At 63.0% G+C, this 47,353-nt stretch carries 41 protein-coding genes, 2 tRNA genes, 3 rRNA genes and 1 pseudogene; 25 read left to right on the top strand and 22 right to left on the bottom strand.

Features of this window, described 5'->3' with window-relative positions; all coding sequences use genetic code 11:
- Positions 1-112: 112 nt before the first annotated feature.
- The 6 genes from AAV94_RS09615 (at position 113) to xseA (ending at position 6,880) form a co-directional block, all read left to right on the top strand.
- Positions 113-1,650: ribosomal RNA gene (locus AAV94_RS09615) — 16S ribosomal RNA — on the top strand.
- A 111-nt stretch (positions 1,651-1,761) separates the two neighbouring features.
- Positions 1,762-1,838, top strand: a tRNA-Ile gene (locus AAV94_RS09610).
- A 25-nt stretch (positions 1,839-1,863) separates the two neighbouring features.
- Positions 1,864-1,939: transfer RNA gene (locus AAV94_RS09605), tRNA-Ala, on the top strand.
- 369 nt (positions 1,940-2,308) lie between these two features.
- Positions 2,309-5,183 (top strand): 23S ribosomal RNA (locus AAV94_RS09600).
- A 135-nt stretch (positions 5,184-5,318) separates the two neighbouring features.
- A 5S ribosomal RNA gene (gene rrf / locus AAV94_RS09595) occupies positions 5,319-5,431 on the top strand.
- The 16S, 23S and 5S rRNA genes sit together here with 2 tRNA genes alongside, the layout of an rRNA operon.
- 105 nt (positions 5,432-5,536) lie before the next feature.
- Entirely contained in the window at positions 5,537-6,880 is a 1,344-nt protein-coding gene (gene xseA / locus AAV94_RS09590; RefSeq protein ID WP_046742113.1) for an exodeoxyribonuclease VII large subunit, read from the top strand.
- A gap of 178 nt (positions 6,881-7,058) precedes the next feature.
- Here the strand turns inward: xseA and AAV94_RS09585 are convergent, their stop codons facing one another.
- The 3 genes from AAV94_RS09585 to metG form a co-directional block, all read right to left on the bottom strand.
- Positions 7,059-7,637: a transglycosylase SLT domain-containing protein gene (locus AAV94_RS09585; protein ID WP_046742112.1), complete on the bottom strand. Its 579-nt coding sequence runs from the start codon at positions 7,635-7,637 to the stop codon at positions 7,059-7,061.
- Between the two features lie 330 nt (positions 7,638-7,967).
- Entirely contained in the window at positions 7,968-8,471 is a 504-nt protein-coding gene (locus AAV94_RS09580; RefSeq protein WP_046742111.1) for a macro domain-containing protein, read from the bottom strand.
- A gap of 243 nt (positions 8,472-8,714) precedes the next feature.
- Complete coding sequence (metG, locus tag AAV94_RS09575; protein WP_046742110.1) at positions 8,715-10,865, bottom strand: methionine--tRNA ligase; 2,151 nt, start codon at positions 10,863-10,865, stop codon at positions 8,715-8,717.
- Positions 10,866-11,161: 296 nt separating this feature from the next.
- Between metG and AAV94_RS09570 the strand changes: the two genes are divergently transcribed.
- The 3 genes from AAV94_RS09570 to AAV94_RS09560 are packed head-to-tail and all read left to right on the top strand — an operon-like array spanning position 11,162 to position 13,655.
- A complete protein-coding gene (locus AAV94_RS09570; protein ID WP_084824862.1) occupies positions 11,162-11,830 on the top strand; it encodes a YfiR family protein in 669 nt (222 codons plus the stop codon).
- Positions 11,827-13,077 carry a diguanylate cyclase gene (locus AAV94_RS09565; protein ID WP_046742108.1) on the top strand — a complete coding sequence of 417 codons (1,251 nt, stop codon included), beginning with the start codon at positions 11,827-11,829 and terminating at the stop codon, positions 13,075-13,077. The genes AAV94_RS09570 and AAV94_RS09565 overlap by 4 nt, the downstream gene beginning before the upstream one ends.
- Positions 13,078-13,133: 56 nt before the next feature.
- Positions 13,134-13,655, top strand: coding sequence for an OmpA family protein (locus AAV94_RS09560; RefSeq protein WP_046742107.1), 522 nt, complete (start codon positions 13,134-13,136; stop codon positions 13,653-13,655).
- A gap of 57 nt (positions 13,656-13,712) precedes the next feature.
- Here the strand turns inward: AAV94_RS09560 and AAV94_RS09555 are convergent, their stop codons facing one another.
- Positions 13,713-15,065, bottom strand: coding sequence for an anti-phage deoxyguanosine triphosphatase (locus AAV94_RS09555; RefSeq protein ID WP_046742123.1), 1,353 nt, complete (start codon positions 15,063-15,065; stop codon positions 13,713-13,715).
- 106 nt (positions 15,066-15,171) lie between these two features.
- On the opposite strand from AAV94_RS09555, the gene AAV94_RS09550 reads away from it, so the two are divergent.
- Genes AAV94_RS09550 through AAV94_RS09540 form a run of 3 tightly spaced genes read left to right on the top strand, consistent with a single transcriptional unit; the run spans position 15,172 to position 16,546 of the window.
- Complete coding sequence (locus tag AAV94_RS09550) at positions 15,172-15,708, top strand: DUF2946 family protein (RefSeq protein ID WP_046742106.1); 537 nt, start codon at positions 15,172-15,174, stop codon at positions 15,706-15,708.
- A 6-nt stretch (positions 15,709-15,714) separates the two neighbouring features.
- Positions 15,715-15,990, top strand: coding sequence for a YfhL family 4Fe-4S dicluster ferredoxin (locus tag AAV94_RS09545; RefSeq protein ID WP_046742105.1), 276 nt, complete (start codon positions 15,715-15,717; stop codon positions 15,988-15,990).
- A 40-nt stretch (positions 15,991-16,030) separates the two neighbouring features.
- Positions 16,031-16,546, top strand: coding sequence for a glutathione peroxidase (locus AAV94_RS09540; RefSeq protein WP_046742104.1), 516 nt, complete (start codon positions 16,031-16,033; stop codon positions 16,544-16,546).
- Here AAV94_RS09540 and ureG read toward each other — a convergent pair.
- The 18 genes from ureG to AAV94_RS09445 form a co-directional block, all read right to left on the bottom strand.
- Positions 16,536-17,159 carry an urease accessory protein UreG gene (gene ureG, locus AAV94_RS09535; RefSeq protein ID WP_046742103.1) on the bottom strand — a complete coding sequence of 208 codons (624 nt, stop codon included), beginning with the start codon at positions 17,157-17,159 and terminating at the stop codon, positions 16,536-16,538. The two genes, AAV94_RS09540 and ureG, sit on opposite strands and share 11 nt — an antisense overlap.
- A gap of 29 nt (positions 17,160-17,188) precedes the next feature.
- Positions 17,189-17,869, bottom strand: coding sequence for an urease accessory protein UreF (locus AAV94_RS09530; RefSeq protein ID WP_046742102.1), 681 nt, complete (start codon positions 17,867-17,869; stop codon positions 17,189-17,191).
- A 5-nt stretch (positions 17,870-17,874) separates the two neighbouring features.
- Complete coding sequence (locus tag AAV94_RS09525; RefSeq protein WP_046742101.1) at positions 17,875-18,138, bottom strand: DUF1272 domain-containing protein; 264 nt, start codon at positions 18,136-18,138, stop codon at positions 17,875-17,877.
- Positions 18,139-18,162: 24 nt separating this feature from the next.
- Positions 18,163-18,711 carry a HupE/UreJ family protein gene (locus AAV94_RS09520; protein ID WP_046742100.1) on the bottom strand — a complete coding sequence of 183 codons (549 nt, stop codon included), beginning with the start codon at positions 18,709-18,711 and terminating at the stop codon, positions 18,163-18,165.
- A gap of 51 nt (positions 18,712-18,762) precedes the next feature.
- Entirely contained in the window at positions 18,763-19,326 is a 564-nt protein-coding gene (ureE, locus tag AAV94_RS09515; RefSeq protein ID WP_084824861.1) for an urease accessory protein UreE, read from the bottom strand.
- 5 nt (positions 19,327-19,331) lie between these two features.
- Positions 19,332-21,038 (bottom strand): urease subunit alpha, encoded by a 1,707-nt coding sequence (ureC, locus tag AAV94_RS09510; RefSeq protein ID WP_046742099.1) that lies wholly within the window; start codon positions 21,036-21,038, stop codon positions 19,332-19,334.
- Positions 21,035-21,367, bottom strand: coding sequence for an urease subunit beta (locus AAV94_RS09505; protein ID WP_046742098.1), 333 nt, complete (start codon positions 21,365-21,367; stop codon positions 21,035-21,037). Before AAV94_RS09505 ends, ureC begins: the two co-directional genes overlap by 4 nt.
- A gap of 53 nt (positions 21,368-21,420) precedes the next feature.
- On the bottom strand, positions 21,421-21,723 hold the full coding sequence (locus AAV94_RS09500) for an urease subunit gamma (protein ID WP_046742097.1): 303 nt from the start codon (positions 21,721-21,723) through the stop codon (positions 21,421-21,423).
- A gap of 34 nt (positions 21,724-21,757) precedes the next feature.
- The gene (locus AAV94_RS09495; RefSeq protein WP_231731338.1) at positions 21,758-22,489 is read right to left on the bottom strand and encodes an urease accessory protein UreD; all 732 of its coding nucleotides are present in this window, start codon (positions 22,487-22,489) and stop codon (positions 21,758-21,760) included.
- A 256-nt stretch (positions 22,490-22,745) separates the two neighbouring features.
- Positions 22,746-23,810, bottom strand: a complete 1,065-nt coding sequence (locus AAV94_RS14395) for an alpha/beta hydrolase (RefSeq protein ID WP_052755002.1) — start codon at positions 23,808-23,810, stop codon at positions 22,746-22,748.
- Positions 23,807-24,811 (bottom strand): alpha/beta hydrolase, encoded by a 1,005-nt coding sequence (locus AAV94_RS09485; RefSeq protein ID WP_084824860.1) that lies wholly within the window; start codon positions 24,809-24,811, stop codon positions 23,807-23,809. Before AAV94_RS09485 ends, AAV94_RS14395 begins: the two co-directional genes overlap by 4 nt.
- Entirely contained in the window at positions 24,801-27,269 is a 2,469-nt protein-coding gene (locus AAV94_RS09480; protein ID WP_052755001.1) for a TonB-dependent siderophore receptor, read from the bottom strand. The genes AAV94_RS09485 and AAV94_RS09480 overlap by 11 nt, the downstream gene beginning before the upstream one ends.
- 157 nt (positions 27,270-27,426) lie before the next feature.
- Positions 27,427-28,881 carry a sigma-70 family RNA polymerase sigma factor gene (locus AAV94_RS14390; RefSeq protein ID WP_197408051.1) on the bottom strand — a complete coding sequence of 485 codons (1,455 nt, stop codon included), beginning with the start codon at positions 28,879-28,881 and terminating at the stop codon, positions 27,427-27,429.
- Positions 28,882-29,135: 254 nt separating this feature from the next.
- The gene (locus AAV94_RS09465) at positions 29,136-29,936 is read right to left on the bottom strand and encodes a phosphodiesterase (protein WP_046742095.1); all 801 of its coding nucleotides are present in this window, start codon (positions 29,934-29,936) and stop codon (positions 29,136-29,138) included.
- 79 nt (positions 29,937-30,015) lie between these two features.
- Positions 30,016-31,302, bottom strand: coding sequence for an ABC transporter substrate-binding protein (locus tag AAV94_RS09460; RefSeq protein WP_046742094.1), 1,287 nt, complete (start codon positions 31,300-31,302; stop codon positions 30,016-30,018).
- Positions 31,303-31,379: 77 nt separating this feature from the next.
- On the bottom strand, positions 31,380-32,219 hold the full coding sequence (locus tag AAV94_RS09455; RefSeq protein WP_231731336.1) for a carbohydrate ABC transporter permease: 840 nt from the start codon (positions 32,217-32,219) through the stop codon (positions 31,380-31,382).
- A gap of 5 nt (positions 32,220-32,224) precedes the next feature.
- Positions 32,225-33,157: a carbohydrate ABC transporter permease gene (locus AAV94_RS09450; RefSeq protein WP_046742092.1), complete on the bottom strand. Its 933-nt coding sequence runs from the start codon at positions 33,155-33,157 to the stop codon at positions 32,225-32,227.
- The gene (locus AAV94_RS09445; protein WP_046742091.1) at positions 33,154-34,335 is read right to left on the bottom strand and encodes an ABC transporter ATP-binding protein; all 1,182 of its coding nucleotides are present in this window, start codon (positions 34,333-34,335) and stop codon (positions 33,154-33,156) included. The genes AAV94_RS09450 and AAV94_RS09445 overlap by 4 nt, the downstream gene beginning before the upstream one ends.
- A gap of 521 nt (positions 34,336-34,856) precedes the next feature.
- On the opposite strand from AAV94_RS09445, the gene AAV94_RS09440 reads away from it, so the two are divergent.
- The 13 genes and pseudogenes from AAV94_RS09440 to AAV94_RS09380 all read left to right on the top strand — a co-directional run.
- The gene (locus AAV94_RS09440; RefSeq protein WP_046742090.1) at positions 34,857-35,576 is read left to right on the top strand and encodes a GntR family transcriptional regulator; all 720 of its coding nucleotides are present in this window, start codon (positions 34,857-34,859) and stop codon (positions 35,574-35,576) included.
- Between the two features lie 14 nt (positions 35,577-35,590).
- Complete coding sequence (locus AAV94_RS09435) at positions 35,591-37,228, top strand: ABC transporter substrate-binding protein (protein WP_046742089.1); 1,638 nt, start codon at positions 35,591-35,593, stop codon at positions 37,226-37,228.
- A gap of 22 nt (positions 37,229-37,250) precedes the next feature.
- Positions 37,251-38,240 (top strand): ABC transporter permease, encoded by a 990-nt coding sequence (locus tag AAV94_RS09430; protein WP_197408050.1) that lies wholly within the window; start codon positions 37,251-37,253, stop codon positions 38,238-38,240.
- Positions 38,237-39,142, top strand: coding sequence for an ABC transporter permease (locus AAV94_RS09425; protein WP_046742088.1), 906 nt, complete (start codon positions 38,237-38,239; stop codon positions 39,140-39,142). Before AAV94_RS09430 ends, AAV94_RS09425 begins: the two co-directional genes overlap by 4 nt.
- Before the next feature lie 11 nt (positions 39,143-39,153).
- Positions 39,154-40,119, top strand: coding sequence for an ABC transporter ATP-binding protein (locus AAV94_RS09420; protein ID WP_046742115.1), 966 nt, complete (start codon positions 39,154-39,156; stop codon positions 40,117-40,119).
- An 87-nt stretch (positions 40,120-40,206) separates the two neighbouring features.
- Positions 40,207-41,235, top strand: coding sequence for an ABC transporter ATP-binding protein (locus tag AAV94_RS09415; RefSeq protein ID WP_046742087.1), 1,029 nt, complete (start codon positions 40,207-40,209; stop codon positions 41,233-41,235).
- 377 nt (positions 41,236-41,612) lie between these two features.
- On the top strand, positions 41,613-43,187 hold the full coding sequence (locus AAV94_RS09410) for a gamma-glutamyltransferase family protein (RefSeq protein ID WP_046742086.1): 1,575 nt from the start codon (positions 41,613-41,615) through the stop codon (positions 43,185-43,187).
- A gap of 88 nt (positions 43,188-43,275) precedes the next feature.
- Positions 43,276-43,995 (top strand): tRNA (adenosine(37)-N6)-threonylcarbamoyltransferase complex dimerization subunit type 1 TsaB, encoded by a 720-nt coding sequence (gene tsaB / locus AAV94_RS09405; RefSeq protein WP_046742085.1) that lies wholly within the window; start codon positions 43,276-43,278, stop codon positions 43,993-43,995.
- 187 nt (positions 43,996-44,182) lie between these two features.
- Positions 44,183-44,467: a 30S ribosomal protein S16 gene (rpsP, locus tag AAV94_RS09400; RefSeq protein ID WP_046742084.1), complete on the top strand. Its 285-nt coding sequence runs from the start codon at positions 44,183-44,185 to the stop codon at positions 44,465-44,467.
- Between the two features lie 322 nt (positions 44,468-44,789).
- Positions 44,790-45,368 carry a ribosome maturation factor RimM gene (gene rimM, locus AAV94_RS09395; RefSeq protein WP_046742114.1) on the top strand — a complete coding sequence of 193 codons (579 nt, stop codon included), beginning with the start codon at positions 44,790-44,792 and terminating at the stop codon, positions 45,366-45,368.
- A gap of 15 nt (positions 45,369-45,383) precedes the next feature.
- Positions 45,384-46,196: a tRNA (guanosine(37)-N1)-methyltransferase TrmD gene (trmD, locus tag AAV94_RS09390; protein WP_046742083.1), complete on the top strand. Its 813-nt coding sequence runs from the start codon at positions 45,384-45,386 to the stop codon at positions 46,194-46,196.
- A gap of 158 nt (positions 46,197-46,354) precedes the next feature.
- Positions 46,355-46,747 carry a 50S ribosomal protein L19 gene (rplS, locus tag AAV94_RS09385; RefSeq protein WP_046742082.1) on the top strand — a complete coding sequence of 131 codons (393 nt, stop codon included), beginning with the start codon at positions 46,355-46,357 and terminating at the stop codon, positions 46,745-46,747.
- 182 nt (positions 46,748-46,929) lie between these two features.
- A pseudogene (locus AAV94_RS09380) lies at positions 46,930-47,353 on the top strand (IS5 family transposase); the annotation flags it as partial.

The raw sequence follows: 47,353 nt of genomic DNA, 5'->3' as shown, positions 1-47,353 counted from the left end.
CGCTCATGCAAACAGAAGAAGAAGTGTGTAGGCCGAGAAGAGGTTGAGAGATCTTTTTTTAGCTTACAGGTTTACTTCAATTCCGCTTGAGTGAGTGAGTTTTTAAGAGATCGAACTAAAGAGTTTGATCCTGGCTCAGATTGAACGCTGGCGGCATGCTTTACACATGCAAGTCGAACGGCAGCACGGGTGCTTGCACCTGGTGGCGAGTGGCGAACGGGTGAGTAACACATCGGAACATGCCCAGTCGTGGGGGATAACTACTCGAAAGAGTGGCTAATACCGCATGAGATCTACGGATGAAAGCAGGGGACCTTTGGGCCTTGCGCGACTGGAGTGGCCGATGGCAGATTAGGTAGTTGGTGGGGTAAAGGCCTACCAAGCCTGCGATCTGTAGCTGGTCTGAGAGGACGACCAGCCACACTGGGACTGAGACACGGCCCAGACTCCTACGGGAGGCAGCAGTGGGGAATTTTGGACAATGGGCGCAAGCCTGATCCAGCAATGCCGCGTGCAGGACGAAGGCCCTCGGGTTGTAAACTGCTTTTGTACAGAACGAAAAGGGCTGGGTTAATACCCTGGTCTGCTGACGGTACTGTAAGAATAAGCACCGGCTAACTACGTGCCAGCAGCCGCGGTAATACGTAGGGTGCGAGCGTTAATCGGAATTACTGGGCGTAAAGCGTGCGCAGGCGGCTATGCAAGACCGATGTGAAATCCCCGGGCTCAACCTGGGAACTGCATTAGTGACTGCATGGCTGGAGTGCGGCAGAGGGGGATGGAATTCCGCGTGTAGCAGTGAAATGCGTAGATATGCGGAGGAACACCGATGGCGAAGGCAATCCCCTGGGCCTGCACTGACGCTCATGCACGAAAGCGTGGGGAGCAAACAGGATTAGATACCCTGGTAGTCCACGCCCTAAACGATGTCAACTGGTTGTTGGGAATTAACTTTCTCAGTAACGAAGCTAACGCGTGAAGTTGACCGCCTGGGGAGTACGGCCGCAAGGCTAAAACTCAAAGGAATTGACGGGGACCCGCACAAGCGGTGGATGATGTGGTTTAATTCGATGCAACGCGAAAAACCTTACCCACCTTTGACATGTACGGAATCCTTTAGAGATAGAGGAGTGCTCGAAAGAGAGCCGTAACACAGGTGCTGCATGGCTGTCGTCAGCTCGTGTCGTGAGATGTTGGGTTAAGTCCCGCAACGAGCGCAACCCTTGTCATTAGTTGCCATCATTAAGTTGGGCACTCTAATGAGACTGCCGGTGATAAACCGGAGGAAGGTGGGGATGACGTCAAGTCCTCATGGCCCTTATAGGTGGGGCTACACACGTCATACAATGGCCGGTACAAAGGGTCGCGAAGCCGCGAGGTGGAGCCAATCCCATAAAGCCGGTCGTAGTCCGGATCGCAGTCTGCAACTCGACTGCGTGAAGTCGGAATCGCTAGTAATCGTGGATCAGCATGTCACGGTGAATACGTTCCCGGGTCTTGTACACACCGCCCGTCACACCATGGGAGCGGGTTCTGCCAGAAGTAGGTAGCTTAACCGCAAGGAGGGCGCTTACCACGGCGGGGCTCGTGACTGGGGTGAAGTCGTAACAAGGTAGCCGTACCGGAAGGTGCGGCTGGATCACCTCCTTTCTGGAAAAGACAAGCGAAGGCTTGCCAAACGTCCACACTTATCGGTTGTTGGAAGACGAGCTGTTGATTACATCCTGGTGCCGAGGGTTCTGGGTGTGGTTGGTAGTGCTTGGGTCTGTAGCTCAGCTGGTTAGAGCACCGTCTTGATAAGGCGGGGGTCGTTGGTTCGAGCCCAACTAGACCCACCAAGAATCCAATGGATAGAGGATAGTAGGGGGATTAGCTCAGCTGGGAGAGCACCTGCTTTGCAAGCAGGGGGTCGTCGGTTCGATCCCGTCATCCTCCACCAAGAATCGTTGAACACCAAAGGAGCTTTCGCCAAAAGGCGAAGGATTCTTTGTTGTTTGTCGATGGAGATCGATGAATACGGCTGTTCTTTAAAAAATCATAGAGTCGAATCATTGTTGCTGATGGAAAGAGTGCGAAAGTGCTCACCGTGCCATCAGCGGCAAAATTGATTGCGTCAAGAACGAACATGCGGGCGAGGCGAAAGCTGAGCCTGGATGCTTCAAGTAATTGACGATTGTTCTCAGGGCATGCACGCGAGTGCGTGCCTGGCAAGACAAGCGTGAATTACGGCAATAACGCGTTAGAGAAGTTTGCTTGATTGAGATGGCAGAGGGCTTTGTGGTGAGAGCTGCAGAGGCCAAAGTTATAGGGTCAAGTGACTAAGAGCATGTGGTGGATGCCTTGGCGATTACAGGCGATGAAAGACGTGATAGCCTGCGATAAGCTTCGGGGAGCTGGCAAATGAGCATTGATCCGAAGATTTCTGAATGGGGAAACCCACCCGCGAGGGTATCCTTGGCTGAATACATAGGTCAAGGAGGCGAACCTGGGGAACTGAAACATCTAAGTACCCAGAGGAAAAGAAATCAACCGAGATTCCGAAAGTAGTGGCGAGCGAAATCGGAGCAGCCGTCTAGAGATAGCACAGGGGATATTGGAACGCATTGGAAACTGCGGCCATAGTGGGTGATAGCCCCGTACAAGAAAGACCTGTGTGGTACTAAGCTAGAGACAAGTAGGGCGGGACACGTGAAATCCTGTCTGAAGATGGGGGGACCATCCTCCAAGGCTAAATACTCGTAATCGACCGATAGTGAACAAGTACCGTGAGGGAAAGGCGAAAAGAACCCCGGGAGGGGAGTGAAATAGATCCTGAAACCGCATGCTTACAAAAAGTCGGAGCCCTGAAAGGGGTGACGGCGTACCTTTTGTATAATGGGTCAGCGACTTACATTCAGTGGCGAGGTTAACCGAATAGGGGAGCCGAAGAGAAATCGAGTCCGAATAGGGCGTCTAGTCGCTGGGTGTAGACCCGAAACCGAGTGATCTATCCATGGCCAGGTTGAAGGTGCCGTAACAGGTACTGGAGGACCGAACCGACTACTGTTGCAAAAGTAGCGGATGAGCTGTGGATAGGGGTGAAAGGCTAAACAAACTCGGAAATAGCTGGTTCTCTCCGAAAACTATTTAGGTAGTGCCTCAAGTATTACCTGCGGGGGTAGAGCACTGTTTTGGCTAGGGGGTCATGGCGACTTACCAAACCAAGGCAAACTCCGAATACTGCAGAGTAGAGCTTGGGAGACAGTGCACCGGGTGCTAACGTCCGGACACGAGAGGGAAACAACCCAGACCGCCAGCTAAGGTCCCTAAAATTGGCTAAGTGGGAAACGAGGTGGGAAGGCACAGACAGTCAGGATGTTGGCTTAGAAGCAGCCATCATTTAAAGAAAGCGTAATAGCTCACTGATCGAGTCGTCCTGCGCGGAAGATGTAACGGGGCTAAGCCAGTTACCGAAGCTGCGGATGCACAGATAACTGTGCGTGGTAGGAGAGCGTTCTGTAAGCCTGCGAAGGTGGCCTGTGAGGGCTGCTGGAGGTATCAGAAGTGCGAATGCTGACATGAGTAGCGTTAAAGGGGGTGAAAAGCCCCCTCGCCGTAAGCGCAAGGTTTCCTACGCAACGTTCATCGGCGTAGGGTGAGTCGGCCCCTAAGGCGAGGCAGAGATGCGTAGCTGATGGGAAGCAGGTTAATATTCCTGCACCGATTACAAGTGCGATGTGGGGACGGATCTTAATAGGTTATCTGGCTGTTGGAATAGCCAGTTTAGGCAGAAGTAGGCGTGTGTTAGGCAAATCCGGCACACATAAACCGAGGCTGTCGATCGAGCGGGCTTGCCTGCGAAGTAACTGAACGGGGTCCCAGGAAAAGCCACTAAGCTTCAGCTTGTAACGACCGTACCGCAAACCGACACTGGTGCGCGAGATGAGTATTCTAAGGCGCTTGAGAGAACTCTGGAGAAGGAACTCGGCAAATTGACACCGTAACTTCGGGAGAAGGTGTGCCCTAGTAGTGTGAGGTGAACAGCCGAGCATGAATGGGTTGCAAAAAATAGGTGGCTGCGACTGTTTATTAAAAACACAGCACTCTGCAAACACGAAAGTGGACGTATAGGGTGTGACGCCTGCCCGGTGCTGGAAGATTAAATGATGGGGTGCAAGCTCTTGATTGAAGTCCCAGTAAACGGCGGCCGTAACTATAACGGTCCTAAGGTAGCGAAATTCCTTGTCGGGTAAGTTCCGACCTGCACGAATGGCGTAACGATGGCCACACTGTCTCCTCCAGAGACTCAGCGAAGTTGAAATGTTTGTGATGATGCAATCTCCCCGCGGAAAGACGGAAAGACCCCATGAACCTTTACTGTAGCTTTGTATGGGACTTTGAACAGATCTGTGTAGGATAGGTGGGAGGCTTTGAAGGCAGGATGCTAGTTCTGCTGGAGCCGTCCTTGAAATACCACCCTGGTGTGTTTGAGGTTCTAACCTGCGCCCTTGAATCAGGGCGGGGGACAGTGCATGGTAGGCAGTTTGACTGGGGCGGTCTCCTCCTAAAGCGTAACGGAGGAGTTCGAAGGTACGCTAGGTACGGTCGGACATCGTGCTAATAGTGCATAGGCATAAGCGTGCTTGACTGTGAGACTGACAAGTCGAACAGGTACGAAAGTAGGACTAAGTGATCCGGTGGTTCTGTATGGAAGGGCCATCGCTCAACGGATAAAAGGTACTCTGGGGATAACAGGCTGATACCGCCCAAGAGTTCATATCGACGGCGGTGTTTGGCACCTCGATGTCGGCTCATCTCATCCTGGGGCTGAAGTCGGTCCCAAGGGTATGGCTGTTCGCCATTTAAAGAGGTACGTGAGCTGGGTTTAAAACGTCGTGAGACAGTTTGGTCCCTATCTTCCGTGGGCGCTGCAGATTTGAGGGAACCTGCTCCTAGTACGAGAGGACCGGAGTGGACACACCTCTGGTGTACCGGTTGTCACGCCAGTGGCATCGCCGGGTAGCTATGTGTGGACGAGATAACCGCTGAAAGCATCTAAGCGGGAAACTTCTCCCAAGATGAGATCTGCCGGGGCCTTGAGCCCCCTAAAGGGTCGTTGAAGACCACGACGTTGATAGGCTGGGTGTGCAAGTGCAGCAATGCATTGAGCTAACCAGTACTAATTGCCCGTGCGGCTTGACCCTATAACTTTGGTTTCTCACCAACCAACCAAGGCAAACCAACCAACGCGTTGCCTCGCAATCAATTACCATTCGACTCTATGATAGGCTCGCAGCTTGAAACACCAAAACCCTCAAGCCGCAGCCTCACCAGTTATGCCTGATGACTATAGCAGTCTGGTACCACCCCTTCCCATCCCGAACAGGACCGTGAAACAGACTCGCGCCAATGATAGTGCGGATCCCCGTGCGAAAGTAGGTCATCGTCAGGCTCCTACTCCAACAAGCCCCTTGCAATCCCCTTTGCAAGGGGCTTCGTTCTTTCTAATTCCCCCCTCTCGCCTCCGCGCCTCGGGCGACGGCTAAGATCAACAACCATGACGGAACAGACTCATACGCGGGTATGGCCGGTTGGCGCGCTCTGCGTTGCGGTGGCCGATGCTTTGCACGCGCGCTTCAACCCGGTGGCGGTGGAAGGAGAAATCAGTGGATTCTCCCGCGCCGGTAGCGGCCATCTGTACTTTTCCCTGAAGGACGAGACAGGCCAGCTGCGCTGCGCGATGTTTCGTCGCGCTGTGTCTTTGCTGGGTTTTATGCCGCGCGAGGGAGAGCGGGTAGTCGTTCGCGGCCGGCTGGGTGTGTACGAGGCGCGGGGCGATTTGCAGCTTGTCGTGGAGTCGCTGCAGCGGTCCGGTCAAGGCAATCTGTATGAGCAGTTTCTGCAGCTCAAGGAGCAATTGCAGCGTGAAGGGTTGTTTGATCCGGCGCGCAAACGTGTGCCGGTGCCTATTCCCCGCGCAATTGCCGTGGTGACGTCGCCCAACGCAGCAGCTTGGCAGGATGTGGCCACGACGCTGGCACGACGGGCACCTCATGTGCCCGTGCTGCTGTTCCCGGCGCTGGTGCAGGGCGCGCAGGCCCCGGCTGCTTTGTGCGAGGCCTTGTCTCGTCTCTATCGCTACATTGCGGAAGGTTCGTTGTCGGCGCGTGCGGAACAGGGGTCTGCAGTGACGATTGACACGATCTTGCTGGTGCGCGGAGGCGGCTCCATTGAGGACCTGTGGGCGTTCAATGATGCGACGTTGGCGAGGCTGATGGTGAAAAGTCCGGTTCCCATCATCAGCGGGGTGGGCCACGAAACGGATGTGACGATTGCAGACTGGTGTGCAGACGTGCGCGCGCCGACGCCGACCGCCGCCGCGGAGATGGCGGCGATGGATCACGGGGTACTCAGGGCGCGGCTTCAGCAACTTGAGCAGGGACTTGCGCAGGCTCTGGATGGGCAACTCATCGCGCAGCAGCGTCGACTGAAGCAGCTCGCGCAGACATTGGCGCGTCCTGGAGCAGTGTTGAGCCAGCGTGATGCCCGTCTGCGCCTGCTGGCCCAATCGCTGCAGCATTGCCGCCGTCAGTATCTGGAACGGCGCATGCATCTGGTAGACGGGCTGGAGAGCGCGCTGCGGCGTGCGGTACAGCAGTCCGTGCAGGGGCAGCAGAACGTGCTTGCCAGTGTGGCAACGCGGTTGCGGATGCTGGATCCGCAACGGGTTCTGGAACGCGGTTATGCGATTGTTACCAGGCCAGATGGCTGCGTCGTCAAGAATGCTGCGCAATTGCAGACCAGGGATCGCGTCGTGGTGCGTTTTGCCAAGGGGCAGGCACTGCTGCAACGGGTGGATGCCCCCCAGGCCTCGAGCGGTGAGAACGGCGAACTCTTCTAGGGCAGTTGTGCGGTGAGTGATGACGGTACATCGCTTGACGACCGCTGCTGGCAATAGCGATCAGAATCGCCAGAAAAAATCGCGGCATTCGGCGCGGCGCAGCGCGCTTTCCGAAAGGGTTGGCAGACGTGGTTGCCTTGTGCCTCGGCTGGCTACTGCGCCGTGGCGCAGTGCCCACTCAAAACGGCCAGCGCCGCCGCGGCAGGTCGTCACGACAGCCGGCATACTGAGCCGCATAGGTTCGGGCGCGGCTTTCGACGCGGCGCGCCACTGGCAGCAGCCAGGCTTTGCGGGTGTAGCTGCCGCGCCGATAGCCTGTCCAGCCCTCGTGGTAATTGAGGTAATGGCGGTAGGCATCGTTCATGGCGATACCGTTGATCTGCCTGGACTTGTGCATGTACCAGGCGATGAAGTCGACGGAATCAGCAAAGTCGCTGCGGCTGGCAAAACGGTTGCCAGTTTCCTGACGGTATTGCCCCCAGGTACTGTCCAGGGCCTGCGTATAGCCATACGCGGTACTGACACGGCCCCAGGGAATCACGCCCAGCACGTACCGGCGTGGCGGGCGTGCCTTGGCGCGAAACGAAGATTCCTGATACATGATGGCCATCGGCACAAATACCGGCGCGCCCCAGGCGCGCTCAGCATCCTGTGCGGCACGATGCCAGGCGGGGCGATCCTGAAAGATCGCGCAGAGGTTGTCCGGGTTGCGCGGCGGTGCGCTGGTGCAGCCGGCTAACATCGCAACACACAGCATGGCCAGGCAAACGAAGACGATGCGGGGACTGGGTGCCTCCCGTCGGCGATACGTGCCCGAAGCCGAAACACGACACGCAGACGCTGTAATGTTGACGAGTGGTGGCATGAGGAGGATGCGAAGGAATGTGAGCCGGATCTGCAGGTGCGCAGGGTTACCTGTTAACGCCGCAGATTAGCAAAGTTCCTGCTTGCCTCAAAAAAATAAGCCAGCGAATAGCGCTGGCTTGAAGTTGCTTTCATATGCGAGCCGAATGCAGCACGAGGCGGCCCCTTCACAGCGGGTTGCCTTATCGGCCCATCATGACGTGCCGCCGAGTGTCGCTCATCTTCACAGTCCTTCGTCGGCCTGCTCTCCCTTGCGGTAGGTCGCGTAGACCACCACGGGAATTCCCAGGTCCCCCAGATACTGCTCAATCAGCGGGCGCACATCGCTCCATTCCAACCCACCCACACCGGTTGCCAGTCGCGGCAGGGCCAGGCTCTGGATGTTTTCCTGCTTCACGTACTTGGCCAAGCTCTGCAAGGCATGGCGCACGTGCTCTAGCGAGGCTTTACCGGGTTTGGCAGCGGGCCCTTGGCCTATCGTGCCCTGCGTGACGAGATTGACAATGCGGCGTGTTCCGCCTTCGGCCTGAACGCCCACCCAAGGCCAGATTTCTCCGGGTTCAATCGATTTCGAGCGGGTGTGATGGCGAAAGTCCTTGACCAGCGAGGGCCAGCGCTCACGCAATGCCAGTGCCAGGCCGCTGTCGAACGGATCCTGGGGGGAAATGCCGTGTGCCAGCAGTTGCGCCTTGCTCAGCAGGATGTCGCCAGTGACTTCTTTGATCATGCTTTCCTTTCTGGATTTACTGAAATTCTTGTATGTATTCAATGTACCCTGCATTGATGAGGTGTGGACATGGTCTACCTTGCCGCTCACCTACTACCCGAATTGGACTTCGCTGCGCCGATAATTGAAGGATAGTCGGCCTCTCGCACCATGCGTGTGGTGTGCGGAGGACGAAAGAAAGCCCGGCTTGGCCGAGCTTGAAAGCTTGTATGCGTGCGCACTGCGCACTGCGCACCTGAAGCCTTAACGCACACGCATGCCAGGTTGGGCGCCTGCAAAGGGCTCCAGCACGTAAACGCCCGGCACAGATGCCTCGTCCGCGTGGCTAGCAGCCAGCACCATGCCTTCGGAGATGCCGAACTTCATCTTGCGGGGAGCAAGATTGGCCACTACTACCGTCAGCTTGCCGACCAACTGTTCCGGCTTGTAGGCACTGGCAATGCCGCTGAACACGTTGCGCAACCTAGGGGCGCCGTTCTCGTCTTTCTCGCCCACATCCAGCGTGAGGCGCAGGAGTTTGGAGGAGCCTTCAACTGTCTCGCAGTTCACGATACGTGCAATGCGCAAGTCGATTTTGGCAAAGTCGTCAATGGTGATGGTCTCTGCCAGCGGCTCGCCGCCCGGCGCATCGGGATCGACGGCAGGCGCCTTGACTTTGGATGCTGCGGACTTATTGGCGCCCGTGACAGCCGGTGTCGAACCTGCGCTGGCCGCTGGTGGCGCGAACAGCGCGTCAAGCTGCTTTTCGTCCACCCGTTGAATGAGGTGCTTGAAGCTGGCAATGGCGTGGCCTGCCGGCAGCGGTGCATGGACGGCGTCGAAGTCGAAGGCTGGCACCTGCAGGAATCCCTCGACCTGCTCGGCCAGGCGTGGCAACACAGGCTTGAGGTAGATGGTGAGGATGCGAAACGCCTCGATGCAGGTGGTGCACACATCGTGCAGACGTGCATCCTGGCCGGGCGTCTTGGCCAGTTCCCAGGGCTTGTTGGCATCGACGTATTCATTGACGCGGTCGGCCAGGTGCATGACTTCGCGTACTGCGCGGGCGGTGTCGCGCCGCTCGTAGGCGTCGGCAATCTCCGCGGCGCGCGCGCGCAGCGTATCCAGCAGCTGCAGTCCATCGGCCGACGACTGGCCCATCTTGCTGTCGAACCGCTTGGTCAGAAAGCCGACTGCCCGGCTGGCAATGTTGACGTACTTGCCCACGAGATCGGCATTGACGCGCGCCATGAAATCGCCAGCATTGAAGTCGATGTCCTCGTTACGGCCATTGAGCTTTGCTGCGAGATAGTAGCGCAGCCATTCTGGGTTCATGCCCAGGCGCAGGTACTTGAGCGGATCCAGGCCGGTGCCGCGGCTTTTGCTCATTTTCTCGCCATTGTTGACGGTGAGAAACCCATGCACGGCGATGATGTCCGGGGTCTTGCGGCCGCTGAACTTGAGCATGGCCGGCCAGAACAGCGTGTGGAAGGTGATGATGTCCTTACCGATGAAGTGCACCTGTTCCAGCGCGGGATTGGCCATGTAGCTGTCATAGTCCTCACCGCGCCTGTCCAGCAGGTTCTTCAGCGAGGCCAGGTACCCCACGGGCGCGTCGAGCCAGACGTAGAAGTATTTACCCGGTGCATCGGGAATTTCGATGCCGAAGTAGGGCGCATCGCGCGAGATGTCCCAGTCGCCCAGACCTTCGCTGGTCGTGCCATCGGGGTTGGTGCGTACCGTGAACCATTCCTTGATCTTGTTGGCGACTTCGGGCTGCACGTGTCGGCCGTCCTGCGTCCACTCGGTCAGGAATTCAACGCAGCGCGGATCCGACAGCCGGAAGAAGAAGTGCTCGGATTCACGCAGTTCTGGGGTGGCTCCTGACAACGCCGAGTAGGGGGCGATGAGATCGGTGGGCGCGTAGACTGCGCCGCAGACCTCGCAGTTGTCGCCGTACTGGTCCTTGGCATGACAGCGTGGGCATTCGCCCTTGATGAAGCGGTCGGGCAGGAACATGCCCTTGTCCGGATCGAAGAACTGGGCGATGGTGCGCGTCTCGATCAGCCCAGCGGCCTTGAGGTCGCGATAGATGGCCTGTGCCAGTTGGGTATTTTCGGGACTGTGGGTGGAATGCCAGTTGTCATGGCTGATGTGAAAGCCGTCGAGGTACTGCTTGCGCCCGGCGGCGATGTCGGCCACGAATTGTTCGGGCGTCTTGCCGGCCTTCTCGGCGGCGATCATGATGGGAGCGCCGTGCGCATCGTCGGCGCCGACGAAGTCGACCCGGTGCCCGCGCATGCGCTGAAAGCGCACCCAGATGTCGGCCTGGATGTATTCCATGATGTGGCCGATATGGAAGGTACCGTTGGCATACGGCAGGGCAGTGGTGACGAAGATCGTGCGTGAGGTCATGGGATGGAATGGCAGGAAATGCGCGGCGCTGCGGTCCGCTCGCCACCGTTGCGAGGTCAAAGCGCACGGGGCCAATGGCGTGCCATTCTAGGGCCTGTTGGGACTCTACGAGGAGGGCGGCGCTCCGCCCCATCCGTGGAAGCGGCGCATGATGTTCAATCATGCGCTGCGCAGCCAGGGTGTTGTAAATTCCCGCATGGTCGCTGGCCAGAAGCGTGCCCCGCTTCTGTGTGCGCTGGAGGGCTGCACCAGTACCCCGCATACAATCGGCCATCGATCTGCCACCTGGATGCAGGATGCCACTTGCCCTTCACGCGCAACGATCTTCTCGACGTGCCTTCTGCCAACTGCGGCAATGGCGCCTGCGCCAGCGCGTGCGCTGCCGTAGGCTGTGGAGTCACATCGTGCCGCTGATGGTACTGGCTGCAGTGGTGGCTGCGCCGGCGTGGAGCGCCGCGGCTGCTGGCGGTCCGCGGCCAACTGCGGCTGTGGCGGCCGATGCGATCGACGCGCAGCTGGTGGCGCGCGTGGTCTATGGCATCTTGAGTTACACCCACTGGCCGCAGGCACGCAGCCCACGAGTGCTGTGCGCAGTGGGCGACAGCCAGCACGCCGCTGCGCTGGCACCGGACGGTGCAGCCACCATGCAGGCGCGGATACAGTTTCTCAGCGCATCCGTCGAGGAGGTGGTGGCCCAGCAGCCGTGCGATGCGATCTATATCGGCTACCTGCAGCCGTCGCAGTTGCGCGCACTGCTGCATGCAACGGCGGGACACCCGGTCGTTACCATCATGGAGCATTCGCAATACTGTGATGAAGGCGCGATGATCTGCCTGCAGGCGCGCGCACCCGATGCGCTAAGCTTCCAGGTCAACCTGGATGTTGTCTCGCTGAGCGGGGTGCGCGTCAGCCCGCAGGTCCTGAAAATGTCCATCGGGCAGGGCGCCCCGGCCGCAGCGCCATGAACCGGCAGGCGGAAAACGGCCAGAGCCGACCCGTGCGGCTCAAGCGGTTGCTGCGCGTGACGCAGCTGCGGGCGGCGTTGCTCATCGTGGCGGTCACCAGCATCTGCATGATGGCGGCAGGAGTCTGGACGATCGCGCGCTATGCCAACCAGAACTTGCATCTGGTGGGACGTACGCTGGTCTACAACCTGGAAGCGCCGCTGGTATTCGGTGATGCAGTGGCCATCAAGGAGGTGATCGACGAAGTCGCCCGCGCCGAACATCTTGCCAGCGTATGGGTGCTGGATGAAAACAATGCGCTGGTTGGCCGTTATCAGGATGGCAGCCGTGGCGCTGCGGTAGCCGAAGCGCTGGGCGATCTGCTGATGCAGCAGCCACTGGAGCTGCCGGTCCTGCACGATGGAACGCGCATCGGGACGGTGCGCCTGAGTGTGCAGTCGGTCATGCTGGCGCAGTTCCTGATGTTCGGGCTGTTGCTGTTTCTCGCTGCGGTCGTGCTCAGTGCGCTGGTGTCGTCGCAGGTTTCGCGGCGCGTGCAAAGGCGCCTGATGCAGCCCATCGATGAATTGGCGCGCGCCGCGCGTCATATATCCAGGGAGCGGGCCTTTCATCTTCGCGTGCCAGGCTCACCGATTGTCGAGCTCAATGACCTGGCCGGCGACATCAACGTGCTGGTGGGCGAAGTGCAGCAATGGCAAGGCCATGTCGAGAAGGAAAAGCAGCAACTGGCCTATCGCGCCGACCACGATGCCTTGACCGGACTGGGCAATCTGCGCCAATTCGAGCTGGCGATGGCCGAGGCGATGCGCTCGGCCGCATCGGTAGCGGGCGGTTTTGCCCTGCTGTTCATCGACTGCGATAATTTCAAGGCGATCAATGATCGGTTCGGGCACGCAGCCGGTGACCGGGTGTTGGTGGAGATTGCGCGGCGTTTGCGCAAAAGCGCAAGGGCAAGTGACAGGGTCATGCGCATGGGCGGCGACGAGTTCGCTGTCATCATGCAGAACGTCTATGCGCCCGAGCGGGCGCTGCGCGCTGCCATCGCGGTACGGCAGCGCATTGCAGGAGATGTGCTGGTAGAGGACGAGGAAGCAGGCGCGCGCGTGCGCCCGTCGGTCAGCATCGGCGTGGCGTTGTTCCCCCAGCATGGTCGCGGCATTGCAGAGCTCAAGAAAGCAGCGGATCGGGCGATGTACGAGGCCAAGCAAAGCCAGTTTGGCGCGCGGGTCAGGCTGGCCAGGCCGTAGAGTCAGCGCGCGCGCTGTGCCCGTGCAGCCCCACTTTTCAAATCAGGAGAATAGTTATGCAAGTGCACTGGATACGTCGAATCGTTCACGGCTTCTGGCTGCTTGTCTTGGCAGCGGGACTTGCCGCTTGCCAGAGCGTGCCGGAGCCGGTGCTGCGCGCGGGCCTGACACCAGAGCAGGTGCAGGCGCTCGAACACGAGGGCTTTGCCTTTACGGAAGACGAATCCGCGATGACGCTGGATCTGTCGGGACGCATGATGTTCGAGCTGGACTCGTTTGCCATTCCGCCTGATACCCAGGCCGTGATCGATCGCATCACCGATGCCCTGCTTGCCATTGGCATCACTGCGGTACGGCTCGATGGGCATACCGACAACCTGGGCGATCCGGCGTACAACCTGCGTCTGTCCGAACTGCGCGCGCAAGCGGTGGCGCGGGCTATGGCTGCCCGAGGCTTTGACAGCGCGCGCATCGAGATCCGCGCGCTCGGGGATACGCGTCCCATTGCCAGCAACGCGACCGAAGAAGGTCGCGCTGCCAACCGCCGCGTCTCGCTGGTGGTCAGCGGCGCACTCTGATGGCCAGCTGCAGGCGCGCGGAGGGCGGCTGCCGCCAGGGCTGATACCGTCAGCGGGTCACACCCCCTGTAGCGTAGCCATTGGCGCCGCAAACAGCCGGCCATAGCGGCGCGTGGCATCGGTGTCGGTCATGCTGGCCACGAAGTCGCAGACCGTGCGTTGCAGCGGCGCGCCGCTGCGCAACAGGTGTTGATGCTCCAGAGGCAGCAGGCGTTGCGGATTGTCCAGCAGGACCTGAAACAGCTGCAGGACGATCTGCTGGCCCTTGAACTCCAGCTCCTGCAGCTGTGGCCGCAGGATGACGTACTGCATGACGAAATCCTTGAGCAGCTGCAGAAAATCTTGCGCGCTGCCGTCCATGCGGGCCTGCAGATCCAGCATCGGGCTGGCAAAAAGGCGCTGTTCAACCACGTGTACATGCCCGATCAGAAAGTTCACTAGGCGGCTGATGGCGTGTTTGCGTGGCTTGTCGCCTCCCAGAAACAGCTGCGAAGTGGCAAAGTGCAGCAGGGCATCGAAACGCTGGCGGGCAGGCGCATCCTCCCAGACGAGCGCCTGAGCCGGATCGACCACCTGCGCCTGCCAGTCCGCCCGGCTGATCAGGCGCAGGGCGATCGCATCCTCCAGATCGTGCACGCCATAGGCGATGTCATCGGCCAGTTCCATGATGGAGGTGTCGAACGCCTTGTAGCGTGTGCGTCCATGGCCAACGCCCTGCGGCGGAAAGTCGAGGGTGCGAAACAGCGCGCGATCGGAGGGCGAGAATGGCGCCAGAATCCATGCGAGGATGTCCCCTTCCTCATCATGGATGCACTTGGGTGGCTTGCAAGGCGTTGCACGCGTGCGGCGTTGATCGTTTGACGCTGTCGTATTCGGGTAGCGCGCCACGTCGCGGTGCAGTGCGGGATACTTGAGTACGCCAAGCAAGGTCCTGCGCGTCAGATCCAGACCATGGGATTCGGAATACTCGCCCAGTCGGGTGGCGATGCGCAAGGTCTGCCCGTTGCCTTCGAAGCCGCCGAAGTCCCGCATGATGCCGTTGAGCGCTGCCTCGCCACCATGGCCAAACGGCGGATGGCCCAGGTCGTGCGCCAGGCAGATCGCCTCCATCAGCATCGGCGAGGGCAGCTGCGCGGCATACTGCGGCTGGGCCTGCTGCAGGTGCAGCACGATGCCGGAGCCCAGCTGGGCAACCTCCAGGGAGTGCGTCAGCCGGGTGCGGTAGAAGTCCCCGTCTCCAAGGTGGTGCACCTGGGTTTTCGACTGCAGCCGGCGAAACGCCGCGCAGTGGATCAGACGCGCACGGTCACGCTGGAACTGCGCGTCCGCGGTCTGCGCATTGAACTGGCCCGCAACATGCCCCTCGTCACTGTGGCGTTTGCGTTCGGTCCAGGCGGAAGATTCAGGCATGGCAGGCAGCTCCTTGGGCAATCGGTGATTGTAGAAGTAGGTCAGAAGCGCGGTCGAAAACCCGCAGGCGCTGGCAGTCAAGTGGGCATGACGGCACAATGCGGGCATGGATGAAGTTGTCAAGCAAGCGATGGCGAAATGGCCCAACGTGCCAGCCTGCACCGGCTGGTTGGGTCTGGATGCCCGTGGGCAATGGTTCATGCGTGACGAGGCAACGCAGGCGGCAGGACCGTTTCCGGCAGCCAAGGGCGTGTTGCTGGAGCATGCAGGGCTGATTGCCTTCATCGGTCGCAACTATGGTTGTGATGCGCAGGGCCGCTGGTTTTTCCAGAATGGTCCGCAGCGCGTGTTTGTCGAACTGGAGGCCGTACCATGGGTTCTACGGGTGGCGCCGGACGGGCAGTTGACGACGCACACCGGCCGCAGTGTGGCGTTTGTCGAGAGTCTGGAAGATGAGGCCGGCAGGCTCTACGTGGTTACCGACGCAGGGCTCGGGCTGGTGCACAGCCAGGACGTGCTGGCCTATAGCGAACACGCTGAGCGTGCGCCAGGTTGGCTGCCACAGCATCAGGTGGCATTTGCGCAGCTGCCTGAGCGCTACGGCTTTGTGCGCAGCCCGCATGCACAATCCAGCAAGGAGTGAGCAGCCATGGCCCTGATGATTACCGACGAATGCATCAACTGCGATGTGTGCGAACCGGAATGCCCGAACGATGCCATCTCCATGGGCGAGCTGTATTACGAAATCGATCCGCTGCGCTGCACCGAATGCGTCGGCCATTTCGATACGCCGCAGTGTGTCGAGATCTGTCCGGTCGCGTGCATCCCGGTCAATCCTGCACATGTCGAGTCGCACGAGACGCTTTGGCAGAAGTTCGAGCGCCTGCACCGCGAGCGCGAAGCGGCGCAGCCGTCCTCGGCATAACGCCGCCCTGCCGGAGACAGCGGTGCCACAGCACTTCCCCATGACAGCCTTCGACTTCACTGTAATGGCCGGCGATGGTTCGGCACATCCCCTGTCGCAGTACCGCGGCAAGGTACTGCTGATCGTCAACATTGCCACCGAATGCGGACTGAAGCCACAGCTGGTCGGCCTGGAGGGGCTGTGGCGTACCTTCGGACCACAGGGTCTGCAGGTGCTGGGGTTTCCCTGCAACCAGTTCATGGGGCAGGAGCCGCGCGACGCTGGCGAAGTCGCCGCCTTCTGCGCGGTCAACTATGGCGTGACCTTTCCGCTGATGGCCAAGGTCTTGGTCAATGGACCGGATGCCGATCCGCTGTACCAATGGCTGACCGCACAACGGCGCGGCCTGCTGGGCAACCGGCGCATTCTCTGGAACTACGCCAAGTTCCTGATCGGGCGCGATGGCCTGGTGCGGCGGCGTTTTGCACCGACGACCAAGCCAGAGCATCTGGTGCGACCGATTCGTGCGGCTTTGGCTGCTGCCACCCCGCAGGACGGCAAGTCGACTAGACGGTGACTCTGAGCATGCCCTTCTCGACAATGAAGTCGATCAGCTTCTGCAGGCCTTCGCCGGTCTTGAGGTTGGTGAAGGCCCAGGGACGATCCGGGCGCATGCGGCGCGTGTCGCGCTCCATCACCTCCAGACTGGCGCCCACATAGGGGGCCAGATCGATCTTGTTGATCACGAGAAAGTCCGAGCGCGTGATGCCGGGCCCGCCCTTGCGGGGGATTTTTTCGCCTTCGGCCACGTCGATGACGTAGACGGTCAGATCCGCCAGCTCCGGGCTGAAGGTGGCACTCAGGTTGTCGCCGCCGCTTTCGACGAAGACCACATCCAGATTGCCGAACTTGCGCGCCAGCTCTTCGACCGCGGCAAGATTCATCGAGGCATCCTCACGAATCGCTGTATGCGGGCAGCCGCCGGTCTCGACGCCGACGATGCGCTCGGCAGGCAGCGCCCCGGCCTCGGTGAGGATGCGCTGGTCTTCCTTGGTGTAGATGTCGTTGGTGACCACGGCGATTTCGTAGTCATCGCGCATGGCTTTGCACAGCGCCTCCAGCAGAGCGGTCTTGCCCGAGCCGACTGGGCCGCCGACGCCGACGCGCAAAGGTTGTTGGTAGTCCTGCATGATGTGTTCCTTGGAGAGAGTGAGTGGGGTCAGGAGCGAAACAGCCGGCTGTACTGCGTCTCGTGGCATGCCGAGGCGATGGCCGCCAGCGGCAGGCCGGAACCGATGGCATCGTCGGCCAGCGACAGTGCCTGGTCCAGGCCACTGGCCAGTTGCTCGCCCAGTTCCGCCAGCAGTGTCTGCGCGGCTTGCTGGCCAAATGGCACCAGCTTGACGCCTGCCATCACGGCGCCTTCCAGCCAGCCAAAGCCATAGGCCAGCATCAGCGCGCGCACCGGCATCTGCCAGTGGGCACCGAGGTAGGCCATGGCGCTGCACTGGCTGATGCTGGCTGCGCACAGCCAGGTGGCCCTGTCCGCCGCGAACAGCTGCCAGCCCTGCAGCATGCGCGCCAGCGCCGCACCGCGCTGGCGCTCCTCGGTGCGCAGTTCCAGCGTTTCGCGGTTGGCAATGAGAAACTGGCTCCATCGTTCGAAGTCCGCCAGATCCGCGCGGGCTGCGGCCGCGTGCAGGCGCTGCAGCACGGGCCAGTCCAGATGCACCAGTGTCTGCGCGATCTGCTCCTGTTGCCACACCTTGAAGCCCTCGGTATCGCGCACCCAGCCCGCCTCCACGGCCCATTCAAGCCCCTGTGAATAGGTAAAGCCGCCGACCGGCAGCGTGGAGCTGGCCAGTTGCAGCATGCGAAGCTGGTGCAGGGCCTGTGCCATACGGGTTAGCCAGAATGATCCGTCACAGTGGGAGGGCAGCCTTCTGCGCGGAAGATGCGCGTGGTCGAGGCCGGGTTGTTCGCCAGCGTTTGCCATGGCCGACGGGGCCGGGCGACCAGTTCGCCACCGCAGTTGGGGCATCGGCCCTGCAGGCGCGTGTCTGCGCACGCGGCGCAAAAGGTGCATTCAAAGCTGCAGATGCGCGCATTGGTGGCATCGGGCGGCAAGTCCCGGTCACAACATTCGCAGCGTGGACGCGTGGCCAACATCGGACGGCTCGCCGGCGCGGGGCGTTACCCGGCCAGGGCGGCAGCGGCGAAGGCCACCAGCCCACCCCCGGCGAGCTGGCGCACGCGCGGGTGACGCGCCAGCAGGCTGCCGATGCCAAAGCCAGCGGCCAGCACCAGGGCGCTGGCGGCGACAAAGCCCATCGTGAACAGCCAGAAGCCGTGCGGATCGGCCTCCACACCGTGGGCCCAGCCGTGTGCCAGGGCCAGCAGCGGCATCAGTGCGGCCAGCGCGATCTGACGACGTGGCAGCAGCAGCGCGATGCCGGCAATGAGCAACGAGCCGACGATCACGGCCTCCATGCCGATGAAACTGCCCAGCTGCCGGCCAGCGACGGCACCGAGGAACATGGCCGCCAGCGTGGCCAGCGGCAGAACCAGGCGCCGGCCAGTGACAGCCGCCAGCAGGCCGGTGCCCAGCAGCATCAGCAGGTGGTCAAGCCCGGTGATGGGATGCAGCAGGCCTTCCTGTAAGGCACCATGATGACCATGGCCAGGGTGCGCAAGAACGGGCGCTGCAACAAGTGCGAGCAAAAGGGGCAAGTAGCGTTTCATGGGAAGCTCCAGAAAATGGCGGAAAAATCGTGAGGGGGATATGGCGGTGCGTCAGTGGCGGTGTGCGTGGCCTTGGTGGTCGTCGTCATGTGCATGGTCGTCATCTGCGTGCCCGTGGTGGTGGCCGTGCGGCGCGCTCTGGTAGGCCCCGGCTTCGGGTTCGAACGGGGCCTGTTCGGCAATGACCGTCAGGCCCATTTGCCGCACCATGTCATCGAGCACGTGGTCGTGCTGATAGCGCACGAAGCCCTCGCCCAGCTGCAGCGGCACGTGCCGGTTGCCCAGATGGTAGGCGCAGCGCGCCAGCAGCAGCGCATCGCTGCAGTGCACGGTCGAAACGGCCTCGGCGGCGGCGCTGATGCGCAGTATCAGCCGGCCGTCGCTGCTGGCAATGTGATCGCCATCTCGCAGGATCTGGCCGCGGTCAAGGATGAAGCCCGCCTCGCCGCCATCGTCGAGGCAAATGCGTGCGCGGCTCTTGATGCGCAGCGCAAGCGGCAGGCTGGCGGTGTGGGTGGGTCGCAGTGCGTGTGCAGCCGCCTTTGCAATGCGCAGGCGCCTGGTGAACAGCGGCAGAGTGGTGTCCGCCGGCGGGGCGAAGGAGGTCGTCGACATTGGATTCAGAACAGGAAATAGCGCTGCGCCATCGGCAGCGTGCTGGCGGGCTCGCAGGTCAGCAGTTCGCCGTTGGCGCGTACTTCATAGGTCTGCGGGTCGACATGGATGTCCGGCCGCAAGCTGTTGTGCACCATATCGGCCTTGGTGACCATGCGGCAGTCCCGCGCTACGCCGATACGGCTTTGCAGCCGCAGCTGCGCAGCGACATTGGCATCGATGGCCGCCTGCGGCAGAAAGCTCATGCGCGTGGCGTGGCGCGCCGCGCCCAGTGCGCCAAACATGGGGCGATAGCGCACCGGTTGGGGCGTGGGAATGGAGGCGTTGGGATCGCCCATCGGGGCGGTGGCAATCATCCCGCCCTTGACGACCAGCGCGGGCTTGACGCCAAAGAATGCGGGTGACCAGACCACCAGGTCAGCCAGCTTGCCCACTTCGACAGAGCCCACTTCATGCGCAATGCCGTGGGTGATGGCCGGGTTGATGGTGTACTTGGCGATGTAGCGCTTGACGCGAAAGTTGTCGCTGCCGCTGGCTGCGTCCTCGGGCAGGGGGCCGCGCTGCAGCTTCATCTTGTGCGCCACCTGCCAGGTGCGCAGCACCACCTCGCCGACGCGGCCCATGGCCTGCGAGTCCGACGACGTCATGCTGAAGGCGCCGATGTCATGCAGAATGTCCTCGGCGGCGATGGTCTCGCGGCGGATGCGGCTTTCCGCAAAGGCCACGTCCTCGGCGATGGCAGCGTCCAGGTGGTGACAGACCATCAGCATGTCCAGATGCTCGTCGACGGTGTTGACCGTGTAGGGCAGCGTGGGGTTGGTCGAGGAGGGCAGGATGTTGGGGTGCGCGCAGGCGGCAATGATGTCCGGCGCATGGCCGCCGCCAGCGCCTTCGGTGTGGAAGGTGTGGATGGTGCGTCCGGCAATGGCTGCCAGCGTGTCTTCCAGGAAGCCGCCTTCGTTGAGCGTATCGGTGTGGATGGCCACCTGCACGTCCATCTCGTCGGCCACGCCGAGGCACGTGTCGATGGCTGCCGGTGTCGAGCCCCAGTCCTCGTGCAGCTTCAGCCCGATCACGCCGGCTGCCACCTGCTCGCGCAGTGCCTGTGGGTTGGAGACGTTGCCCTTGCCCAGCAGTCCGATGTTGACCGGCAGGCTGTCGGCGGCCTGCAGCATGCGCGCGATGTTCCAGGGGCCGGGCGTGCAGGTCGTGGCGCTGGTGCCGGCGGCCGGCCCGGTGCCGCCGCCGATCATCGTGGTGACGCCTGAAGTCAGCGCTTCCTCGGCCTGCTGCGGGCAGATGAAGTGGATGTGCGCGTCGATGCCGCCGGCAGTCACGATCTTGCCTTCGGCGGCAATGATTTCGGTGGCCGCGCCGATGGGAATGGTCACGCCGGGCTGGATGTCCGGGTTGCCGGCCTTGCCGATGGCGGCGATACGGCCATGCTTGACGCCGATGTCGGCCTTGACGATGCCCCAGTGGTCAATGATCAGTGCGTTGGTCAGCACCAGGTCCATGGCCTCGTCGGCCAGCATCTGGCCCTGACCCATGCCGTCGCGGATCACCTTGCCGCCGCCGAACTTGACCTCTTCGCCGTAGACGGTGAAGTCCTGCTCGACCTGCACCCACAACTCCGTGTCGGCCAAGCGCAGGCGGTCGCCGGTGGTGGGGCCGAACATGTCGGCGTAGGCCTGTCTGGAGAGCGTGCTCATGCCCGGGCCTCCCCATTGCTGGTGTCCAGCGCCCCCATGACTGCACCGCGAAAACCATGAACCTGGCGCTTGCCACCCAGCGCCACCAGCGTGACCTGGCGGGCTTGGCCGGGCTCGAACCGCACCGCCGTGCCGGCGGCAATGTCGAGCCGGAAGCCGCGGGCGCGTTCGCGCTCGAACACCAGCGCCGGATTGACTTCGTAGAAATGGAAGTGGGAGCCGACCTGCACGGGCCGGTCGCCATGGTTGGCCACCGTCAGTGTCACCGTCTCGCGCCCGGCATTCAGGGCCACGTCACCTGACTGGACCTGGACTTCGCCTGGAATCATGGGGAAACTCCTTCGCGTTGCGCAAATGGCTGAAACGCACCAAATCGGTGCAGCTACACAATGGGGCTGTGAACTGTCACCAATTTGGTGCCGTCGGGGAAGGTCGCTTCGACCTGCACGTCTGCAATCATTTCCGGCACGCCCTCCATGACCTGCTCGCGCGTGAGGACGTGGCGGCCTGCCTCCATCAACTCGGCCACGGTACGGCCATCGCGCGCACCTTCCAGAATGCTGGCGGAGATCAGTGCGACGGCCTCGGGGTAGTTGAGCTTGAGCCCGCGCGCGAGGCGGCGTTCGGCAACGAGTGCGGCAGTAAAGATCAGCAGCTTGTCTTTCTCACGTGGCGTCAGTTCCATGACGGGCGTCCTTCGGTCATTCGCAGAGTGGGCATCAGGTCGACCAGATGCGAGGAGGGCAGGGCGGCAGTGCCAGCAGTGCAGGGCGCAATGCTCTCCAGAGCTGCTGCAGGGCGCTCTGCAGGGTCAGATTGTCGCTGCCCAGCAGGCGCACCACCAGCAAGCCGTCCATCAGGGTCGCGCCGGCCAGCAGGGCAGGCTGGCCGCGCTGCCGCGGCAAGGCAGCAAGCACGTTGCGGGCCAGCTCCAGTGCGCCATCATGGGCCGGTGTGGCGACCATCGTCGCAGCCAGCGGCTGTTCGCCCAGCTTGGCCAGATCGCCGCCTTCGATGCGCAGGCGTTCATGCAGCAGGGGCAGGCCATCGCGCCACAGCTGCAGCCGCGTGCCGATACGGCCGAGGTCAAAGCGCTCCTGCAGCACCGGGCGGCCAAGGCACAGGGTCTCCCAGGCGATCAACCGCGCACCAGAGGCGAGGTCGAAGCGGGTATCGAGGGCGGCCACGGCGCCGGGAAAGAAGATGCTGTCCTGCGGCAGCCATTCCAGTGTGCTGCCTGCCTGCAGCAAAAAGTGTTGCGAGAGCTCGGCCTGCGCGCCGTTGCTGCGGTAGAACTTGGTTGCTCCCGGCATGGTCAGCAACGCGTGTGCGCCGTCTGCGAGCTGCGTCTGCAGGCTCAGCCGGTCACCGCCGACGATGCCGCCTGGTGGGTGCAGCAGGTAGGTATGGCAGGCCCCGCCTTCGGGATAGAAGGGGCGCTGCACCAACATGGGGCCCTGATGTTGCTTGTGCGTCAGTACCGTGCGTCCGGCCTGCATGGCAAAGCGCAGCTGCAGCGATGCTGCCCACCCTGCTTCACCATCAGGGCATACGTCGCCGCGTTGCGCAGACGGCGCGGCTGCAGGCGAAAGAGCACTGGCAGCACTTGGTCCGGCAAGCGTGGTGGTGGCGGGGAGTGGATCAATGGGACTTTGCACCGCCACAGTGCAAGCAAAAGGCGGGCCATGGCGTTGTTTTGGTGCGGAGCTACAGCTTTTCGAGCTGCGGCAATGGCACGCCGAGCAAGCAATGCAGGGCATCATCCACGGAGGGGGCCATCATGGCTGGGTGTGATGCCTTGGCAAACTGGCGGAAATACACCTCGAAGCCGACGACCTGCGCCAGTCGCGCCGCGCAGTCGCGCGCCTCTGTCTGCGGCACGCTGTGCCTGCCCGTGCCGGGGCGGAGCGAAGGTTCATGTCCCGATGCCTCCTGTGCGCGTGCCCGATCGGGTCGGGGCGCCGAGCGTTCGATCAAAACACGTTTGGGGTGTCCAATGCGCCCGCCCGCCAGTGCCAGCGTTGCCAGAAACGCTGCTTCCTGCCGCAGGATTGATCCGCCGTTCCACCACAGCGATGGGTCGGCGGCAATCCAGGTGTCAAACAGATAGGGGCGTGTATACAGTGCGTAGAGTGTGAGCAGTCCGCCCAGGGAGTGACCGTAGAACCCCTGTTGCGTCGCTGCGCATGGCAGGCGTGTGGCGACGGCTGGACGCAGATCCCGCTCCAGAAAGTCCAGGAACAGGTCCTGACCGCCAGTGCGCAGGCCTGCGCGCGTGTTGGATGCCATCACGTCGGTTGCAGGGGTGTAGTCGAAAAAGCGGCGCTCCACATCGAAGCGGACATTGGCCGGGTAGCCGATGCCCACCAGTGCCGTGCGGGCCGCTGCTGCGGCGGCGGTGCCGGTGCCCTGGCGCAGGCGCTCCAGGGCATGCCAGGCCATTGGAAAGGTTGCATTGCCATCAAGTAGATACAGCACGGTGCAGTCTTGTGCCGCGGCGGCGTGTGGCTGTGCGAGATGGATGCGCCAGGCTGGTCCCGTGTGCTGGCTGCTGTGCAGGTCGAAGTGCATCACGCGTGCATCGTCGATCACCTCAGGAGGCCCGCCTGCATAGCGCTGCGCAGCGGTAGTGCCTGGCGTCGCGCTGTTTGTGGGCTGACTGTGCGAGGAGGGCGTCTGCGCCATCGCGCCGGTGCAGATGGCGGCCAGCCCCAGCAGTGCCTGACGACGGCCAAAGGGCGCACACCGTTGGGGTTCGTGTTGGGCCGTCATGCTGCGCGCTCCCAGCGCTCGGCGTGCGAGGGGATGGCACCTAGCGCAAAGACAATCGCGTCTTCCACCAGCGCGGCGAGCATGGAACCATGGGATGCATCGACTTGCTGGCGATGCCAGAGTGGCAGGCTCTGCAAATGTGCGAGGGGGGCTGCGGGGTGGGGGCGCTCTTGGGCAGGCGGCCCGGAATTCTCCAGCAGTACGTGCAGGGGCAGCGCCAGCCGCCCGCCTGCGGCCTGTATTCCGGCGATAAAGGCGGCCTGCTCCTGCAGCAGTGCGCTGCCATTCCACCAGAAAGATGGATCGCCTGCAATGTAGCGTTGGAACAGTCCTGGCTGGCGGTACAACACGTGCATGGCAAACTGTCCGCCCATCGAGTGGCCCAGCAGGCTCTGCGCCTGCATGTCCAGGTTCACCCGCTGACGCACTGCATCACGCAACGGCCCGGCCAGGAAGGAGCGGAACACGTCCCGCCCCCCCGTGGTCAGATCGCTGCCCCGCGCCTGCCGGAACTCCAGTGGGGTGTAGGCGGTGAAGTCCTCATACCGTCGGGGCGTATCGATGCGCAGGCCCGAGGGGTAGCCCACGCCGATCAGCACCAGTGTGTTCAGCTTTTCCGCCAGCGCAGGGCGGGTCTGCCGCAGCTGCGACAGTGCATGCCAGGCCAGCGGGAATGTGGCATTGCCATCCAGCAGATACAGCGCTGGTGCACCGCGCTCGGGTACGCGCGTGCGCGGCACTGCCAGATGAATCTGCCATGGCTGCCCGGTCATCGACTGACCGAGCGAAAACGACTGTACATGTGCGTCCCGGATGATTTCGGCCGGTTGCTGGTTGCCTCGCACAGCAGCAGAGCGTCGGGGCGAGGGTGCGCCGCCCGCTGCAGAAGCTGGCGACGAAGGCTGGGCGTTGGCGCTGGCGGCAAGGGTGAGCGCGGTGAGCGCTGTCAGCACCCGGCGGCGCGGAGGGAGGGTCTGGTTGGGCATGGAACTACCAGTCATAGGTCAGATTGGCGGAGACGGTCCGGCGGTTGCCGTAGTAGCAGGAAGAGGGACCGGTGCAGGCGACGGTGATCTTGTCAAACAGATTGGCCGCGTTCAGACTGAACTTCATGCCCTGCCAGGCACTGTTCCATTGGCCCAGGTCATAACGCAGCGCAGCGTCCCAGATGGTCTTGGCGCTGTTTTTCCAGGTGTTGGCGTTGTTGCCATAGCTGGCTCCGGTATGCCGTACACCCAACCCCAGACTCAGCCCGGCGCCAGCGCGCCAGTCGCCCCGCAGAGCGATGATCTGCCGGGGGACGCGTCCAAGCCGCTTGCCCAGATCGTTGCTGTTGCTGGCCGTGACCTTGGCATCCTGGAACGTGTAGGCGCCGTTGAGCATCAAGGCCGGCGTGACGGCGTAGGTGCCTTCCAGTTCCAGGCCGCGCACGCGCCCCTCGCCACTTTGCACATAGCACTGCCCACCGTCGCAAAGATGGTCGGGATCCGGGTCGGGCGTGCGGATGTTGCTTTGCACGATCTGGTAGAGGGATGCGGTCACCAGATTCTGGCTGCCTGCAGGCTGGTATTTCACACCCATCTCGAACTGCTTGCCCATGACCGGATCAAACGGTTTGCCATGGTAGTCCTCGCCCGAGGAAGGCTCGAAGGACGTGGAATAGTTGGCGAACGGCGCCAGGCCGTTTTCCAGCAGGTAGGTGATGCCGATGCGACCTGTGGTGGCGAGGTTGCGGTCATCGGTGCGGCTGTTGGCTGCCAGATTCAGTGTTTTATTTCTGGACCAGTCGCGCCGCAAGCCCATGGTCAAGGTCCAGTTCTGCCAGAACAGCTGGTCTTGCAGGTACAGGCCGTGCTGGTAGCGTCCGGTTTCCCGACTCGGCTGGCGCGGGCCGATGACGACTTCCTGTCCGTACACGGGCTCGAACAGATCCAGTGGGCCAACAGTGCCGGAGGCGGAATCGACGCGGATATTGGTGTTCTGATAGTCGAAGCCCAGCATCAGCGCATGAACCACCGCACCGGTTTCCAGCGCATAGCCGACATTGGTGTCGATGCTGATGCCTGTGCTGCGATTCTTGTTGGAATTGGCGGTGCCGGTCATGGTACGGCCATCGGCCAAGAGTTTGCGTCGCCCCGCGCCTTCGCTGATCATGTCCACCTCGATATAGCGCACGTTCTGACGCAGCGTGCCCGATTCCCCGAACAACTGCTCGAACGAGTAGCCGATGGCCGTCTGGTTGCGGTCGTAACGGTTGAACGAAGGCTCACCGAGAAAACGGCTGGTGGGCACCTTGCCAAAAGGAGATGGCCGGGCAATGCCGGAGGCAGGCAGAAACTGGTAGGTGGCTCCGCCGCGATCCTGCTGGTAGTTGCCCAGCAACGTCAGCGAAGTGCGGTGGCTGGGTTGCCACGTCAGGCTGGGGTTGAAGAAGATCCGGTTGAGGTCCACGTAATCGACTTGCGTGCCCGAATGCGAGGCCGCCGACACTAGTCGGTACAGCAGGGTCCGGTCCGCATTGAGCGGGCCGCTGAAGTCAAGGTTGGCGCGGATCAGGCCCCAGTTGTCGGTCTGCAGGCCGACCTGGCGTCTTGCGTGTTCTGTCGGGCGCTTGCTGCGCATGTTGACGATGCCGCCCGGCGCAACCTGGCCATAGAGTGTGGAGATGGGGCCGCGTACGACCTCCACGCGTTCCAGGCCATAACTGTCAAAGCGTGTCGACAACGCGGAGGCGCCGCTGCTGCTGCCCGGTGGACGCAATCCATCCAGGTACATGTTGTTGGCGAAACTGCCGGTGCGAAAGCCGCGGACCCAGATTTCGTCCACGCGCGAGTCCGTGCCATTGGTGCCGATGTCCACGCCCGCAAGGTACCCCAGCGACTCCTGTACCGATTGGGCACCGAGCAGGTCCATTTTCTCGCGGGTCACCACCGACACGGATACCGGCGTTTCAAGCAGGGCAGTATCGGTTTTTGTGGCGCCATAGGCACGGCTGGCCACCAGCCCTTGCTCGTTGGCGCCGCCGAGGCCCTGCGCGATGACGACGACTTCCGTGAGCGTGTGCGCTGATGCGTCGGCGTCAGGGACGGGCGCGGCGATCACCGTCCAGGCCGTACCGCTGCGCGTTGCGCGCAGCCCGGTGCCTGCCAGCGCGGTCTCCAGTGCCTGTTGCAGTGTGAGTGGCCCCTGGATGGCGGGCGCCACTTTGCCTTCGAGCAGGCTGGCGTCACCGCCGATGGCAACCGCGTAATGGCGCGAAAGCGCCTGGAGCGTGCGCGGCAATGGCTGTGCCGGCAGCTGGAGGGGGCGGACATCTGCGGCCGCCTGCCGAGTGGACGGTTGCGCCTGGGCGGTCGCCGCCGCGCCGCTCAGGGCAAGGGCGGCAAGGCATGCCGTAGTGCATGCGATGGGCGTGGCCGCCAGCTTGCGTCGCTGTAGCCGGGTCTGTGTTGTCACCATTTCGAAGAATTCCTCATGCTGTCGATACCGGTGAAGACCAACGCCTCGTGAAAAATACGACAAACATTTCTGTAATAAAACGTATCTTCACCCTGCAAGGTGACACCGCCCAGCGCCGTGACTGGTGTGGTTGCGACCGCCGTATGTGGAGCGCCGTTCAGCGGCGTCGCTGCAGCGCCGGCGCGACAAGCGCGATGCAACCATCGGCGCGGCGCGTGGATTGCAGTCCATACATGTCCTGCAGCGCGCGAAGAAAGGATTCGGGGTCTGCGATGCGGTACCGACCACTGATGCGCAAGGGCACATCCGCCCTGTCTTCAGGCAACACCAGCGGCGTACGCAGATACTGGTTCCAGCGGCTGATGGCGTGGGGTAAGGGAGTCTGCGCGAACACCAGCCAGCCTTGCGTCCAGGCTGCCACGTCCTGGGGCGCAATGGGCGTGACGGCCTGTACCCCATGGGCGTCAATCACGACGCTGTGCCCCGGCTGGAGCACAATGCTCGGGACAGCGGTATCAGAGACATCGGCAGCACCGTTCGCATATACCGCGACGCTGCCGGAAGCCACAGCTACCTGCAGCTGATGGGCATGGCTTGCGACGCTGAACCGGGTTCCGAGGACGCGCACCTGGCCCCAGCTGGTCTGGACAATGAAGGGGCGACGGGCGTCGGCACGAACTTCCAATGCCATCTCTCCATGGAGGAGCTGGACGATGCGGCGATGCCGATACAGGCGCGCATCGGCGCGGGTGTTGGGGGCCAGCTCAAGGTTGCTGCCCTCCGGCATGCGCTGGCGCAGGTGTTGCCCAAGTCCGGTTTGCAGCGCCATGTTCCATAGCGGCTGACGCCAGTACCAGCGCGCGCCCCAACCGCCGCCGGCCAGCAGCATCGCGGCAATGGCCAGCAATCCGGCGCGACGGCCTGGGTTGTCGGGTGCACTGGCCGCTGGCGGCAGGTCAATGACAGTACGAAGCTTGCTGCCATCGGCCTGGGCCCAGAGCCGACTGGCGCAGGCGAGGGCGTTGGCATGGTCCGAGTCACGCAGTGCCAGCCGCTGCAGCTGCTGCCCTGCCTTGCGCGTGACGGCAGGCTCGCCATGCTGCAGGCGACCCAGCAACAAAATCGCGCGGCCTGTAGCGGCCGTGGCGCCAGATTCGGCATGCAGCATTTGCAATGCGCGCGCGACATGCTTTTCGACGGCTGCCGTGGTCGAGCCAAGATAGGCTGCTGCCTCCGCATAGCGCATGCCGTGAACGCGCACCAGCACAAATGCATCGCGCCGTTTAGCCGGCATGGCGTTCAACTGATGCTGCAGGTGAACCAGTCGTTGTCGCGCATCCAACTGCTCTTCGGGCGATGGCGAATGTGCCGCGCCAAGCACACCAAGGCACTGCAGCGCATCGGCTTCGATGGCACTGCGCCGCGCCTGGCTTGCCAGCAGGTTGCGCACGCAGTGGTAGAGAAACGCGCGCGGCTGGCGGATGGTGTGCCCGGCGTGCATGTGCTGCAATGCACGCAGGTAGGCTTCCATCACTGCATCTTCCGCAGCGTGGCGCGTGCCGGTTCGGCGGGTGAAATGGTGCAGCAGCTCGTCGTAATAGGTTTTGAACACGACCATACCGCCTGGCCAACGGCAGGCTTGCTTCAATACGCAACGGAAAAATGCTGTGCGATTTGGCGGCGGCTGGATCGGGACAGACTGGCGCGGCGATTGTAGCGTGCGCCATGCCATGCCCATCCTGCGGCGCGCTGCCTGGCAGTCAGTCTGCTGGCGCTGCCGACAGATCTTTCCTTGGCAGTCGCTTCATGGTCTTTCAATGCGGCGTCCTGCCGAAGGCCGCGGGCAGGTGCGGGTGCAGGTGGTGTTCAGGGGCCTGCGCACGGCTGCGTCTGCGCAGTCGGAGTCTGGCCCACCTGTGCCGCGTACGCACGAAAGCCGTTGGCATCAAGCATCAGCACGCGGTAGCAGGGTGTGCCTTCGGTCCACCAGGGGGTGGGATTGTCCGGGTCGGTGATGAACTGGTGCGCGCAGGCCTGGCCACTGCTGTAGGCAAAGCCATCGGCGCTGACGCCCGTCATGGCCACATGCAGATGACCGAAGACGATATGGCGCACGCCGTTGCGGTGATCGCGCAGCAGGCCCATCACGGCGTCGGCGTCGTGCAGGCCGATGTGTGTGAAGTGGGCCAGACCGTCGGGCAGCGGCGGGTGGTGCATGAAGACGGTCACGGGTTGATCGCCCGCGCCGGCCAGTGCATCGGCCAACCATTGCTGGCGCTGCGCACAGTAGCGTCCGCCGATGGTATTGGGATGGTGGGTGTCGAGCAGCAGCAGGCGGCCATGCGGGGTGTCGATGTGGCTTTGCACGAAGCCGTGCGTATCCACTGGCTGCTCGGGAAATGCCTGCACGAAGGCAGGGCGCGCGTCGTGATTGCCCAGCAGCAGGCGCAGCGGCGATGCAATCGGCGCGAGCAGCTCGCGCAGCAGTGCGTAGGCGCGCGGATCGCCGTCGTTGCACAGGTCGCCGGTGACGATGACGAGGTCCGCATCGGCATGCCTGGCGCACACGTCGGAGACGACCGCGCGCAGCCTGGCGGCGGGATCGAGCCCGTGCAGCAAGTGGCCGGGCGGCACGAGGTGGGTGTCGGTGATCTGGATGATTTTCATAACGAAGCGGGCGCCACGCCCTGACCCGTGCACACTCGCCGCAGGGGGCGGGGCGCGCGCCCGGCGCGGTTTGCAGGGGTTAGCGGATAAGCGCGTTGGTTTGCTCGACCAACTGCTTGAGGCCTTCCTCGGGCGAGACTTCACCGCGCATCACGGTGCCGATGATGTCGCGCTGGGTGCGCCAGATGCGCACCGAGTCGCCACCGGGGTAGCCTGCCCAGGGCCGCGACTTGTCGGCCTGGCGCGCGGCTGTCGCCACGTTCGGATGCTCGCGGTAGTACGGGGCGAGGAAGTCTTCACCGGTAGCGCGGATATTGGTCGGCAGATAGCCGGTGATGGGCACGATGATGCTTTGCGCCTCGGGGCCGGTGATCCACTTGGCGTACTTCCACGCTGCTTCCTGCTTGGCCTTGTCCTGCGTCAGGATGACGACGGCATTGCCGCCGGTGGGCACGCCGCCCTCTTCCTTGTTGTCCAGCGGGAACGTGGCGGTCTTGAGTTCGAAGCGATCGCCCACCAGGCCTTCAATGGTTTGCACATGGGCTGGGGTAGAGAAGATGAAGCCGGTCAATCCGGCGCCGAACTGCTGGCGCGACTGGTCCCAGTCCAGCACGGGCTGGCCGCCTTCGGTGACGAAGGCACGCAGGTACTGCAGGGCCTTGAGGCCGATTGCGTTGTCGAACGCCACCTTGCCTGTGGCGGGATCGGTCAGCGTGCCGCCTTGCTGGTAGATCATTGCCTGCCACAGCCAGTCGTCGGGCCAGCCGGCAATGTCGTAGGCCATGCCGGCCACGTTGTCCCCGGTCGCCTTGATCTTGGCGGCAAGTGCGATCAGCTCGGGCCAGGTGGTGGGCATGTTGTCGGGGTCGCCTCCGGCCTTGCGCACCAGGTCGGCGTTGATGAACATGATGGGCGACGAGGCATTGACCGGCAGACCGACCTGCACGCCGTTGACAACACCCAGTGCGGCCATCTGCGGGGTGAAGTTCTCGTCCATGAATTTCTGCCCGCCCTCGGCCTCGATGAATGGTGCGAGGTCGGTGATCTGGCCGCGCTGGCTGAGCGTCTCGGTCAGCTCCTGCAGCAGGTGGTAGCCCGAGAAGAACACGTCAGGCGCGTCGCCGGTGACGGCTGAGCGCAGCACCTGCTGGTGGCCTTCGTTGTAGGCGACTGCTGGCGCCAGGAAGTTGATCTTGATGCCCGGGTTGTTCTTCTCGAACTGCTCGGCAATCGGCTGGTGAAAGCGGGTGAAGCCGGGTAGGTTGTAGAGCACGTTGAGCGTGACGTCCTGGGCGGCACCGATGCCGGGAGCAGCCAGGCCAATGGCAAGCGTGCCGGCGGCGAGGAGTTTGTTGAGCAAGCGCATGGGATTTGAGCGGATAAGAAAGGCAGGGAAAAAGGCCTGTCCTTGCGAGCCGCGAGGAACAGGCGAAGGAAAGGCGTTTACTTGACGCCCGTCATGGTGATGCCGGCAATGAACTGGCGCCTGGCCAGCAGAAAGCACAGCACCATCGGTGCGGTGATCATGGTGGCGCCTGCCATCAGGGCGCCATAGTCGGCACCGGATTCGGCATCGGAAAAGAACAGCATGCCCAGTGGCGGCGTGGCGTATTCGATGTCGGTGACGACGATCATGGGCCAGTACAGGTCGTTCCAGTGCGCCACGATCGAGAACACGGCAAAGGCTGCCAGCGCCGGCAATGCTGCGCGCAGCACCAGACTCCAGCAGATTTCCAGTTCGGAGAAGCCGTCCAGACGGGCGGCCTCGATGATTTCGTCCGGATAGCTGCGAAAGCTCTGCCGCAACAGGAAGATGGCAAATACCGACAGCAGAAACGGCGCCATCAGTGCGAAGTAGGTGTTGAGCAGCTTGGCCTGCGCCAGGCCGACGTACAGCGGCAGTGCCAGCGCCTGCATCGGCACGCACAGCGCGGCAATGACCAGCGCAAGAAACAGCCGTTGGCCGGGAAAGCGCAGCTTGGCCAGCGCGTAGGCAGCGGGCACGGCGGTGAGTATCTGCACCAGCAAAATGCCCGCGCAAACGATCACCCCATTGAGCATCAAGCGCGCCATCGGCACCACGCTGGCCGCCTTGGCGTAGTTCTGGCCGCCGGCGAACTCCTGCGGAATGGGCCACAGCGAGACGTTGAAGATCTCCGCAGGCGGGCGCAGCGATGTCAGCACCATCCAGTAAAACGGCAGCAGCGTGAAGATGGCGCCAGCAATCAGCAGCAGCCAGGGGATGGCCCGGGCAACCAGGCGCAGTGGGAACATCGCAGGCATTGGCATCAGTAGTGCACCTTCTTGTCCATGTACAGGGTCTGCCAGATTGACAACACCAGCACGATGAGCAGAAACAGCAGCGTCAGCGCCGCGGCATAGCCCGTCTCCGCGTACTCGAAGCCTTCCAGATAGATCGCGTAGAGCAGCGTCTCCGAGCCCGAGCGGCCTTTGGTGAGCACGGCCACGGTCTCGAATACCTTGAAGGCGGAGACCGAGGTGGTGACGACCACGAACAAGGTGGTGGGCCCCAGCATCGGCCATGTCACGGTCAGGAAGCGGTCGAGCGGGCGACGCGCACCATCGAGTCTTGCGGCCTCGTACAGATCCTTGGGGATGTTGGTCAGTCCCGCCAGAAACAGCACCATGTTGAAGCCCAGCACCTGCCAGACGCCGATCAGTGCCAGCGTGGGGATGATCAGCGACGGCGTGGCAAGAAACGACAGCGGCTCCATGCCCAGCCAGCGGATGGCTGCGTTGACCGGGCCCAGCGATGGATGCAGTACAAACTGCCATACGGTCGCCATCGCCACCAGCGTCGCCGTCACGGGCAGGAAGTAGGCCGTCTCCCAGATCGCCCGGCTGCGTGTGCGGCTGTAGACCAGCAGCGCGAAGCCAAGCGCCATGCCAACGCCAAGGGGGATGACGATGGCAGCATAAACCAGCGTGTTGCGCATGGCGCGCAGAAAAACGGCGTCGTCAAAGGCGCGCCGGAAGTTGTCCAGGCCGATGAATGCAGTGTGGACGGCGCCGAGGCGGTAATCCGTCACCGAAAAGCCCAGCAGCAGCCCCAGCGGCGCGATGTAGATGGCCAGCAGCAACAGCGCGGCGGGGGCCATGAACAGCAGGCCACGGCGCATTGCGCGCGCCTCGATGGCATTGCGCCGTTGCGCTGGCGAGGCAGAGGGCACGCCTTGCGTGAGCGGTTGCGCAGTGCTCATGCGGCCATCTCCCGCGGGCGCTGCGCGTCGGTGGCGGTGGCCAGATGAAGCGCCGGCACGCACGTGCGGCGTGCTGCCTCTGCATCGAAGAGGTGCACGCGCGCCCAGTTACAGGCGATGTGTACCGTACTGCCTGCCGCCGGCGCGGCTTCGCCGGTGCGCTGGCGTAGCGTCAGTTGCAATGCTGCGTCGTGCAACAGCGCCAGCGTGACGAAGCGGTCGGCGCCGTGCGTCTCAAGGCGCACCACGCGGGCGGCCAAGCCCTCGCTGGCCAGATGCAGGTCCTCAGGCCGAATGCCCAGTGTGGCAGGCCCGGCGGCAACGCCCGGCGCGTGCAGCGGCAGAGGTTGTTGCCAGGCGTGCACGTGGCCTTGCGCGTCCACCTGCACCGGCAGCGTGTTGATGGTCGGTGTGCCAATGAAGCGCGCCACGGCCAGCGACGCAGGCGTGTCGTACAGCTGCGTGGGCGTGCCCAGCTGCAGAATGCGGCCGCCTTCCATCAACGCCACGCGATCAGACATGGTCATGGCCTCGACCTGGTCATGTGTGACGTAGATGAATGTCGCGCCCAGGCGCTTGTGCAGGGCGGTCAGCTCGCCGCGCATGTGCGCGCGCAGTCGGGCATCCAGGTTGGACAGCGGCTCGTCCATCAGAAACGCGGCTGGTGCGCGCACCAGCGCGCGCGCCAGCGCGACACGCTGGCGTTGGCCGCCCGAGAGCTGCGCAGGCTTGCGCTCCAGCAGCTGGCCGATCTCCAGCAGCTCGGCCGCTTGCTGCACGCGCGCATCAATGTCCCGCAGTATCGCCTTGCGCCCTGGCTGCAGCGCCCCTAGCCACGGCAGGCGGGCCCAGGCAGACAGCTGTCGCATGCGCAGCGGCGTGGCGATGTTCTGGCGCACCGTCATGTGCGGGTAGAGCGCATAGCTCTGGAACACCATCGCCAGATTGCGTTCGGCAGGGTCGACCTGCGTCACGTCCCGCTCGCCAATCGTGATGCTGCCGCGATCGGGTGATTCCAGTCCCGCAATGATGCGCAGCAAGGTTGACTTGCCGCAGCCGGACATGCCAACCAGCGACAAGAATTCTCCTGCCCGCACCTGCAGGTCGATGTTGGTCAGAACGTCGACCGGGCCGAAACGCTTGCCGACGCCGGTGATGTGTAGGGATTGCGCTGTCATTTTTGGGGAGCGTTGCCGGCGCGGACGGCCGCTTGACGCCCTGTCGCCAAGGCTTGTTGAACAAGCGCGGCATTGTTCAAGGCGCAGATGACAGGGGTATGACATGGCCTGCCGGGCGTGGGGGTCAGGATGGCGCGTCGGCGCAGCTGGGGCACAGGCGGGCGTCCGCACCTGTGGGCGGCTATTGCATGCGTTGCTGCGTGGCGGGGCGCGGACAGCGCATGACATTGATGGCAAGCAGGTTCGGCCGCCTGTGGCAAATGGCGCTGCGATCAAGGCATTGGCTATCTGCGTCCTGTCCAACGCCGGAATGCATCCCCCTGGTGCGGATGCACCATCTGCTGGCAGCCTCCCTCGACGTGAACGGCACCAAAGCGGGGCGGTGCGGCACGAGGAGGCTGTGGGACAGGTCCTCAGGCGGGGGGAGACGCTCTTTCTCGGGCGTTACGCCGATAGCCATCTTTGGCACGGCGTTTGCGTACATGGATAACTGTATCCACTTATCCAGTCATGCGGTTTCCATGGTGAATCCCTTGTTGCTCGGTCAGGACATCTACCACTTTGCCTCCACGGCAGAGCAGGATGCCTACCACCACATTCACGCGGCCATCCGCATGGGCCGCTATCAGGCGGGTCAGCGCCTGGTGCCCGAGACGATTGCCGCCGAGATCGGCACCAGTCGCATGCCCGTGCGGGAGGCGTTTCGGCGGCTGGCGGCGGAGGGGCTGGTGACCATCCGGCCCAACCGGGGCGCGGTGGTTACGGGGTTGGATGTGGCCGACATGCAGGAAGTTTTCGAGATGCGTGCGGTGCTGGAGGGGCTGGCCGTGCGGCTGGCTCTGCCACGCGTTACGCGCACGGTGTTGCAAACCCTGGATGACCTGCTCGATCGCATCGACGACCGCGACGAAAACCTGGCCGATTGGACCACGGCGCACCGCCATTTCCACGAAACGCTCTGCCGCCTCAGCGGCCGACCACGGTTGGTGCGGCAGATCGCCAGCCTGCACTCGTTGGTTGAGCCGCACATGCGGCTGTGGATCAATCAGGTCGAGTCCCGCCCCAGCGCCCGCGCCGACCACCAGCATCTGTTGGATGCCCTGTGCGAGGGAGACCCCCAATTGTGCGAACAGACCATGCGTGAACACGTGCTCGACACCGTCCCTGATCTGCTGAAGCTGTTGCCGCCAGCGCGCGCCCAGCGCGAGGGCGCGCTCCATCCTCTTTCTTCCAACTTCTGATAAGGAGTGACCCCATGTCCCAGAGCGATTCCAAAGTCGACCACAAGACCCTGCTGGCCGAGAAGATGGCCGTTGATTTCCGCCGTCGAGACCTGTTTCGGCTGGCGGCTGCCGGCACTGGACTGCTGGCAGCCTCGGCGTTCGGAGTGGGCAAGGCGCATGCGCAGGCCAAGCGCGGTGGCACGCTGACGCTGGCCTGGCTGGATGCGGTCGACACGCTGGATCCGCATTTCACGATGTCCGGCGGCTCGATCAAGGTGCTCAACAACGTCTTCAACGGCTTGCTCAAGGTGGCCTATGACGGTGAGAAGGTCAGTTTCGTGCCGGATCTGGCGCAATCGTGGGATATGGTCAGCGAGACCGAGCACGTCTTCAAGTTGCGCGATGGCGTGAAGTTCCACAACGGCGACGTCTGCGATGCGGAAGCGGTCAAGTGGAGTCTGCTGCGCGTGGCAGATCCCGAGGTGAAGTCGCCCCATGCCTGGAAGTTCGAGCAGCTCGATGGCATCGACATCGTTGACCCGCTCACCATCCGGTTGCGTTTCAAGAAGCCGTTCGCCTTCCTGCCGGTGGCATTGACGGGCAGCACGGGCCGTGCAGGCACCATCGTCTGCCCGCGTGCCGTGCAGGAGTCCGGCAAGGGCTTTGGTCGCAAGCCAGTGGGCACAGGCCCCTTCAAGTTTGTCAGCTGGCTCGAGAACGATTCGCTCACGCTGGAGCGCAATCCCGAGTATTTCGAGGCAGGGCTGCCCTACCTGGACCGGGTGGTCATTCGCCTCATCAAGGAGCCCAGCGCGGGCGTGGCAGCGGTGATGGCCGGGCAGGTCGATGGGCTGTCGGTCTGTCCGTTCCAGTTCATTCCGCAGCTGCGCAAGAATCCCAACCTTGCCATCTATGGCCAGGTCGAGGGCAACTACGCGTTTCTTGGCATGAACAACAAGCGCGCGCCATTCGATGACAAGACGCTGCGTCAGGCGGTGGCGTTCGCCATCGATCGTGAAGTGATCGTCCAGCAAAGCTATTTCGGCGAGGCCATTGGCGCCTACACGCCAATCTCGCCACCCATGACGGATTTCTACGATCCCAACATCGCGCAGAGCGGGCGGGGGCAGTTCTTCGACCTGGAGAAAGCCAAGGCCTTGCGTGCCAAGTCGAAGGTGCAGGGCGAGATCAATCCGGTCTACATCGTCACCGATGGCTTCACAGGCTCGGGCGGGATGGGCACGCGCAATGCGCAGCTGATCGCGCCGATGCTGGAGCAAATTGGCATCAAGCCAAAGATCGAGCTGGTTGACCGCGCCGTGTGGGCGCAGCGGCGCAATGCGGGCGACTTCGACCTGTATGACGAGGCCTGGATTGCTGACCTTGATCCGGACGAGACGATCACACCGGAATGGTCGACTGGCAAGCCCTGGAACTTCGTTGGCTACAGCAATCCCGCCTTTGACCGGGCCGCCGCAGCGGCAGGGGAGACGATGGACGTCGCAAGGCGCAGGCAACTGTACATCGAGGCAGAGGATATTCTGATGGATGACGCGCCGCTGGCCGTGCTGGCGCACATGAAGGTGTTCAAGATTCTCTCCAAGAAAGTGCAGGGCTTCGAGTACATCCCGGCGGACCTGATGAATCTGCACAGCGTGTCGCTGGCCTGATGCCAGATTGCGAGGCTTGACCATGACTGCCGCCACGCTGACTGCTTCCTGGATGGCGCCCCCCTGGCTGCGACGCACGCTGGTGGCGATCGGGCAAACGCTGCTGGTGCTCTTTGTCGTTTCCGTCGTGAGCTTTGTGTTTCTCAAGCTCACGCCGGGCGATCCCGTCACGGTGATGCTGGGTTCGGACTTCTCGCAGGATGCCTACGACAAGCTCTACCACGACCTGGGGCTGGACCAGCCATGGGCACTGCAGTACTGGCATTGGCTGCACAGCTTCGTGCAAGGGGACTGGGGTCAGTCCTACGTGAGCCATCAGGACATTTTCGACCTCGCGGTCAAGGAGGCCCTGCCGGTGACGCTCACGCTCGCGGGCCTGTCGCTGCTGATCGCATTGCTCGTGGGCATTCCCCTCGGCGTGATCGCGGCGGTGCGCCGCAACAGCTGGGCGGATGTGCTGGCCAGCGTCACGGCCGTCGGTGGCAATGCCTTTCCCAGCTTCTTCCTCGGCGTGGTGCTGATCTGGGTTTTTGGTGTCTGGCTGGGGTGGTTTCCCACCATGGGCTATGTCTCGCCCTGGCAGGATTGGCGCGCTGGCCTGTGGCATCTGGCGTTGCCGGCACTGACGCTGGGCGCATGGTATGTCGGCCTGATCGCGGCGGTGACGCGCTCAAGCCTGCTGGAAGTGCTCGGGCAGCCCTACATGGCCGCAGCGCGTGCGCGTGGCGAGCCGCAGTGGCGCGTGATCTGGGTGCACGGCATGCGCAATGTGCTGATGCCGCTGGTGACGGTCATCGGTTTGCAGCTTGGTGGCATGTTGCGCGGCGCGGTGATGACAGAGGTGGTGTTCACGCTGCCGGGCCTGGGCATGATGATCACGCAGGCGGTGCAGACGCGCGAATACACCGTTGTGCAGGCCGGGATCATGATGACTGCGCTGCTTTTCGTATTGGTCAACTTCATCGTTGACCAGACCTATGTTCTGCTGGATCCGAGATTGCGCAAGAAATGACAACCCGTTCCACGATATCCCTGGCTGGTGCGCCCAAGCGCACGCCTGCGGCAACCTCCCGCGCGCGGCGCTTCTGGCTGGCGCTGCGCCGCCAGAACAAGGCCATGGTGGGCGGCAGCATCGTGCTGCTGTTCATCCTTGCGGCACTGTTTGCGCCGTGGCTGGCCACCCATCCGCCTACCGAGCAGGATTTCATGGCGGCCATGCAGCCGCCCTCGGCGGCACATTGGTTCGGCACCGATTCGTTCGGGCAGGACATTTATTCGCGGGTGCTGTATGGCGCACGGTCGGCATTGTGGGTGGGATTTGCCTCGGTGGCGCTGGGTCTGGTCGGTGGCGTCGTCATCGGCCTGATTGCCGGTCTGAAAGGCGGGCGCACCGAGTGGGCGCTGATGCGCGTGGTCGACGGGCTGCTGGCCTTTCCCGAACTCATCATGGCGATGGCCTTCATGGCGGTGCTCGGGCTAGGCGTGAGCAACGTGATTTATGCGCTGGCGCTGTCCTTTGTCGGACCTTTTGCACGCATGGTGCGCGCCGATGTGCTGCAGGTCAAGCAGCGGCCCTTCGTGGAAGCGGCGCGGCTGATGGGGGTGCCGCCCGCAACCATCGTGGTGCGGCACATCCTGCCCAATATCGTTTCGCCCATCCTCATCCAGGCAGGCATGCGCGTCTCGATCGCCATCTTGCTGGGCTCGGGCCTGTCGTTTCTTGGGCTCGGCGTGGTCCCGCCCACGCCCGATTGGGGCTTGATGATCTCCGAAGGGCGCGGCTTCATCATGATGGCGCCTTGGATGGCGGGCATTCCCGGCGTGGTGCTGGCGGTATTGCTGGTGGGCCTGAATCTGGCCGCCGAAGGACTGCGCGACGCGCTTGATCCACGCACGCGAGGGCAACGCGTATGACCACGATGACCATGCAAGCAAGTCAACAGCAGGCCGCAGGCGGCGCAGTGCCCTTGCACGTCGAGCAGTTCACACTGCGTCGCGGACCTGTCGCGGTGCTTGATGCCGTCTCGCTGACGCTCGCCGAGGGGCAGACGCTGGCGCTGATCGGCGAAAGCGGCGCAGGCAAGTCCACGCTGGCCTTTGCCGCGATGGGACTGCTCAACGAGCCGGGTGTGGCGATGGAGGGGGCGCTGCGTGTATGCGGCGACGACGTGGCGCACGCTGCGGAAAAGCAGTTGCGCCGCTGGCGTGGCACACGCATGGGGCTGATCTTTCAGGATGCCTCGGCCGCGCTGAACCCTTGCTTTACAGTGCTCGATCACTTGAGCGAGCCCTTGCGCCGGCATCGTGGCTATAGCCGGGCGCAGTGCCGCGAGCGCGCACTGGCATTGCTCGAGAGTGTCGGCATTGCCGACCCGCAGGCGCGCCTGAAGGCCTACCCGCACGAACTCTCCGGTGGCATGCAGCAGCGCGTGATGATTGCCATAGCGCTGGCGTGTGAGCCGCGCCTGTTGCTGGCTGACGAACCCACCAGCGCGCTGGATGTGACGATTCAGGCGCAGATCATGGCATTGATTCTGGAGCGGGTGCATGCGCTGGGCGCCTCGGCCGTGTTCGTGCTGCACGATCTGGCATTGGCAACGCAGGTTGCCGACCGGGTTGCGGTGATGTATGCCGGCCAGATCGTGGAGGAGGGGCCGGCCAAGGAGGTGCTCAATCATCCGCGGCATCCCTATACGCAAGGGTTGCGCGCCAGTGCAGTGGAGTTTGGCGCCGAGCGCCTGCAGCCGATTGCCGGCGTGGTGCCCGCCTTGTCGAACATGCCCCAGGGCTGCCGGTTTGCGCCGCGCTGCCCCCGCGCTACTGCACAGTGTGGTGAGCGGCCGCAGCCGCGCACCATGGGTGCCGTGAAGGTGGCATGTTGGAATCTGTGACGGAACTGACACTTGCGATTTCGTGCTTTCGCCATGTAGGTGCCATTGGCAGTAAGCACGCATAAACGGATTTTTGAGGACGCAGGAATGACGACGACCACGATGCACACCCACCCCGACGCTGCTCGCCAGGCGGTTGCTCCGCCGCTTTTTTCGCTGCTGGATGTGGAGAAGGTGTTTCCGATTGACGGCGGGCGTCGCCAGCTCAAGGCGCTCGACGGCATTCGTCTGGAACTGCGGCCGGGTGAATCGCTGGCGCTGGTGGGCGAGAGCGGTTCCGGCAAGTCCACCCTGGTGCGGGTGATGCTGGGGCTGGAGAAGGCCAGCAACGGGCGGGTGCTTTTCGGCACCAGGGATCTGGGGAATCTTGACCCTGCCGCGCGTCGCAAGTTCGCCCGCGAGGTGGCCTATATCTACCAGGATGCGCGCAGCTCGCTGAACCCACGCATGACCGTCGGGGAGCTGCTGGCAGAGCCGATCCGCCTGCATCAGCTGCGCGAAAGCGGCGAAGTCGGTGCGCGCGTCGATGCATTGCTGGCACAGGTTGGACTGCCGGAGGCAACGCGGCACCGCTATCCGAGCGAGCTGTCCGGTGGCCAGGTCCGCCGCGTGGCGGTGGCGCGCGCGCTGGCCAGCGAGCCACGCGTGATCGTGGCGGACGAGTCCGTGGCAGGGCTGGATGTGTCGGTGCAGGCGCAGTTGCTCAACCTGCTGCGCGACCTGCAGCGGGATACCGGGCTGGCCATGGTGTTCGTCACACACGATCTGGGCGTGGCGGCCTATCTGTGCGAACGGGTGGCCGTCATGTATCTGGGGCGCATCATGGAGCAGGGGCCGTCGCAGGCCATCCTGCGCGCACCGCGCCACCCGTATACGCAGGGCCTGCTGCAGGCCTTTCCGCGTTTTGACGCGCCGCTTACAGTCAGCCTCAAAGGCGAGATTCCAAGCCCGGCCAATCTGCCGCAAGGGTGTCGCTTCCAGAGTCGCTGCCCGCGCGTGGAGGAGGACTGCCGAACGATCGATCCGGTGCAGCGTGCGCTGCCGGGCAGGCAGGTCGCGTGCCTGCATCCGCTGCCTGCGGCGGAGCTGCAACATCTACAACACGCTGCAGCGTAAACAGGTTCTTAGAACCTGTTTACGATCTTTTCATGCACCGCGCAGTCAGGCAAAGGCGCGGCGGGCGAGGCGCCTGCCGCAGCCCAGACTGGGCGTCTGCGCAAGGCGGGCAACGCGGTCCGATGCGTCTTTGCCTGGCTGCCCCCTTGGGGTTGCCTCGCCAGACGCACGCTGCGGCGTTGCAAATCCTCGTCGGGCCACCAGCCCGACTGCGGTTTGCGCCTTGCATCGTATCGCCCGGTGAGGCAACGCGGCGTATGAAAAGATCGTGAACAGGTTCTCAGAACATGGCATGCGGCACCCCGAAACTTACGCTATCTGGAGAGGACATCTTGGCTATTAACTTCAACCCCAATCCTGCGCGCGGCGTGCGCGGCATGGTCACTGCACCGCATTCCCTGGCCAGCCAGAGCGCACTGGCCGTGCTGCGAGAAGGCGGCAACGCGGTCGAGGCGATGGTGGCGGCGGCGGCGACCATTGCCGTTGTCTATCCACACATGAACAGCATCGGGGGAGACGGGTTCTGGCTGATTTGCCGGCCCGGACAGGCGCCACGCGGCCTGGAGGCGTGTGGTGCGGCCGCCCAGGCCGCAAGCATCGACGCCTACCGCGCAGCGGGCCTGCAAAGCATTCCGTTTCGTGGCGGGATGGCGGCCAATACGGTGGCCGGCACGATCTCGGGCTGGGACGCGGCGCTGCAGTATTCGCGGCAAGAACTGGGCGGGCGGCTGCCGCTGGCGCGTCTGCTTGCCGATGCCATCGACTACGCGCAGGGCGGAATTCCGATCACGGCCAGCCAGTCGGTCTGTACGGCCCAGCGTATCGCACAGCTGGTTTCCATAGACGGCTATGCAGACACCTTTCTGAACCGCGACGGCAGCGCGCCTGCGCCCGGTAGCCGCTTCTGTCAGCCGCGTTTGGCGGCCACGCTGCAGCAGCTGGCAAGCGCCGGACTGGATGACTTCTACCGTGGTGATCTCGCACGCAGCATGGCTGCCGATCTGCAGCGGGTTGGCAGCCCGCTGACGCTGGCCGACCTGCAGGCACACCAGGCGGTGTGGAAGACGCCGCTGGCCTTGTCGCATTCGCAGGGCACCGTCTATAACATGCCGCCGCCAACGCAGGGGCTGGTGTCGTTGCTGATCCTTGGCCAGCTCGATCGGCTGCTGGATGCGAGCAGCATGTCGCCATTGGGCGCCAGCTACGTGCATGCCTGCGTGGAAGCGACCAAACAAGCCTTCGCGATTCGCGATCGGCACATTACCGATCCATCCTACATGCGCGTGGAGCCGCGTGATTTTCTGCAGCCTTCGGCGCTGGATGCGATGGCGGCGCGCATCTCGCCGGCGCAGGCGTTGGCCTGGGGCAATGGGCAGGGGCCGGCAGACACCATCTGGATGGGGGTCATCGATGGCGATGGCGTGGCCGTGAGCTTCATCCAGAGCATCTACCATGAGTTTGGCAGTGGTGTGGTGCTGGCTGATTCCGGTGTCAACTGGCAGAACCGTGGCTGTAGCTTCTCGCTCGATCCCCAGGCCCTCAATCCGCTCACGCCGGGCCGCAAGCCCTTTCATACGCTCAATCCTGCGATGGCGCAGTTTGCCGATGGCCGCACCATGGTCTACGGCAACATGGGGGGCGACGGACAGCCGCAGTCGCAGGCAGCCGTGTTCAGTCGCATCGCGGTATTTGGCATGAACCCGCAGGCGGCCATTGCTGCGCCGCGCTGGCTGCTCGGACGTACCTGGGGCGAGAGCAGCGATTCCCTCAAATTGGAGGCGCGATTTCCGGCCGAGACGGTACAGCAGTTGCAGCGCATGGGCCATCACGTGGACATTCTGCAAGCCTTTGACGAGAGCATGGGCCATGCCGGGGCCATCGTGCGCCATGCCGACGGCACCTTCGAAGGCGGCAACGACCCGCGCAGCGATGGTGTGGCGCTGGGGTGGTAGGCGGCTGCGCCGCAGGCGCGACGCCCTCGGCCCTTTTATACTCGGACGTTTTCGCTGCACGGCCTGCTGATCGGCAGCGGCTTTCATCATGCGACTGCTTGCCATCGATACCAGTACCGATACGCTCTCCATTGCCGTACGCCATGGTGCGCACCTCTGGCACAGAGAACAGGCTGGCGGGGCGCAGTCCTCGCGGGTGCTGCTGCCGGAGATTCTGCGTTTGCTCAAACAGGCGGATCTGTCGCTGGCAACCCTGGAGGCGATTATCTACGGCTGCGGACCGGGCGCGTTCACCGGATTGCGCACGACTTGCGCGGTAGCGCAGGGGCTGGCCTGGGGGCGGAATCTGCCGGCCTTGCCGGTGGACTCGCTGACAGCGCTGGCTGCGGCGGCTGCGCGCCTGCAGGGGCTTGACCGTGTTGTGGCGGTGCTGGATGCGCGCATGCAGGAGGTGTATGCGGCACCGCTGCGCTGGCAGGCCGATGCCAGTCTTGCTGGCGGAGGCGTCTGGCTGCTTGAGGATGAGATCCGCGTTCTGCCACCACAGGCGCTGCAGGTGCCGCAGGGGTATGCCCTGGTGGGCAACGCCTTCATCGCCTATCCCGAGCTCCAGACGCATTGGGCAGCACGTGGCCATGCGGTGGTACACGCCGTGCCGCAGGCGCGGGACATGCTGGCGGTGGCACCGGCGCTGATGGAGCGCGGCGCTATGCAGACGGCACAGCAGATTGCCCCGGTGTATGTGCGCAACAAGGTGGCACTGACCACGCAGGAGCGGGAACAGGCCAAATTGCAGCGCGACGCATGAAAAGATTGCTGGCGGCTTCTCATACATGTTCACTTTGCTATAATTGCCTGTTTTGCAGCGTCGTCGCTGGCCGGGTGGTCATGTCGCGTGTCTCAAGCGCTGTGGATATTTCGCATTCGCTGATCCTGCTTTTGCCGCAAGCGCCTTCTGGCGGCGGAGGGCAGGCTGGCATAAGGAAACTTTCGCAATGGTCGTAATCAGACTCTCCCGTGGCGGCTCCAAGGCACGTCCTTTCTACAACATCGTCGTGGCAGACAAGCGTGTTCGTCGCGACGGGCGCTTTATCGAGCGCATCGGTTTTTACAATCCCACGGCGCGTGGGGCCGAGCAGGGCCTGCGCCTGGATCATGATCGCCTGGCCTATTGGCAAGGTGTGGGCGCGCAGGCTTCCGAGACGGTGCTGCGTCTGGCCAAGCAAGCGGTCAAGCAGCAAGTTGGCGAGGCGCCTGCTGTCGAGACAGCGGCTGCTTGATGCACGGTTGACTGTGCGCATGCGCCAAGGCGCATGCGGCAAGCAGTCTGCAGGCATTGCCCACGCATGTGGTCAATGCCTTTGTTTTTTTGAGGTGTGCGCAAGTGCGGCGTACGCCTTGGCATGCGCAGATGGCGCAGGCGTGGCTTAGCGGGCTGCCCTCGTTATCCCAGGCGCCCGACACTTTCCAGGGGTCAACACTGTGGCAAAAGCTCCTCGCAATCTTCCTTCCCCGTCCGTCGCAGCGCAGGTGCCGGTGCGGCAGCAAGGTGCTGCCAGCGGCGCTTTGCCGCCGCATGTCCTTGAGCGGGTGCGTCAGGGCCTGGCGGGATTCGTGGCGCCGCAGGCGCCTGGTGGGCTGATTGAACTGGCGCGCATCGGCGGTGCGTGGGGTGTCAAGGGGCAGGTCAAGCTGATTCCCTTCAGCGCGGATGCTGAAGCGCTGCAGGAGGCTTCGTACTGGTATGTGCTGCCGCCAGCGGGCAGGGCGGCGCTGTTCAGCGCGCCATTGCGCGTAGATGTCGCGCACATCAGGGTGCAGGGCGACGCGCTGGTGGCGCAGTTGAAGGGTGTTGATGATCGCGACTGGGCGCAGGCCCTGCGCGGGGCAACCATCGCACTGCCGCGCTCGGCATTTCCTGCATTGCCTGACGGCGAGTATTACTGGGTGGATCTGATCGGCTTGGCAGTGGTCAATCGGCAGGGGGTGCAGCTCGGGCATGTGCGAGAGATGCTCTCCAACGGACCGCAGTCGGTGCTTGTCGTGCAGGAGCAGAAGCGCGAGAGTGGGCTCGCTGCGGGCAAGGCAGCCGAACATTTGATTCCGTTTGTCGAGGTGTACGTAGACGCTGTGGACCTTGCCGGCCAGACCATCACGGTGGACTGGCAGCCCGACTATTGATGGCGGGAATAGGCGATGCGGTTTGATGTCATTACCCTGTTTCCCGAGCTGATTGCGCCGTATCTGCAACATGGCGTGAACCGGCGCGCCAGCGCCGCCGGCGTGGAAGTGCATTTCTGGAATCCGCGCGATTTTGCCGACGGGGCCTATCGCCGCATTGATGATCGGCCTTTTGGCGGAGGGCCTGGAATGGTCATGCTGGCCGAGCCTCTGGCGCGTTGTGCCGATGCCATTCGTCTGGCCCGCGGCGAGGAAGTCGGCCCCTTTCGCAGCGCACATGCCGCGCGCGCGCCGCTGGTGTTCTTCACACCGGCGGGCGCGCCGCTGCGCCACGCGATGGTGGCCGAGTTTGCACAGTCGCAGCAGGGTGCGATACTCCTGTGCGGTCGCTATGAAGGCGTGGATCAGCGCTTTGTCGATGCCTATGTGGACCAGCAGATCAGTCTGGGGGATTTCGTGCTCTCCGGCGGGGAGGTGGCTGCGGCGGCTTTCCTGGATGCAGTGTTGCGCCTGCAGCCCGAGGTGCTGCATGCAGCGGACAGCCATGCGCAGGACAGCTTCAATCCAGCCATTTCCGGTCTGCTCGATTGTCCCCACTACACGCGCCCCGAGGTCTGGCGGACACAGCCCGTGCCTGAGGTTCTGCTCAGTGGCGACCATGCGCGCATTGCGGCCTGGCGTCGTCAGCAAAGCCTGCAGCTCAGCGCCCGGCACCGCCCAGACCTGCTGAAGCGAGCCCACGAGGCCGGCGCGCTCAGCGCTGCCGAAGTCAAGTGGCTGAGGGCGCATGCGGCGCCCATGGACAAGGGCACGGAAGGTGACAACTGACATGCTTACGCTATAATGCGCGGTTTTGATCCTCTTTCTGCGCGCATAAACTGTTTGGAGCGCCTGGCCTTTGGGATATCCAATGGCCTTGCGGCTTTGAACAGCGCCACTTTCGGCCAATACCTACTTAGCGCGGATACGATCCCAAAGGAACTGCCATGAACCTGATCCAGACCCTTGAAGCGGAAGAAATTGCCCGCCTGAACAAGGACATTCCCGATTTTGCGCCTGGTGACACAGTAGTCGTCAGCGTCAATGTGGTTGAAGGCAACCGCAAGCGTGTGCAGGCGTTTGAAGGCGTGGTGATTGCCAAGCGCAATCGCGGCTTGAACAGTGCCTTTACGGTGCGCAAGATTTCCAGTGGCGAGGGTGTGGAGCGTACCTTCCAGACCTACAGCCCGCTGATTGCGAAGATCGAAGTCAAGCGTCGCGGTGATGTGCGCCGTGCAAAGCTGTACTACCTGCGCGAACGCAGCGGCAAGTCTGCACGCATCAAGGAAAAGCTGCCTTCGCGCGTCAAGGTCGCCGCACCTGCTGCCGCGCAGGAATAAGCCGCGCGGAGTCGCCGCGCAATATCTTTGCGCGGGACCCGAGGAAACAACCGCTGAAGAGGGTGATTGGCCCGTTCAGCGGTTTTTTTGCGTCCATGTTTGTCTGGCATGCGTGACGCTTGCGCTTGGCAGCGAACCGGCGTTGTTGCACAAACGTCCCGAGTCTGCAGGCTAGCGCACCCATGACCAAGCCCGCTGCCGCCTAATACCGCACCACCAACTGGAAAGATTACAACGCAGCCCTCAAGGCCAGAGGCTCGCTCTCGGTCTGGCTGGATCGTGCCATGCAATGGCACGGCCAGCCCACCGGTCGTCGCGGTCGATCACCGACGTTCAGCGATGCCGCCATCCAGTTCTGCCTGACCATCAAGGGGCTGTTCGGCCTGCCGTTGCGCCAAGTCATCGGTTTCGTGCAGAGCCTGATGCATCTGGCGGACCTGGATTGGCCCGTGCCTGACTACAGCACGGTCTGCCGCCGCCAGAAAACGCTGACCGTGAACATCCCCTATCGCCCCAGTCGTGGTGGCTTGCATCTGCTGGTCGACAGCACCGGCGTGAAGATGCTGGGCGAAGGCGAATGGAAAACGAAGAAACATGGCTCGGAAT

It is taken from the genome of Lampropedia cohaerens (assembly GCF_001005215.1).
Classification (GTDB): domain Bacteria; phylum Pseudomonadota; class Gammaproteobacteria; order Burkholderiales; family Burkholderiaceae_C; genus Lampropedia; species Lampropedia cohaerens.
This window is presented reverse-complemented; position numbering and strand designations above follow the sequence as displayed.

Coding starts and splice junctions, on each gene's coding strand:
- trmD (WP_046742083.1), top strand. CDS start 45,384: ATGCGGTTTGATGTCATTACCCTGTTTCCCGAGCTGATTGCGCCGTAT.
- ureC (WP_046742099.1), bottom strand. CDS start 21,038: ATGAGCACGCTCTCCAGACAGGCCTACGCCGACATGTTCGGCCCCACC.
- AAV94_RS09440 (WP_046742090.1), top strand. CDS start 34,857: ATGGTGAATCCCTTGTTGCTCGGTCAGGACATCTACCACTTTGCCTCC.
- rpsP (WP_046742084.1), top strand. CDS start 44,183: ATGGTCGTAATCAGACTCTCCCGTGGCGGCTCCAAGGCACGTCCTTTC.
- ureE (WP_084824861.1), bottom strand. CDS start 19,326: ATGTCGACGACCTCCTTCGCCCCGCCGGCGGACACCACTCTGCCGCTG.
- AAV94_RS09410 (WP_046742086.1), top strand. CDS start 41,613: ATGGTCACTGCACCGCATTCCCTGGCCAGCCAGAGCGCACTGGCCGTG.
- AAV94_RS09465 (WP_046742095.1), bottom strand. CDS start 29,936: ATGAAAATCATCCAGATCACCGACACCCACCTCGTGCCGCCCGGCCAC.
- AAV94_RS09450 (WP_046742092.1), bottom strand. CDS start 33,157: ATGAGCACTGCGCAACCGCTCACGCAAGGCGTGCCCTCTGCCTCGCCA.
- rplS (WP_046742082.1), top strand. CDS start 46,355: ATGAACCTGATCCAGACCCTTGAAGCGGAAGAAATTGCCCGCCTGAAC.
- AAV94_RS09550 (WP_046742106.1), top strand. CDS start 15,172: ATGGATGAAGTTGTCAAGCAAGCGATGGCGAAATGGCCCAACGTGCCA.
- ureG (WP_046742103.1), bottom strand. CDS start 17,159: ATGCAGGACTACCAACAACCTTTGCGCGTCGGCGTCGGCGGCCCAGTC.
- AAV94_RS09460 (WP_046742094.1), bottom strand. CDS start 31,302: ATGCGCTTGCTCAACAAACTCCTCGCCGCCGGCACGCTTGCCATTGGC.
- AAV94_RS09425 (WP_046742088.1), top strand. CDS start 38,237: ATGACAACCCGTTCCACGATATCCCTGGCTGGTGCGCCCAAGCGCACG.
- AAV94_RS09445 (WP_046742091.1), bottom strand. CDS start 34,335: ATGACAGCGCAATCCCTACACATCACCGGCGTCGGCAAGCGTTTCGGC.
- AAV94_RS09570 (WP_084824862.1), top strand. CDS start 11,162: ATGCCACTTGCCCTTCACGCGCAACGATCTTCTCGACGTGCCTTCTGC.
- AAV94_RS09420 (WP_046742115.1), top strand. CDS start 39,154: ATGCAAGCAAGTCAACAGCAGGCCGCAGGCGGCGCAGTGCCCTTGCAC.
- AAV94_RS09455 (WP_231731336.1), bottom strand. CDS start 32,219: ATGCCTGCGATGTTCCCACTGCGCCTGGTTGCCCGGGCCATCCCCTGG.
- metG (WP_046742110.1), bottom strand. CDS start 10,865: ATGACCTCACGCACGATCTTCGTCACCACTGCCCTGCCGTATGCCAAC.
- AAV94_RS09565 (WP_046742108.1), top strand. CDS start 11,827: ATGAACCGGCAGGCGGAAAACGGCCAGAGCCGACCCGTGCGGCTCAAG.
- AAV94_RS14395 (WP_052755002.1), bottom strand. CDS start 23,810: ATGACGGCCCAACACGAACCCCAACGGTGTGCGCCCTTTGGCCGTCGT.
- AAV94_RS09430 (WP_197408050.1), top strand. CDS start 37,251: ATGACTGCCGCCACGCTGACTGCTTCCTGGATGGCGCCCCCCTGGCTG.
- AAV94_RS09545 (WP_046742105.1), top strand. CDS start 15,715: ATGGCCCTGATGATTACCGACGAATGCATCAACTGCGATGTGTGCGAA.
- AAV94_RS09485 (WP_084824860.1), bottom strand. CDS start 24,811: ATGACTGGTAGTTCCATGCCCAACCAGACCCTCCCTCCGCGCCGCCGG.
- AAV94_RS09530 (WP_046742102.1), bottom strand. CDS start 17,869: ATGGCACAGGCCCTGCACCAGCTTCGCATGCTGCAACTGGCCAGCTCC.
- tsaB (WP_046742085.1), top strand. CDS start 43,276: ATGCGACTGCTTGCCATCGATACCAGTACCGATACGCTCTCCATTGCC.
- AAV94_RS09555 (WP_046742123.1), bottom strand. CDS start 15,065: ATGCCTGAATCTTCCGCCTGGACCGAACGCAAACGCCACAGTGACGAG.
- AAV94_RS09435 (WP_046742089.1), top strand. CDS start 35,591: ATGTCCCAGAGCGATTCCAAAGTCGACCACAAGACCCTGCTGGCCGAG.
- AAV94_RS09560 (WP_046742107.1), top strand. CDS start 13,134: ATGCAAGTGCACTGGATACGTCGAATCGTTCACGGCTTCTGGCTGCTT.
- AAV94_RS09505 (WP_046742098.1), bottom strand. CDS start 21,367: ATGATTCCAGGCGAAGTCCAGGTCCAGTCAGGTGACGTGGCCCTGAAT.
- AAV94_RS09585 (WP_046742112.1), bottom strand. CDS start 7,637: ATGCTGTGTGTTGCGATGTTAGCCGGCTGCACCAGCGCACCGCCGCGC.
- AAV94_RS09580 (WP_046742111.1), bottom strand. CDS start 8,471: ATGATCAAAGAAGTCACTGGCGACATCCTGCTGAGCAAGGCGCAACTG.
- AAV94_RS09495 (WP_231731338.1), bottom strand. CDS start 22,489: ATGTTGGTGCAGCGCCCCTTCTATCCCGAAGGCGGGGCCTGCCATACC.
- AAV94_RS09480 (WP_052755001.1), bottom strand. CDS start 27,269: ATGGTGACAACACAGACCCGGCTACAGCGACGCAAGCTGGCGGCCACG.
- AAV94_RS09525 (WP_046742101.1), bottom strand. CDS start 18,138: ATGTTGGCCACGCGTCCACGCTGCGAATGTTGTGACCGGGACTTGCCG.
- xseA (WP_046742113.1), top strand. CDS start 5,537: ATGACGGAACAGACTCATACGCGGGTATGGCCGGTTGGCGCGCTCTGC.
- AAV94_RS09500 (WP_046742097.1), bottom strand. CDS start 21,723: ATGGAACTGACGCCACGTGAGAAAGACAAGCTGCTGATCTTTACTGCC.
- AAV94_RS09520 (WP_046742100.1), bottom strand. CDS start 18,711: ATGAAACGCTACTTGCCCCTTTTGCTCGCACTTGTTGCAGCGCCCGTT.
- AAV94_RS09540 (WP_046742104.1), top strand. CDS start 16,031: ATGACAGCCTTCGACTTCACTGTAATGGCCGGCGATGGTTCGGCACAT.
- AAV94_RS09415 (WP_046742087.1), top strand. CDS start 40,207: ATGACGACGACCACGATGCACACCCACCCCGACGCTGCTCGCCAGGCG.